The 57671-nt window shown below is 67.4% G+C and carries 48 protein-coding genes; 20 read left to right on the top strand and 28 right to left on the bottom strand.

Features of this window, described 5'->3' with window-relative positions:
• Window positions 1–110: 110 nt before the first annotated feature.
• The 7 genes from ACWF82_RS16230 (at window position 111) to ACWF82_RS16200 (ending at window position 13785) form a co-directional block, all read left to right on the top strand.
• Window positions 111–1967: an alpha/beta hydrolase-fold protein gene (locus ACWF82_RS16230; RefSeq protein ID WP_452501869.1), complete on the top strand. Its 1857-nt coding sequence runs from the start codon at window positions 111–113 to the stop codon at window positions 1965–1967.
• A 113-nt stretch (window positions 1968–2080) separates the two neighbouring features.
• Window positions 2081–2599 (top strand): DUF732 domain-containing protein, encoded by a 519-nt coding sequence (locus ACWF82_RS16225; RefSeq protein ID WP_452501867.1) that lies wholly within the window; start codon window positions 2081–2083, stop codon window positions 2597–2599.
• A gap of 41 nt (window positions 2600–2640) precedes the next feature.
• The gene (locus tag ACWF82_RS16220; RefSeq protein ID WP_452501865.1) at window positions 2641–3588 is read left to right on the top strand and encodes a cutinase family protein; all 948 of its coding nucleotides are present in this window, start codon (window positions 2641–2643) and stop codon (window positions 3586–3588) included.
• Window positions 3589–3798: 210 nt separating this feature from the next.
• On the top strand, window positions 3799–4818 hold the full coding sequence (locus ACWF82_RS16215) for an LLM class F420-dependent oxidoreductase (protein ID WP_452501863.1): 1020 nt from the start codon (window positions 3799–3801) through the stop codon (window positions 4816–4818).
• 210 nt (window positions 4819–5028) lie between these two features.
• Complete coding sequence (gene fadD32 / locus ACWF82_RS16210; protein ID WP_452501862.1) at window positions 5029–6942, top strand: long-chain-fatty-acid--AMP ligase FadD32; 1914 nt, start codon at window positions 5029–5031, stop codon at window positions 6940–6942.
• Between the two features lie 97 nt (window positions 6943–7039).
• Window positions 7040–12244, top strand: coding sequence for a polyketide synthase Pks13 (gene pks13 / locus ACWF82_RS16205; protein WP_452501860.1), 5205 nt, complete (start codon window positions 7040–7042; stop codon window positions 12242–12244).
• Window positions 12241–13785, top strand: coding sequence for an acyl-CoA carboxylase subunit beta (locus ACWF82_RS16200; protein ID WP_452501859.1), 1545 nt, complete (start codon window positions 12241–12243; stop codon window positions 13783–13785). Before pks13 ends, ACWF82_RS16200 begins: the two co-directional genes overlap by 4 nt.
• 336 nt (window positions 13786–14121) lie before the next feature.
• Here the strand turns inward: ACWF82_RS16200 and ACWF82_RS16195 are convergent, their stop codons facing one another.
• The 5 genes from ACWF82_RS16195 to ACWF82_RS16175 all read right to left on the bottom strand — a co-directional run bounded on the left by ACWF82_RS16195 (window position 14122) and on the right by ACWF82_RS16175 (window position 18491).
• Window positions 14122–14904 (bottom strand): ESX secretion-associated protein EspG, encoded by a 783-nt coding sequence (locus ACWF82_RS16195; RefSeq protein WP_452501857.1) that lies wholly within the window; start codon window positions 14902–14904, stop codon window positions 14122–14124.
• Entirely contained in the window at window positions 14901–16292 is a 1392-nt protein-coding gene (locus tag ACWF82_RS16190; protein WP_452501855.1) for a PPE domain-containing protein, read from the bottom strand. The genes ACWF82_RS16195 and ACWF82_RS16190 overlap by 4 nt, the downstream gene beginning before the upstream one ends.
• Window positions 16292–16681 (bottom strand): hypothetical protein, encoded by a 390-nt coding sequence (locus tag ACWF82_RS16185; protein ID WP_452501853.1) that lies wholly within the window; start codon window positions 16679–16681, stop codon window positions 16292–16294. Before ACWF82_RS16185 ends, ACWF82_RS16190 begins: the two co-directional genes overlap by 1 nt.
• 11 nt (window positions 16682–16692) lie before the next feature.
• Window positions 16693–17229 (bottom strand): DUF3558 domain-containing protein, encoded by a 537-nt coding sequence (locus ACWF82_RS16180; protein WP_452501851.1) that lies wholly within the window; start codon window positions 17227–17229, stop codon window positions 16693–16695.
• Window positions 17230–18167: 938 nt separating this feature from the next.
• Window positions 18168–18491, bottom strand: a complete 324-nt coding sequence (locus ACWF82_RS16175) for a hypothetical protein (RefSeq protein WP_452501850.1) — start codon at window positions 18489–18491, stop codon at window positions 18168–18170.
• A 994-nt stretch (window positions 18492–19485) separates the two neighbouring features.
• Here ACWF82_RS16175 and ACWF82_RS16170 point away from each other — a divergent pair.
• Complete coding sequence (locus tag ACWF82_RS16170; protein ID WP_452501848.1) at window positions 19486–19752, top strand: hypothetical protein; 267 nt, start codon at window positions 19486–19488, stop codon at window positions 19750–19752.
• 46 nt (window positions 19753–19798) lie between these two features.
• The gene (locus tag ACWF82_RS16165; protein ID WP_452501846.1) at window positions 19799–20347 is read left to right on the top strand and encodes a helix-turn-helix transcriptional regulator; all 549 of its coding nucleotides are present in this window, start codon (window positions 19799–19801) and stop codon (window positions 20345–20347) included.
• Window positions 20348–20524: 177 nt separating this feature from the next.
• Here ACWF82_RS16165 and ACWF82_RS16160 read toward each other — a convergent pair whose 3' ends face one another.
• The 3 genes from ACWF82_RS16160 to ACWF82_RS16150 form a co-directional block, all read right to left on the bottom strand.
• Window positions 20525–21136 (bottom strand): Uma2 family endonuclease, encoded by a 612-nt coding sequence (locus ACWF82_RS16160; RefSeq protein ID WP_452501845.1) that lies wholly within the window; start codon window positions 21134–21136, stop codon window positions 20525–20527.
• A gap of 123 nt (window positions 21137–21259) precedes the next feature.
• Window positions 21260–21757, bottom strand: coding sequence for a peptidylprolyl isomerase (locus ACWF82_RS16155; RefSeq protein ID WP_452501844.1), 498 nt, complete (start codon window positions 21755–21757; stop codon window positions 21260–21262).
• A 231-nt stretch (window positions 21758–21988) separates the two neighbouring features.
• Window positions 21989–22636, bottom strand: a complete 648-nt coding sequence (locus ACWF82_RS16150; protein WP_452501842.1) for a hypothetical protein — start codon at window positions 22634–22636, stop codon at window positions 21989–21991.
• A 463-nt stretch (window positions 22637–23099) separates the two neighbouring features.
• Between ACWF82_RS16150 and ACWF82_RS16145 the strand changes: the two genes are divergently transcribed.
• Window positions 23100–26432 (top strand): arabinosyltransferase domain-containing protein, encoded by a 3333-nt coding sequence (locus tag ACWF82_RS16145; RefSeq protein ID WP_452502009.1) that lies wholly within the window; start codon window positions 23100–23102, stop codon window positions 26430–26432.
• A gap of 69 nt (window positions 26433–26501) precedes the next feature.
• On the opposite strand, the gene ACWF82_RS16140 is transcribed toward ACWF82_RS16145, so the two are convergent.
• From ACWF82_RS16140 to ACWF82_RS16120, 5 genes are all read right to left on the bottom strand, one after another.
• Window positions 26502–26663 (bottom strand): hypothetical protein, encoded by a 162-nt coding sequence (locus ACWF82_RS16140; protein ID WP_189032574.1) that lies wholly within the window; start codon window positions 26661–26663, stop codon window positions 26502–26504.
• Window positions 26664–26857: 194 nt separating this feature from the next.
• Window positions 26858–30256, bottom strand: a complete 3399-nt coding sequence (locus ACWF82_RS16135) for an arabinosyltransferase domain-containing protein (protein WP_452501841.1) — start codon at window positions 30254–30256, stop codon at window positions 26858–26860.
• Between the two features lie 46 nt (window positions 30257–30302).
• Window positions 30303–30815, bottom strand: a complete 513-nt coding sequence (locus ACWF82_RS16130; protein ID WP_452501839.1) for a hypothetical protein — start codon at window positions 30813–30815, stop codon at window positions 30303–30305.
• A 215-nt stretch (window positions 30816–31030) separates the two neighbouring features.
• Window positions 31031–31573, bottom strand: a complete 543-nt coding sequence (locus ACWF82_RS16125) for a hypothetical protein (protein ID WP_452501838.1) — start codon at window positions 31571–31573, stop codon at window positions 31031–31033.
• 176 nt (window positions 31574–31749) lie between these two features.
• On the bottom strand, window positions 31750–32703 hold the full coding sequence (locus ACWF82_RS16120; RefSeq protein WP_452501836.1) for a helix-turn-helix transcriptional regulator: 954 nt from the start codon (window positions 32701–32703) through the stop codon (window positions 31750–31752).
• A gap of 69 nt (window positions 32704–32772) precedes the next feature.
• Here ACWF82_RS16120 and ACWF82_RS16115 point away from each other — a divergent pair, with 69 nt between their 5' ends.
• On the top strand, window positions 32773–33399 hold the full coding sequence (locus ACWF82_RS16115) for a TIGR03086 family metal-binding protein (protein ID WP_452501834.1): 627 nt from the start codon (window positions 32773–32775) through the stop codon (window positions 33397–33399).
• Window positions 33400–33406: 7 nt separating this feature from the next.
• On the opposite strand, the gene ACWF82_RS16110 is transcribed toward ACWF82_RS16115, so the two are convergent.
• The 5 genes from ACWF82_RS16110 to ACWF82_RS16090 all read right to left on the bottom strand — a co-directional run bounded on the left by ACWF82_RS16110 (window position 33407) and on the right by ACWF82_RS16090 (window position 38438).
• Window positions 33407–35377 carry a galactan 5-O-arabinofuranosyltransferase gene (locus ACWF82_RS16110; RefSeq protein WP_452501832.1) on the bottom strand — a complete coding sequence of 657 codons (1971 nt, stop codon included), beginning with the start codon at window positions 35375–35377 and terminating at the stop codon, window positions 33407–33409.
• 77 nt (window positions 35378–35454) lie between these two features.
• Window positions 35455–35883: a PIN domain-containing protein gene (locus ACWF82_RS16105; RefSeq protein WP_452501830.1), complete on the bottom strand. Its 429-nt coding sequence runs from the start codon at window positions 35881–35883 to the stop codon at window positions 35455–35457.
• Window positions 35880–36104, bottom strand: coding sequence for a type II toxin-antitoxin system VapB family antitoxin (locus ACWF82_RS16100; RefSeq protein ID WP_379408327.1), 225 nt, complete (start codon window positions 36102–36104; stop codon window positions 35880–35882). Before ACWF82_RS16100 ends, ACWF82_RS16105 begins: the two co-directional genes overlap by 4 nt.
• A 130-nt stretch (window positions 36105–36234) precedes the next feature.
• Window positions 36235–37014, bottom strand: a complete 780-nt coding sequence (locus ACWF82_RS16095; protein WP_452501827.1) for a decaprenylphospho-beta-D-erythro-pentofuranosid-2-ulose 2-reductase — start codon at window positions 37012–37014, stop codon at window positions 36235–36237.
• Window positions 37011–38438 (bottom strand): FAD-binding protein, encoded by a 1428-nt coding sequence (locus ACWF82_RS16090; protein WP_452501826.1) that lies wholly within the window; start codon window positions 38436–38438, stop codon window positions 37011–37013. Before ACWF82_RS16090 ends, ACWF82_RS16095 begins: the two co-directional genes overlap by 4 nt.
• 15 nt (window positions 38439–38453) lie before the next feature.
• On the opposite strand from ACWF82_RS16090, the gene ACWF82_RS16085 reads away from it, so the two are divergent.
• Entirely contained in the window at window positions 38454–38951 is a 498-nt protein-coding gene (locus ACWF82_RS16085; RefSeq protein WP_452501824.1) for a GtrA family protein, read from the top strand.
• Here ACWF82_RS16085 and ACWF82_RS16080 read toward each other — a convergent pair whose 3' ends face one another.
• Window positions 38952–39581 carry a pyridoxamine 5'-phosphate oxidase family protein gene (locus tag ACWF82_RS16080; RefSeq protein WP_452501823.1) on the bottom strand — a complete coding sequence of 210 codons (630 nt, stop codon included), beginning with the start codon at window positions 39579–39581 and terminating at the stop codon, window positions 38952–38954. It abuts the gene before it with no gap.
• Between the two features lie 169 nt (window positions 39582–39750).
• Window positions 39751–41922 carry a molybdopterin-dependent oxidoreductase gene (locus tag ACWF82_RS16075; RefSeq protein WP_452501821.1) on the bottom strand — a complete coding sequence of 724 codons (2172 nt, stop codon included), beginning with the start codon at window positions 41920–41922 and terminating at the stop codon, window positions 39751–39753.
• Between the two features lie 177 nt (window positions 41923–42099).
• On the opposite strand from ACWF82_RS16075, the gene ACWF82_RS16070 reads away from it, so the two are divergent.
• On the top strand, window positions 42100–42510 hold the full coding sequence (locus ACWF82_RS16070) for a hypothetical protein (protein ID WP_452501820.1): 411 nt from the start codon (window positions 42100–42102) through the stop codon (window positions 42508–42510).
• Between the two features lie 184 nt (window positions 42511–42694).
• On the opposite strand, the gene ACWF82_RS16065 is transcribed toward ACWF82_RS16070, so the two are convergent.
• Window positions 42695–43186 carry a hypothetical protein gene (locus ACWF82_RS16065; RefSeq protein WP_452501818.1) on the bottom strand — a complete coding sequence of 164 codons (492 nt, stop codon included), beginning with the start codon at window positions 43184–43186 and terminating at the stop codon, window positions 42695–42697.
• 181 nt (window positions 43187–43367) lie between these two features.
• On the opposite strand from ACWF82_RS16065, the gene ACWF82_RS16060 reads away from it, so the two are divergent.
• Window positions 43368–43970, top strand: a complete 603-nt coding sequence (locus tag ACWF82_RS16060) for a DUF4282 domain-containing protein (protein ID WP_452501816.1) — start codon at window positions 43368–43370, stop codon at window positions 43968–43970.
• A gap of 149 nt (window positions 43971–44119) precedes the next feature.
• Window positions 44120–44965, top strand: coding sequence for a helix-turn-helix domain-containing protein (locus ACWF82_RS16055; protein WP_452501814.1), 846 nt, complete (start codon window positions 44120–44122; stop codon window positions 44963–44965).
• 3 nt (window positions 44966–44968) lie between these two features.
• Here ACWF82_RS16055 and ACWF82_RS16050 read toward each other — a convergent pair whose 3' ends face one another.
• Window positions 44969–45370: a MarR family winged helix-turn-helix transcriptional regulator gene (locus ACWF82_RS16050; RefSeq protein ID WP_452501812.1), complete on the bottom strand. Its 402-nt coding sequence runs from the start codon at window positions 45368–45370 to the stop codon at window positions 44969–44971.
• 85 nt (window positions 45371–45455) lie between these two features.
• On the opposite strand from ACWF82_RS16050, the gene ACWF82_RS16045 reads away from it, so the two are divergent.
• On the top strand, window positions 45456–46937 hold the full coding sequence (locus tag ACWF82_RS16045) for an MFS transporter (RefSeq protein WP_452501810.1): 1482 nt from the start codon (window positions 45456–45458) through the stop codon (window positions 46935–46937).
• A gap of 60 nt (window positions 46938–46997) precedes the next feature.
• On the opposite strand, the gene ACWF82_RS16040 is transcribed toward ACWF82_RS16045, so the two are convergent.
• Window positions 46998–47546 carry a dTDP-4-dehydrorhamnose 3,5-epimerase family protein gene (locus ACWF82_RS16040; RefSeq protein ID WP_452501808.1) on the bottom strand — a complete coding sequence of 183 codons (549 nt, stop codon included), beginning with the start codon at window positions 47544–47546 and terminating at the stop codon, window positions 46998–47000.
• 2 nt (window positions 47547–47548) lie between these two features.
• The gene (gene rfbA / locus ACWF82_RS16035) at window positions 47549–48421 is read right to left on the bottom strand and encodes a glucose-1-phosphate thymidylyltransferase RfbA (RefSeq protein WP_378850713.1); all 873 of its coding nucleotides are present in this window, start codon (window positions 48419–48421) and stop codon (window positions 47549–47551) included.
• A gap of 241 nt (window positions 48422–48662) precedes the next feature.
• On the opposite strand from rfbA, the gene ACWF82_RS16030 reads away from it, so the two are divergent.
• Entirely contained in the window at window positions 48663–49715 is a 1053-nt protein-coding gene (locus ACWF82_RS16030; protein ID WP_452501806.1) for an alpha/beta hydrolase, read from the top strand.
• Between the two features lie 116 nt (window positions 49716–49831).
• On the opposite strand, the gene ACWF82_RS16025 is transcribed toward ACWF82_RS16030, so the two are convergent.
• Window positions 49832–50539, bottom strand: a complete 708-nt coding sequence (locus ACWF82_RS16025; RefSeq protein WP_189032153.1) for a hypothetical protein — start codon at window positions 50537–50539, stop codon at window positions 49832–49834.
• 325 nt (window positions 50540–50864) lie between these two features.
• On the opposite strand from ACWF82_RS16025, the gene rfbB reads away from it, so the two are divergent.
• Window positions 50865–51866 carry a dTDP-glucose 4,6-dehydratase gene (gene rfbB / locus ACWF82_RS16020; protein WP_452501804.1) on the top strand — a complete coding sequence of 334 codons (1002 nt, stop codon included), beginning with the start codon at window positions 50865–50867 and terminating at the stop codon, window positions 51864–51866.
• A gap of 21 nt (window positions 51867–51887) precedes the next feature.
• Here rfbB and ACWF82_RS16015 read toward each other — a convergent pair whose 3' ends face one another.
• Both ACWF82_RS16015 and ACWF82_RS16010 read right to left on the bottom strand, forming a co-directional pair.
• Window positions 51888–53432 carry a DUF2142 domain-containing protein gene (locus ACWF82_RS16015; RefSeq protein ID WP_452501802.1) on the bottom strand — a complete coding sequence of 515 codons (1545 nt, stop codon included), beginning with the start codon at window positions 53430–53432 and terminating at the stop codon, window positions 51888–51890.
• Window positions 53429–54394, bottom strand: coding sequence for a glycosyltransferase (locus tag ACWF82_RS16010; RefSeq protein ID WP_452501800.1), 966 nt, complete (start codon window positions 54392–54394; stop codon window positions 53429–53431). The genes ACWF82_RS16015 and ACWF82_RS16010 overlap by 4 nt, the downstream gene beginning before the upstream one ends.
• Before the next feature lie 127 nt (window positions 54395–54521).
• On the opposite strand from ACWF82_RS16010, the gene ACWF82_RS16005 reads away from it, so the two are divergent.
• Window positions 54522–55052 carry a GtrA family protein gene (locus tag ACWF82_RS16005; protein WP_452501798.1) on the top strand — a complete coding sequence of 177 codons (531 nt, stop codon included), beginning with the start codon at window positions 54522–54524 and terminating at the stop codon, window positions 55050–55052.
• 111 nt (window positions 55053–55163) lie between these two features.
• On the top strand, window positions 55164–57062 hold the full coding sequence (locus tag ACWF82_RS16000) for a glycosyltransferase (RefSeq protein WP_452501796.1): 1899 nt from the start codon (window positions 55164–55166) through the stop codon (window positions 57060–57062).
• A gap of 126 nt (window positions 57063–57188) precedes the next feature.
• On the opposite strand, the gene ACWF82_RS15995 is transcribed toward ACWF82_RS16000, so the two are convergent.
• On the bottom strand, window positions 57189–57671 hold a 483-nt coding region (locus ACWF82_RS15995; RefSeq protein WP_452501794.1), incomplete at its 5' end, for a hypothetical protein.

Here is a 57671-nt window from a genome sequence, read left to right as displayed (position 1 = left end):
GCTGAAGATTGCACAACTGGGCGTTCGGTCAGGTCACAGACCGAAGTGAACCGTTCCTTACATCCGCGCGCCTGCCGCCTATCTCGCCCCTGGCGAGGTACAACGACCTGATGAGAGTCGCGCAGAAGGAGAGGAACCGCGGCCCGTCCGCGCGGCGGCGCCTTGCGTGTCGACTTGGCGCCCCACTGGCCATGGCGACGGCGATCGCGCTTCCCTTGGGCCAGTCCGTATTTCCCGCTGTAGCCGCAGCTCAGCCCGGTGCGGCCACGGCGATCGAGCGCCTCGAGTGGCTGTCGGACCGGCGGGTTGCGCTCTGGGTGCACTCCGCGGCGATGAACACCTCTATCCAAGTCCAGATGCTGCTTGCCAGGGATTGGCATCTGCGGCCCGACGCGCGTTTTCCGATGCTGCTGATGCTCGACGGACTCCGGGCCACCGACGACGAAAACGGCTGGACCAAAGACGCCGACGCGGAAGGATTCTTCGCCGACAAGAATGTGAATGTCGTGCTGCCGGTCGGTGGACAGTCCAGTTTCTATACCGACTGGCTGCAACCGAGCAACGGAAAGCACTATCGGTGGGAAACATTCCTGACCAAGGAACTGCCGCCGCTGCTCGAACGCGATTGGCGGACCACCGGTGTCCGCGCTGTCGCGGGTCTGTCGATGGGCGGCACCGGCGCGATGAATCTGGCCGCCCGCAACCCGGATTTCGTCAAGTTCGCCGCGTCGTATTCCGGGCTGCTGACCACAACGACGCTCGGTATGCCGCAGGCGATCGAGTTCGCGGTCCGCAGCGTGGGCGGCTTCGACTCCACGGCGATGTGGGGGCCGCCGGGCGGGCCGGAATGGGAGGCGCACGATCCGGAGCGCATGGCCGACAAGCTGAAGGGGATCAGCGTGTACGTGTCCTCGGGCAGTGGCCTGGCAGGCACCCATGACCAGCCCGGTCCGGTGCCGATGACCAGTGACAACTGGTCGGGCACCGGGCTCGAGATCCTGTCCAGGCTCTCGACCCAGAACTTCGTCACCAAACTGGGTGAACTCGCGATTCCGGTCCAGGTCAACTACCGGCCTGCCGGGACGCACACCTGGCCGTACTGGGACTTCGAGATGCGCCAGTCCTGGCCGCATGCCGCGGCCGCCCTCGGCGCCGACCCCGACGGCGCCGCCTGCGCGACGGCCGGTGCGATCGCCCCGGTGGCGCAGAACTGGATGGGCAACTGTGTCACCGGCGAGTACCCCCTCGGTCCCGCCGTGGTGCAGGACTTCGTGAACGGCCGGGTCTTCTACTCCGCGGCGACCGGCGCGCATCCGGTCGCCGGCCGCATCGGCGGCGCCTACACGGGCGTCGGCGGGCCGCTCTCACCGCTCGGCCTGCCCACCGGCGACGAGCGGGGCCTGCCCGACGGGCGCGGCCGGATGCAGGCCTTCGAGGGCGGCTCGATCTATTGGACCCCCGATACCGGCGCGCAGGTGATGCGCGGCGCGATCCTCGAGGAATGGGGCAAGCAGGGCTACGAGCGCGGACCCGCCGGCTATCCGGTGGCCGCTGAGGCACCGACGCCGAGCCGCGACGGCGTGGTGCAGGCCTTCGAACACGGGCCCATGTTCTACAGCGCGGCCACCGGCGCGCACCGCGTGCAGGGCTTCATCCTGGACAGGTACGCCGCCCTCGGCTTCGAGAACAGCCCGCTCGGCTTCCCGGTGGCCGACGAGGCGCCGCTGAAGGATCTCGGGCGGTACAGCCAGTTCGAGGGCGGCAACATCTACTGGAGCCCGCTGTCGGGCGCCTGGTCGGTGCGCAAGGGCGCGGTCGCTGACGCCTGGGGTAAGCAGGGGTTCGAGAACGGGCGGCTGGGGTATCCGGTGTCCGACGAATTCGCCGTTCCCGGCGGAATCCAGCAGAACTTTCAGACCGGGTTCATCGTGGTGCGAAGTGGCAAAACCGAAGTCCACGGGGTGTGAGCTCGGGCTGAGAACTCTCTGAGCATCGTCGCGCGGTACCCGGCGGCGCCGATAGTGCGGCTAGCCTGGTCTGCGACCGCTTCCCTGACGAACGATCGAGGAAAGACATCTTCATGCATCGGATCCCTGGCAAGGTTGCCGGATCGGTCGCGGCCCTGGCTGCCGTCGCCCTGTTGTCCGCCTGTGGCGGCAACGACTCGACCGCTTCGCAGACGCCCACCCTCTCCACCACCGCGAGTGCTGCCGCTTCGTCGGCCACCCAGGCACCAGCGGAAGGCGGCCACGGCGACCACACGCCGTCGGCGACCGCAGCGCCGGAGACCAGCGCCGCCCCCGAGCAGCCGCAGGCCGCGCCGGAGACCACGTCGGCCGCGGCGGCGCCCGCTGCCGGTAAGGACAAGGCCTTCCTCGACGAGCTGGCCAAGAACGGGATCACCCCGGCCGACCCGGCGAGCGCGCTGACCGCGGCGAGCTACATCTGCTCGACGAAGGCCACCGGTGCGAGTGAAGCCGACATGGCGACCTTCGTCGCCGCGATGGCAGGCACCGACCCGGCCTTCGACCCGGCCAAGATGGACGTCAACAAGGCAGCTCAGATCTACATCGCCGCCGCGACCGCCACCTACTGCTAGTGAACCCCCGACCGACGCGACGCACCCGCAGGCTATGGCCTGTGGGGTGCCTGACCGTGCTGGCGCTGTTCGTCCTGGCGATCATCGTCATCGTGCTGCTCTGGTACCTGCTCGCAGGCCGGTTGCGCGAGCCGGAGCCGACGCCGCCCGGACCGCCGCCACCGACGTCGCAGTCGGCGGATTGTCCCGATGTGATGCTGCTGTCGATTCCCGGCACCTGGGAGTCGGCGAGCAAGGACGACCCGTACAACCCCACCGCCAACCCGATCTCGCTGATGCTCAGCGTCAGCGGGCCGCTGCGCGCGCAGTTCCCGGAGAACCGGCTCGAGGTGTACACGGTGCCCTACGTGGCCCAGTTCTCGAACCCGATCGCGATCCCGCCGGACGGCCAGGCCTCCTACAACAACAGCCGCACCGAGGGCACGGCGCGGGCGACCGACATCCTGGCCCAGCGGCACAAGGAATGCCCGCTGACCACCTATGTCATCTCCGGCTTCTCCCAGGGCGCCGTCATCGCCGGTGACCTGGCGGCGCAGATCGGCGCGGGCAACGGACCCATCCCGGCCGACAAGGTCCTCGGCGTGACGGTCATCGCCGACGGCCGCCGTACCGGCGAGACCGGTCCGGGCCAGCCCACCGAGATCGGCGATCCGCCGCCCGCCGGCCAGGGCGCCGAGGTCGCGCTGCGGGGAATCAACGTGCCGGGCATCAGCATGACCGGTGCCCGTCCCGGCGGTTTCGGCTCGCTGGCGCCGAAGGTGAACTCCATCTGCGCGCCCGGCGACATGATCTGTGACGCGCCACGCGAGGCGCTCAACCCGGCCAACGCGCTGACCAGTCTGGGCGCCCTGATCCGCTCCGCGGGCAACCCGGTGCACGCGCTGTACGCCACCAACACGGTCGACGGGCAGGGCACCACAGCCACCCAGTGGACGGTGAACTGGGCCGCGGGCCTGATCGAGAACGCGCCGCATCCACCGCATTCCTGAGTGGGCGCGAAGCCGGAGTTGTCACAGTCACACCGGGTGTGCAATTGCCATGGATCATGCCTCGCTGTGACATCCGCACTCCCATTCGCCCGCACGCTGTAAAGTGCGCTGGTGATCGCGCCGTCTCTCCCCGCTACCGCGGAGTAGGCGGCGAGCCCGAGTACACCGCCTAGTACGCGAAAGCGTGCAACAGCCAGGAGCGATGAGTTCATGACCGAAGCTGCCGCACCCGTCGGTGAGTTGACCGCGCTGGGTACGCCGCTGCGTCCGTTCCGCTTCGGAGCGGCGGGCGAGGGCAACAAGCAGGAGGGCGGCGCACGCAAGTTCGTCCAGACTGCGCAGCAGGCCGAGGAATACGGGTACGACACCTTCTTCGTGCCCGACCACCTCGGTGACCAGATCGGGCCGATCGCCGCGCTGGGCGCACTGACCCAGGCGACCGACAAGATCCGCCTCGGCACCTCGGTGCTGGCGAACGGCCTCCGCCATCCGGTGGTGCTCGCCAAGGACCTGGCCACCATCGACGTGCTGTCCAAGGGCAGGCTCGAGGTCGGCGTCGGCGCGGGCTGGATCAAGGAGGAGTTCGACAACGCGGGCATCCCGTTCGAACGGCCCGGCGTCCGGCTCGAGAAGCTCGACGAGTCGCTGACCATCCTGGACACGCTGCTGCGTGGTCAGGAGTGCAACTTCGAGGGCAAGCACTACCAGGTGCGCGGTATCAAGGGCACCCCGCGACCGCGGCAGGGCCCGCGTCCGCCGCTGTGCACCGGTGGCGGCGGGCCGAAGATGCTCGCGCTGGCGGCCAAGCACGCCGACATCGTCTCGATCGTCCCGCAGACCACCAAGAACGGTAAGGGCCTGCTGTCGGGCATCACGCTCGAGAAGACGATCGAGAAGGTCAACATCGTCAAGGCCGCTGCCGGTGACCGTTTCGCCGACATCGAACTCAACTGGGCGATCACCGCGATCGTCATCACCGACGACCGGGAGAAGACCGCGGAGATGGCGTTGAACGCGATCGGCCGTGGCCTGCACCCCGACCTCGAGGTCGACGTGGAGCTGTCGGTGGAAGACATCCTGAATTCGCCGTACGTCGCGATCGGCAGCTTCGAAGAGATCGCCGAACAGATCAAACGTGTGCGCGAACTCACGTCGATGTCGTATGTGGGTATCTTCCCCACCCAGATGGACGCTTTCGCGCCTGTCATTCCGCTGCTGCGGGAGGACTGAGCGGGGGTTCTCTGTAACATGACTCTGGTTTGAGAACATCTAGCCGATAGCGGTCACCGCGCAGACCGCTCGAAAATCCGCAGGTTGTCAGGATGCACGCACGGCGTCGTCCGGGGGCCGGTGGCGATAGCGAGTCGGGGCCTCACGGGTGTCAGCGCCGAAGTGCGTTGGGAAATTCACCGGTGTCTTGGCCTCGGAGGAGAAGAAGGAATGGAAGAGACTTTCGACGACTACCTGGACGAAACCGGGAACCTCATCATTCCCGAGGGTCGGACCCTGGTCGATCACGTCGAGAAGCACACCCGTAACGACGCGAACACGCTCGCGTACCGCTACATCGACTACTCGCGGGAACGCGACGGTGAGGTGCACGAGCTGACCTGGCAGGAGTTCGGAGTTCGGCTGCGCGCGGTGGCCGCTCGCCTGCAGCAGGTGACCAACCCGGGCGACCGGGTCGCGATCCTCGCGCCGCAGGGCCTGGACTACGTGATCTCCTTCTTCGCGGCGATCTACGCGGGCACCATCTCGGTCCCGCTGTTCGACCCGGACGAGCCGGGCCACACCGACCGGCTGCACGCCGTGCTCGGTGACTGTGAGCCCTCGGCGATCCTCACCGCGACCTCATCGGCCGCCGGTGTCCGCCAGTTCTTCCGCTCGCTGCCCGCCGCGCAGCGTCCGCGCATCATCGCCGTCGACGCCATCCCGGACACCCTCGGTGATTCCTGGGTGCGTCCCGACACCGCGATCGACGACATCGCCTACCTGCAGTACACCTCGGGTTCGACCCGCGTTCCGGCCGGTGTGGAGATCACCCACCGCGCGGTCGGCACCAACCTGCTGCAGATGATCAACTCGCTGAACATGAACGAGAACTCGCGCGGTGTCACCTGGCTGCCGTTGTTCCACGACATGGGCCTGCTGACGGTCATCCTGCCCGCGGTCGGCGGCAAGTTCATCACCATCATGTCGCCGAGCGCGTTCGTGCGCCGCCCCTCGCGCTGGATCAACGAGCTCGCCGCCGTCTCCGACGGGGCAGGCACGTTCGCGGCCGCGCCGAACTTCGCGTTCGAGCACGCCGCGGCGCGTGGTGTGCCGAAGGCGGGCGAGTCGCTCGACCTGTCGAACGTCATCGGCCTGATCAACGGTTCCGAGCCGGTGACGGTCTCGTCGATGAAGAAGTTCAACGAGGCCTTCGCCCCGTACGGCCTGCCCAAGACCGCGATCAAGCCCTGCTACGGCATGGCGGAGGCGACGCTGTTCGTCTCGGCGACCAAGGCCGAGGACGAGGCCAAATACATCTACGTCGACCGCGACGAGCTCAACAGGGGCCGGATGGTCCGCGTCGAGCAGTCGGCCGAGAACGCTATCGCGCAGGTCTCGTGCGGTTACGTCGGCCTGTCGCAGTGGGCCGCGATCGTCGACCCCGAGTCGGTGGAGGGCCCCGACGGCGGCCGCGAGCTGGCCGACGGCCAGGTCGGCGAGATCTGGCTGCACGGCAACAACATGGGCATCGGCTACTGGGGACGCCCCGACGAGTCGACCAAGACCTTCCGCAACCGGGTCACCGATCGTCAGCCGGGTGGGCACACCGAGGGCACCGCCGCCGACGCGGACTGGATGCGCACCGGCGACTTCGGCGTCTACTTCGAGGGCGAGCTCTACATCACCGGTCGCGTCAAGGACCTGGTGATCGTCGACGGCCGCAACCACTACCCGCAGGATCTGGAGTACTCCGCGCAGGAGGCGTCCAAGGCGCTGCGGCCCGGTTTCGTCGCCGCCTTCGCGGTGCCCGCCAACCAGCTGCCCGCCGAGGTCTTCGCCACCGACAGCCACTCCGGCCTGAAGTTCGACGCCGACGACGCATCCGAACAGCTGGTCATCGTGGCCGAACGTGGTCCCGGCGCGGGCAAGGCCGACCCGGCCCCGATCGCCGATGCGGTGCGCGCTGCGGTCTCGCTGCGCCACGGCGTGACCGCTCGTGACATCCTGCTGGTCCCCGCGGGTTCCATCCCGCGTACCTCCAGTGGAAAGATTGCCCGGCGGGCCTGCAAGGCCGCCTACCTCGAGGGAACGCTGCGCGGTGGTTACACCCAGCAGGCTTTCCCCGATGCACCGGAAGAGTAATCGGCCGACCGGTTCGGTGATGACGCTCGGCGCGGTACCCGCGTCGGGCGTCATTCCACGGCGCGCCCTGTACGCAGACAGGTAGCTTGAGGAATTGATGGCTGACAACGAGGGCACGCCCACCCAGAACCCCGAAGTTCCCGCGACGAGCACCCCTGCGGGTGATCACTCGGTTGCCGAGGTGCGCGACTGGCTGCGGAAATGGGTCGCGGACGCGACCGGGCAGTCGGTCGACGCGATCACGGTCGACCGGCCGATGGAGGAGTTCGGGCTGGCCTCGCGCGATGCCCTCGCCCTCGGTGGCGACATCGAGGACTACACCGGTGTCTCGCTCGCCCCGACGGTGATCTACCAGCATCCGACGATCGCGTCGCTGGCCGAGATCATCGTCAACGGTGAGCCGGAGCCCGCCGCCGAGAACGACGAGGACTACACCGCCGCGTTCACGCCGAGCGAGGCGCACGACATCGCGGTGGTCGGTCTGTCGACGCGTCTGCCTGGCGCGGGCAATACGCCCGAGTCGACCTGGGAGTTCATCATCGGTCGCGGTGACGCGATCCGGGAGCTGCCCGAGGGCCGCTGGTCCGAGTTCCTGAGTGACCCCACCGTGGCCGCGGCCGTCGCCGAGGGCAAGACCCGAGGCGGCTACCTCGACCAGGACGTCGTCAAGAGCTTCGACGCCGAGTTCTTCGCGACCTCGCCGGTCGAGGTCGAGCGGATGGATCCGCAGCAGCGTCTGATGATGGAGCTCACCTGGGAGGCGCTCGAACACGCGCGGATTCCGGCGAGCGACCTCAAGGGCGCGCCGGTCGGCATGTTCATCGGTTCCTCGTCCAGCGATTTCGGGATGATCGCCGCACTCGCGCTCGGTGAGACCGACCCCGATGTGCCCGCGTCGGCCGAGGGCTACGCGATCATGGGCAGCTCCAACGGCATCATCGCCAACCGGGTTTCCTACTTCTACGACTTCCGTGGCCCGTCGGTCACCGTGGACACCGCGTGCTCGTCCACCCTCGTCGCGGTGCACCAGGCGGTGCGCGCGCTGCGGGAGGGCGACGCCGATCTGGCGCTGGCCGGCGGTGTGAACATGCTGCTGATGCCGTTCCCGACGCTCGGTTTCGGGCCTGGCACCTCCGCGGATGGCCGGATCAAGGCGTTCTCCAAGGACGCCGACGGCATGGTCCGCTCCGAGGGCGCCGGCCTGGTCGTGCTCAAGCGGCTCGCCGACGCCGAGCGCGACGGCGACCACATCTACGCGGTGGTCAAGGGCTCGGCGGTCAACAACGACGGCCGCTCCAACGGCCTGCTCGCGCCGAACCCGGACGCCCAGGCCGACGTGCTGCGCCGCGCCTACCGCGACGCGGGCATCGTCCCGTCCTCGGTCGACTACATCGAGACCCACGGCACCGGCACCCCCATCGGCGACCCGATCGAGGCCGAGGCGCTGGCCCGCGTCGTCGGCCGTGGCCGTGACGCCGACAAGCCCGTCCTGATCGGTTCGGTCAAGACCAACTTCGGCCACCTCGAATCCGGTGCGGGCGCGGCCAGCCTCGCCAAGGTGCTGATGTCGTTCCAGCACAACGTGATTCCGCCGAACATCAACTACGCGGGCCCGAGCCCGTACATCCCGTTCGAGCAGGCCAACCTCGCGGTCGTCGACTCCCCGACCGAGTACCCGCGCTACAGCGGCGTCGCGACCGTCGGCATCTCCGGTTTCGGTTTCGGTGGCACCAACGCGCACGTGGTGCTGCAGGAATACGTGCCGACCCCGGTCGTTCCGGATGTCGAGGTGACGCCCGAGCAGGTCGCCGCCCACGAGCTCGCCGACGAGGAGGCCACCGATGTGGTCGCCGAGGCCGCCGCGATCGTCGCCGCCGCCGAGGACGCGGAAGCCGCGCTCGAGTGGGACGGCGAGCGCGCCGAGCCGCTGCCGGTGATCCTGGCCGTCTCCGCCTATCTGCCCTCGCGCCGCAAGCGCGCCGCCGCCGAGCTGGCCGACTGGCTGGAGGGTCCGGGCAAGGACGTGCCGCTGACCGATGTCGCCCGGTCGCTGGCCAAGCGCAGCCATCACCGTTCGCGCGGTGTGGTGCTCGCCAAGACGCACGAAGAGGCCGTCGCCGGTCTGCGCGCCATCGCCGAGGGCAAGCCCGGCGCCGGTGTGTTCACCGCCGATTCCCCGGCGGCCGCCGCGCCGGTCTGGGTGATGTGTGGCTTCGGCGCGCAGCACCGCAAGATGTCCAAGCAGCTCTACAACGAGAACTCGATCTTCCGCAAGACCGTCGACGAGGTCGACGAGCTGGTGCAGGACGAGGCGGGCTACTCGATTCGCGAGATGTTCCTCGACGACGAGCAGGACTACGACGTCGGCACCTGCCAGGTCGGCATCTTCACCACCCAGCTCGGTCTGGCCGCGGTGCTGCGCGCGCACGGCGCGGAACCCGCTGCCGTTGTCGGTCATTCGATGGGTGAGGTCGCCGGCGCGTACATCGCGGGCGGCCTGAGCCTCGAGGACGCGGTGCGCGTGATCTGCGCCCGTTCGCGCCTGATGGGCGAGGGCGAGCAGATGATCACCGAGGACGACGTGCGCAATATGGCACTCGTCGAGCTCAGCGCCCACGATGTGGCCGAGCTGCTGCCGCGCTTCCCCGACGTGGAGTGCGCGGTGTACGCGGCGCCGACCAACACCGTCATCGGCGGCCCGCGCGAGCAGGTCGAGCAGATCGTCGCCGAGGTGGAGGGCATGGGCAAATTCGCCCGCATCCTGCCCACCCGCGGCGCCGGCCACACCTCGCAGATGGACCCGCTGCTGGGCGAGCTCGCCGCCGAACTGGCGGGCATCGAGCCCACCTCGCTGAAGACCGGCCTGTACTCGACCGTGCACGAGGGCCTGTACTTCAAGCCCGGTTCCGACCCGATCCACGACGAGCCCTACTGGGTGAAGAACATGCGCCACTCGGTGTACTTCACCAACGCGATCAAGGCCGCCGTCGACTCAGGGCACACCACGTTCCTGGAGCTGGCGCCCAATTCCGTCGCGCTGATGCAGGTCCTGGGCACCACCTTCGCCGCGGGTGTGCACGACGCGCAGCTGATCCCGACGCTCAAGCGCAAGGAAGACGAGTCCGCCGGTGTCATCGGCGCGCTCGCTCAGCTCTACGTGCACGGCCACGCCGTGAACCTGAGTTCGCTGCTGCCGCAGGGTGATTACGCCGATGTGCCGCGAACCGCGTTCGTGCGCAAGCAGTACTGGCCCAAGGCCACCTTCGCCGCGAGCGGTGGCAACAGCCGCGTGCCCGGCGCGCATGTCGCCATGCCGGACGGGCGCCACGCCTGGGAGGTGCAGGCCGGGTCGGTCACCGATCTGACCGCGCTGGTGCGAGCCGCTGCCGCGCAGGTGCTTTCGGATGTGGCCGTGACGGTTTCGCACCCGCACGCCGCGCTGCCGACCGCCGGCACGCTGACCACCACGCTCACCCCGCACCTCGGTGGTGCGTCGGTGCAGGTGCACGCGAAGACCCCGGCCGGGTTCACCCTGCTGTTCGACGCGGTCGTCACCTCCGGTGCCGCCCTGCCCGAACCCGTTGCCGCCGTTGCCGTTCCGGCCGTCGCCGCCGAACCCACCGCCGCCGAGGTGGCCGTGGCGACCAGCGACCGCTGGGACCCCAACGGCAGCGAGACCATCGAGCAGCGGCTGTGCGTCATCGTCGCCGAGTCGATGGGCTACGCCGTCGAGGACCTCCCGATGGAGATCCCGCTGATGGAGCTCGGTCTGGACTCGCTGATGGCGATGCGGATCAAGAACCGCGTCGAGTACGAGTTCGACATTCCGCAGCTGCAGATCTCCGCGGTGCGCGACGCCAGCCTCACCGAGGTGTCGAAGGTGCTGCGGTACGCGATCGAGCATCGCGACGAGGTCGCGGCGATGGCGGAGAAGCAGGCTGCTGCCAAGGCGGCCGGTGAGGACGTCGAGATCGGCGTCGACGCCAACTTCGTCGAGGCTGCGCGTGCCGCGATTGCCGCGGGCGATGATCCGCTGGCTGCCGCGAAGGCCGCCGGTGCTGAGTTGCCGTCGGAAGCTGCTGCCGCCGAATCGGTTTCGGATGCGGCGCCGGTGTCGGTTGCTGCCGAAGCCGCTGCTCCCGCAGTCGCCGAGGTTGCGCCCGCCGCCGAGCAGGTCGTGCCGGACGTCGACTACTCGGCCCCGGCCGGTGACGAGGACAACGTCCCGCCACGTGACGCGGCCGAGCGCCTCGCCTACGCCACCTGGGCCGTGGTCACCGGTACCTCGCCGGGCGGCATCTTCAACACCCTCCCGATCCTGGAAGAGGAGGTCGCCGAGAAGATGGCGGCCCGCCTCACCGAGCGGGTGGGTGCGGAGGTCACCGTCGACGACGTACTCGACTGCGAGACCATCGAGCAGCTCTCCGAGGTCGTGCGCAACCTGCAGGACAGCGGCGCCGACGTGGACGGCTTCATCCGTCCGCTGCGGGCCCGCGTCGAGGGTTCCACCGCCACCCCGGTGTTCGTGTTCCACCCGGCCGGTGGCAACACCCTCGTCTACGAGCCGCTGCTGAAGCGACTGCCCGCCGACACCCCGATGTACGGCATCGAGCGGGTCGACGGTTCCATCGAGGAACGTGCCCGTCAGTACCTGCCCGAGCTGCGCAAGATCCAGGGTGAAGGCCCGTACGTGCTGTACGGCTGGTCGCTGGGCGCGGTGCTGGCGCTGCAGGTGGGTCAGCTGCTGCGCGAGGAAGGCGCCGACGTGCGCTACGTCGGTCTGATTGACCTCGCGATGACCGTCGAGGACGAGGACAACAGCCCCGAGGAGCGCGTGCGCCGCCTCGAGCGCTACCAGGCCTTCGCCAAGAAGACCTACAACGTCCCTGCCGAGCTCGACCGTGATCAGATCGAGGAACTGGCCGCGGCCTCCGACGCCGAGCAGTTCTCGATGATCAGCGACCTGATCAAGCTGTCGGGCGCGAAGATCCCCGGCGGTGTGCTCGAACACCAGCGCACCTCCTGGATCGAGAACCGCGCGCTGCAGCAGGTGCGCCCGCGCAAGTACGACGGTGACGTGGTGCTCTACCTGGCCGACCGCTACCACGACGGTGCGATCGAGCTCGAGCCCCGCTTCGCCGATCGCAAGCCCAACGGCGGCTGGGACGAATACGTCCCGAACCTGGAGATCGTCCACATCCCGGGCGATCACCTGCAGATCGTCGATGAACCGCGGATCGGTCAGATCGGAGCCGACCTCGCAGCTAAGCTGGCTGCGATTTCCGCCAAGGGAGAGAAGTGAGCACCACCGCCGAAAAGCTTGCCGATCTACATCAGCGCCTCGAGCTCGCCAAAGAGCCCGCAGGCGCGAAGGGGATCGAGAAGCGGGCGCGGAAGGGCATTCCGAGTGCCCGCGACCGGATCAACATGCTGATGGACCCGGGCACCTTCGTCGAGATCGGTGCCCTGGTCCGCAAGCCCGGCGATCCGACCGCGCTCTACGGTGACGGTGTCGTCGTCGGCCACGGCATGGTCGACGGTCGTCCGGTGGCGGTGTTCTCGCACGATCAGACCGTCTACGGCGGTTCGGTCGGTGAGGCGTTCGGCCGCAAGCTGTGCGGCATCATGCAGTACGCGTCCAAGGTCGGCATCCCGCTGGTCGGCATCAACGATTCCGGCGGCGCGCGCGTGCAGGAAGCGATCAGCTCGCTGGCCTGGTACGCCTGGATGGCGACCAATCTCGAGCCGCTGTCCGGCATGGTGCCGCTGGTCTCGCTGATCCTCGGCAACTGCGCAGGCGGCGCTGTGTACGAGCCGATCTGCACCGATGTGGTGGTGGCGACCGAGTCCGCGCACATGTTCGTCACCGGCCCGAAGATCATCAAAGAGGTCACCGGCGAGGACGTCAGCCTCGAGGAGCTCGGCGGTGCGCGCACGCAGGCCGAGTACGGCAACATCCACCACGTCGCCAAGGACGAGGAGGCGGCGTTCACCTGGGTGCGCGAGTACCTGAGCTACATGCCGAGCAGCTGCCAGGAACTGCCGCCGGTGGTGAATCCCGGCCTGGAACCGGAGATCACCGACTCCGACCGCGAGCTGAACACGCTCATGCCCGACTCCGACAACGCCGGCTACGACATGCACGAGATCCTGCTGCGCATCTTCGACGACGGCGAGTTCAAGGAGATCAGCGCCGAGACCGGCCCGAACATCATCACCGGTTTCTCCCGCGTCGACGGCAACACCGTCGGTGTCGTCGCCAACCAGCCGCTGGCCTCGGCCGGCGCGCTCGACGCGCGCGCCTCCGACAAGGCCTCGCACTTCGTGCGCCTGTGCGACGCGTTCGAGATCCCGCTGGTCTTCGTCGTCGACACCCCCGGCTTCCTGCCCGGCGTTGAACAGGAGAAGGTCGGCGTGATCAAGCGCGGTGGCCGCTTCCTGTTCTCCTACGTCGAGGCCTCGGTCCCCAAGATCACCCTCGTCGTACGCAAGTCCTACGGCGGCGGCTACGCGGTGATGGGCTCCAAGCAACTCGGCGCCGACATCAACCTCGCCTGGCCGACCGCCCGCCTTGCCGTCATGGGTGCCGAAGGCGCCGTCAGCCTCCTCGGCGCCGCCCAGATCGCCGCCGCCCCCGAAGACCAGCGCGCCGCCATCCGCCAGAACCTCATCGACTTCTACAACACCAACATCGCCACCCCCTGGGTAGCCGCCGAACGCGGCTTCATCGACGCGGTCATCGAACCGGCCACCACCCGCCTCGAAATCCGCCGAGCGTTGAAGCTCCTCCAGGACAAGAAGATCCAGCGCAATCCCCGAAAGCATCACGTCCTGCCGCTGTAATCACCACCCGTAGCGGGCCGCCCCGGAGATTCTCCGAGGCGGCCCGCTCGCGTATCCGAGACCGCGGCAGGTGGTACACGCACCCTGCGGCAATTGGTACACGGCACCAGCACCTTGGGGAAGTTGATGCCTGTGCAACGGAAAGCCGAGCTCCGACTATTGGAAAGCGCGATCGTGGCTATTGGAAAGCGACATGCGGCGTACCGGCACTGCGTGGGCGGTGGGCCTGCGGTCGGTGCCAGATGCTGATCCAGCCGTTCGGCGCTGGAATTCCCCTGCCAGACCCGGTCGCGTCACCCTCGATTCTGAGCCACTGAAGGCCTGGGTGACCGCGGGTTAACGGAGGTGGCCGCTGGCACGGGCCGCGCGGTCGGAGACGCTGGTGATGCGAGCGCGCAGGCGACGCACGATTTCCTCGGGTGAGCCCGGGATGACCGTAAAGTTCTCGCTGTCGTGGTTCTGCATCAGGTAGCGGCCGTCGCCCGGGTAGTCCAGCCAGAGGAAACCGCTGCCGTCATCGGTGGGGCGGGCGTCGATCTCGAAGCCGGGGTAGACGGTGATTTCGCCGGTTCCGGTGCGGGGGCGTTTCAGGAAACGTTGCAGGCGTTCGGTGTCGGAGAGTTTGGTGGGGTGTCGGGAGTACACCGGCGCGTCGAGGTCGCTGCGCCTGCCTTCGAAGCGGGGCTCAGTACCGCCTGCGCAGTGGGGTAGGTGGGTGACGATCGCCTGCGCCACCTCGTGAGCGGGATGGCAGCTGAGGAAGATGTCACCGCCGCCACGGCGATCGCGTGCCGAGAACTGAACGGCGACAACGGCTTCGGACGCCACGATCCCGGCGTGAATACCGATGACCTGATCCTGCTGCGGTCCGTGCAGCCCCTGAATCTCCACCCGGGTTCGCGGTTCCAGCAGAACTTCCAGTGCGCGGTGGAAGGACTCGTCGTAGATCTGTTGCAGGCGTCGCGCGCTGCGTGCCCGTCTCGATGCGAATTCCTCTGTGGTTTCACGAAATTCGGGCTTGTAGCGCAATGGGTAGGGAAGCCGGTCGCGGCCGACTGCCTCGAGTGCGATGGTGAAGGCGAGACCGTCCAGCTGCCAGCGCATGCCGGGTGCGGTCATGCGCCGATCACCCCGCCCGGCGGCAGTGTCGGTGGAAGCTGGCCGATGAGTTCGTGTTCGCGATCCTGGATCAGGTAGTCCGGGGTCTTGTGCTCGTTCTCGTCGTCGCTGCCGCCGCCACGTCCGGCGCCGCCGCCCATCATGCCCGGCATGCCGGACATGCCGCGCGCACCAGCGGCGGCTGCCCTGCCCGCAGCGGCTGCGGCGGGGCTGCCCGCCGACGGTGAGCCGGGTACGGCGCGACCAGCGCCGGGGGATTGCGCCGTCGCGCCGAGGCCGGGTGATCCGGTGCCGGGTGATCCGCCCGAACCGGGTGTGCCGGTACCGGGGGCGCCGGTATTCGGATTTGCTATTGGGTTCTGTTGTGTCGCAGCGGGATTGGTTGGATCGGTGCTAGGCGTCGCCGCTGCGGGGGAGGTGTCGTCGCCGGAGCTGTCGTCGTCAGCGTTGTTGTCGGTGTCGTCGGTGTCGTCGTCCGGGGTGTCGGTCGTCGGGTTGGTGGATTGTGGAGTCGCCGTCTGCGGAGTGGTCTGCGGTGTGCCTTGGTCCCCGTTGCCGGTGGAACCGTTGCCGGCACCATCGTTCGAGCCGCCACCGTTGCCGGTGTCTACGGGTAGGCCGCCGTCACCGATCGGATTCTTCGGCACGGCCAGGACCGGAGTCTTCTCGTCGGCGGTGACAGCTTGCGGCTTGTACACGCGTTCCAGAATTTCCTGCGCGGCGCGCTCGGCCTCGTCAATGCGGTATTGCTCGTCTTTGAGCACTCCGCCGTCCGGAATCCAGGCAGTCAGCTTTCCGTCGAGGGACAGCTCTTTGGGCTTGTCGATCGCCATCTTCGCCTGTAGGAGTGCACCTTCCATCAGGTCGATGCCATTGGCGACCATCTGGAACGTCGTCGGCAGCTTCTCGGCCTCGGTCGCGTAGCCGCGTACACCGTCGATCGCGGCATTCGCGGTGGTACCGGACCAGCCCTCATTGATCGCGGTGTCGATGCGGGTGCGGAAGGTGGTCACCGCGTCCGACATCCCGGTCACCAACCGCCGCCAGCCATCGGCACCAGCGTTGATCTCACCAGCGGAAACGCCCGGCTGATCGCCGCTGCCGTTCAACGCGTCCCAGATCTGCTGATGGCTGAGCGTGGAAAAGTCGTCCAGTTTGCCGGTCAGCACCGGCGTCGAGTACGTCCCGTCGAACCCGGATTCAAGCCGTGCCCGCTCGGACTGGATGATCGTGCGATCACCACTGACCTCGTTGTTCGCCGCCTCACCGAGCTTTCCCCGCGCCTCGGCTTCGTCATAGGAGGTGCTGTAGTCGTCGTAGATGGCCTTACCCTCGGCAGCGACAGCACCGACCGCGACGACCGCGAGCGCGATCAATGGAAGCGGCATCAGATCCCCTGTCCGGTCGCGGCGATACCGGCGGCGTTCTGCCCGTCGACGGCTTGGAGTTTGCCGATCGCGGCGGCGAAGGTGTCGCGCATGAGCTGGGCGATCTCGATGTGGGAAGCCAGGCGCTTGTCGGCGGAGTCGTTGGGGTCGTCCTTGCTGCCCGCAACGGCCTTCGCCTCGAATTTGGCTTTCAGGATGATGGCCGTTTCGAGGCCGCCCCAGCCGGAGAGATGCTCCAACCCTTTGGTATCGCGCTGCAGGTTGATCAGGTCGGAAACATACAGCTCACAGGCGGCGCGCAGGGACTCGCCGAGGCCCTCTTCCATCCGAAAATTGCCGGAAACGGCTTGTTGCTTGAGATTCCGCCAATATGTCGCTTGATCCGTCACGAGACCCACCCCTACTTCGGAAGATGCGGCTCGAGAGCCGCCGCGTGCTTCGCTGCCATATCGCATAGGTCGCCGCCACGAGGACCTTCGTTGCCCAGCCATCCAACGGACACCTCGAACATGCCCTGGTCTGCTTCGAAGGCCACATAGCAGCTCTCCGGGTCGTTCTTTTCACGGAACGTCAGCCCAGCCCGATTGCCAACTGTCGTTTCTTGGACCCCAGTCAAACTGTCCTTGGCTCGAGTCTCAGCGAGCGTGTGGCTCGTGGAGAACACGTCGACCCGTCGGAGCCCTGCGCCGTAGCGGTCATCAATCGGTTTCCAGTTGCAGACTCGCCATGTTGACGGGCCCGAGGGTGGATCGGTCAGCACACGCTTCGTCGTCGGATCGAGCCCTGCATCCCGCAGCACGTCATCACCCAACTGACTACACACGTTGAACACAACGATCTTGTCCAGATCCCGCGTCGTCGGCTGCGCAGACCCAGTCTCCCCACCGTGCCCACAACCACTGGCTGCAGCCGAGACCACGACAGCGCCAACAGCCACCCGCATCATCCCAGTGCTACGCACAACTCTCCCAGTTCCTCGGCGAACCACGTGCTCTCAAAGACTTGGACGCACCGGACGGCCGATTGGTTCCCCCACGGCCGCATTCTCTGTTAATGGGCAGCGACTCTACCGGAGCTCGCGTGTGAGAGCTGCCTACGGCGTCGCTGCCCGGCAGTTCGTGACCGGCGCACCCAACCCCGATCGGTTCCCTCCGACCCCAAACGAGTATCGATCGGCACCGAGCTACCGGCTACGTTCGCTCGACAAGTCCACGACTGAACAGCCACTGAGTGTGGCGACGGTTGGTACGTATGACCGACACCAGGGGCAGGTTCAGCCTTCTCACGAATCGACCACGTGTGGCCTGTTCGGCGAAGGAAATTCGGAGCGCTACGGCTGCAGGTAATGAGTCAATCTGATAGAAAGCTCGGCAACCGCCTGCAATTGTTCATCGGTAAGCGTAAGGCGGCCGCCTGAAGTCTGTGCGTGGTCTTCATGGATCTGGACCGTCCCTTCCCGTTCTTTCGTTCTAGTAACGACTGTTACAAGCCCGCCGGGCCGATTATCGAGCACCCAGGCTGGCTCCGACGTCCCGCTCATTTGTCGCATGGTCGGACCTGGAGGTCGAATTTCCTTCGGGTCGCGTACCAGCCCGATTGAAGCAGATCCGACCACTTCGGAATTCGAATCTATGAAGCAGATGCCTGTTCTATAAATCGGCGATTCGAGATCATCGAGTGCCCGTATTTGCGTATTCTGGACGCCGAGGTCATCGGCAAAGAAACTTGATAAAGTGTTGCATAGTTCCCGCACAGTCGAAATTTTTGAATCTATTGAGGTAGGCGGGGTGTCGGTAGGTACTGCTATCGGTTGGGTACATGCTGAAGAGAGCGCCACTATCAACATGCCGATGGCCGGTGTTGCTAGTCTATTCATTAGGTACTCGGCTTATGCTTCCAGTCCGAACCATCGCCATCAAGCACGCTGGCATCGGCATAGTCGAGATCATACGGGCGGGGCTTTCCTTCGCTGTCTACTCCTACGGCTTGGACGTGAATAGACGGCCAGCTGTTGAACGGTAGGCCCGACTGGGTCGAAACTTCTGCCGCAATATTATTTCCGGCGATCATGTTGGCTTGTGCCATAGTTGCACACTCGCTGAATATATTGAAAATCTTGGTCTGCATCGTGCCCACTGTTTTCACCAAATCATCGAGAACGAAAACTGCTGCCGGACCCTTCAGGAATATTTTGGACATAGTATTGGCGATCTCGTTCTTAAGTTCCAGCAGGGCGATGACCAGTTTCTTGTATCGGCAGGCTCACGACCTGTCGCGCCAGAAACCGCACCCCCTGTGTGGGGTTGAAACGCCGCTTCTCACCCCAGACCACTTCGCTGTCGGGCAGCGCCTCGGTTGGTAGTTGCACGCGAACGAGTTCGATCGCACCAGCGCTTCGCACACCACTCCAAGTCCCTATGGGCAACTTTGTGCTCTCCACATGCGGAGCCGGTAGGCCCCCGAATTTCACCCAACTCTATGGGAGGGCCGCTGCAGCGTGGTGTCGTAAGCGGGCACATATGCGGTGTCGGCTGGTCTTCGCGGCCGAGCAGTCGAACACCTCATCGAACGCGCAGGCATGGGTGCGCTGCTCACGACTGTCAGCGGGGAAGTCGCGAGGCGAGCTGTGTTCGCGGAATCCCCTGGCCAGAGCGGGAACTCGCTAGTTGCTCAGATGGTCTGCGGTGTGTAGCGTCACACGAACAAGAACGGCCGCCCGGTGAGCTGGAACTCACCGAACGGCCTAGGTACGAAACAGTTACAGGCTGTTCGCACCGTAGGGCGAAATCCTACATGCAACAGCTCGGCGCACCGTGCGTCGGGCTTTCGTCGTTTCATGGGTGAAGTCTGCCCTTGGCGACGGCCTCACTGTGTCGTGTCCTGGGCTCAGGCCGCTCCTGTCGGTCGTTATCGGAGAGCCCGACCGAGGGACAGACAACCCTGACACCAGCCTCCTGCGAGCACCTTCGTCGTACGCCTCGCACGTACGCACCTGGTCGGTTCGGGAGTGCACACCTTCGACTGGGTCCAGCCTTCCTCACGCCAACAGGCGTGGGGCCAATTGTGTTGGCCGAGGACGCAAATCGGGGTTCGGTGCGGGGAAGCGGGCAGGGATGGTTACGACACCGGCACCCCTGGGTGCTCCATTCGGGGTTCTACACCGAGCCTCTCAAATGAATCGGAGCGGATGGTTGTGACGAACGACGACTGGGATCAGATCCCGCCACATCAGATCCGCAAAGAGGTTCATAAGGCGATCTATGTAGTAATCGCGGCACTCGTCGAGGTGCGCGGGTTCCGAATCCGGCGGCAAGGGCACAAGATTGCGCTGTACTGCCCATGCGGTCCAGACGGCACCTTCATCACCATCGGCGGAACGGTCCGAGATCCCGACGCGGCGGCAGCCCGCATCAAGCGCGCGGCGCAGCGGTGTCCTGACCAGCATGAGCTCATGCGATGATCTGTTTACATTTGACAACAGTGCTGGTGGGGGCGACCATAGAGCCATGACGCAAGCTGTCGAGGACTTCGAGTTCATGTTTGTGGTCGAAGGGATCGTGGATGCGTTCGACCCTAAAATCGGGCTGGTCGAAGCCCGCCTCGATTGCATCGTCGAGCGCCATAGCGGCTTGACGTTGATGACGGTCACCGCCGCGGCCGCGTCGGCCTTTGCTGCGGGTGTCCACGCCGTGCAGGTACTCGAGTCCGTCGGCATCACCGTTCTCCGTACTTACGCAGACCTGGTGACCAGGCAAGACATCGCGGATCGGGCCGAAGTCACTCGTCAAGCAGTCGGGAACTGGGTGCGGGGCGAGCGGTGCGGAACGCAGCCGTTCCCGCTGCCGACGAATCTGGCAGCAGGTGGCCTCTGGTTGTGGCGTGACGTGAACGAGTGGCTCGCATCGCGAGGGCTCCGGCACGATTCGACAAACAAGCCGACGTTGGGGACTCTCGGCCAGCTGGACACCTGGCTTTCCGTGGCAGGCTTCAACCGAGTGGCAGACGGACTGGAGGATCAAGCCATCGTCGCGTCGATGATGAAGCGCGGTGCTTGATGCCCCCTGTCGATGAGATGTGGTTCCGATCCTGAGGCTCGGCCGGATTAAGCGATCCGCCCCGAGTTGGCGCCCGAAGACTATGCGACAGAAGAGGATTCGATGAAGACCTCGGCGACGGGTGGTTACGCGCGGCGACCAAGCCGCCGAAACGGCCTATACCACGTGGAAGTAGCGTTACCGGCGCGGTAGCTGACTCTGGAGATCCTCGAACATCACCGCGATCTTGACCGGCTCGGTAAGGACCAACGCATCGGTGTGCTGACCATGGCCGACGTAGCGGCGCCCGGACCAGTCGAGGCGCAACTCCTCGATTATGGTGATCAGCTGCCAGTCCTTGTCGAAATGCACGATCAGATACACCGGAATTCCTGCGCGGGCATACAGCTCGCGTTTGATCCCGATATCAGCATCGATGGTGCCCGCCGAGGTCACCTCGACCACCAGCAGCGTCTGGCTTGCCACGTGTTGGGCATCGTAGGGACCGTCGGAACAATCCCGCAGAATCAGATCCGGATACCGGGCACGCAGTCGACGCTCGGGGTCAGGGTTGTCGCTGTCGGCCAGCCGCATCGGCGTGTCACTGTGTACCTCCCGACACGGGCCCTTCGGGTCGACGGCGTACTCCAGCGCGGAACGAAGTCGGTGGACGACGCGGTCATGCACCGGACCCTGTGCTATGCACTCGACCGTCACCCCGTCGTGAACCTCGCCGAACAACTCCGGCGGCCCGGCAAGAAATTCCTCGACTGTGACGAGCCGAGGAGGCTCTTGACGGGGAGTTGACATGCGCCCAGCCTACCGGGCACAAGTCGTTGCCGTGCTTGGTCGCCGCAGTCGGCTTGACCAGCGAGAATCTGTCCTGAAAGGGTCGCCACCCGACGGGTAGCGACCTTTCAGAGCATCGAACGATTAAGAGACGGTGGCGGATTCGATGATGACGTCGGCGACGGGGACGTCCTGGTGGGGGCCCGCGTTGCCGGTCTCGACGGCGGCGATCTTGTCGACGACGTCGGTGCCGTCGGAGACCTTGCCGAAGACGGCGTAGCCCCAGCCCTGGCCCTGGGGGGCGGTGTGGTTGAGGAAGGCGTTGTCGGAGACGTTGATGAAGAACTGGGCGGTGGCCGAGTGCGGGTCGTTGGTGCGGGCCATCGCGACGGTGTACTTGTCGTTCTTGAGGCCGTTGGTCGCCTCGTTCTGGATCGGCGCCTGAGTGGGCTTCTGCTTCAGGCCGGGCTCGAACCCGCCGCCCTGAACCATGAAACCGGGGATGACGCGGTGGAACACGGTGCCGTTGTAATGGCCCGCGTTCACGTAGTTCACGAAGTTGGCGACCGTGTTCGGCGCGGCCTTGTCGTCCAACTCGAGCACGATCGTTCCGTGGTTGGTTTCGAGATTCACCTTGGTCATGGAGTCGAGTCTAGGGAGGGGAGAGCCCCGGAAGGGAGTGGGGTCCGGATCGGTGGTGCCGAACGAACTGACGGATGCGCAACGCACGGCAAAATCCACCCACCGGCATGCGGTGTGCGTTCGGATGATCGGATATAGTTTTCAAGGAACCCGCGTGCCTGAGGCGCACGCGGGTTCTTTATTGCGAAACCATTCGGCGCACCGAATTCGAGACGACTTCGGTGCGACGAATCACGGACCGACGGTAATCGGCACCGACGGGGTTGTGGTGTTGTTCACGGCGTATTTACCCGTCACCTGACCGGTCGTGGCACTGGTCGGGCAGCCGAAGCTGCCGGTCACCTTGATCGGGGCGGGGGCATTGGTCGCCTGCACCGTCGACGGGTTGCCGTTGGTCCAGGTGCCGGCGAGGCTCGCCGCCGCGGTGGGGGCGACGACGATCTTGCAGGAGGCCAGCCCGCTGGTCTGGATGACCATGCCGCCCTGCGGGATATTGATGGTCCCGGCGATCGGCGTGCCGTTCTGGCCCGTGATCGACCAGCTGCCACTGGTTGTCACGGTCGCGCTCACGCCCCACATGCTGGTCGTACAGCCGGTGAAGGTGGGCGCGCTGATCGGGACGGTGATCGGGCCGCTGGGGTTGGTGTTGTTCGGCGCCGCGGGCACCGCGCCGGTGGCGGCGGAGGTGGTGCAGGTGATGCTGACACCACCGGCGACCGCCTTCACCGTGCCCACATTGGTCGCCGAGACCGCCGCGCCCGCCGGTGCAACGGTGGTCGAGCCCGCGGCCGTCGCCGGGCCCATGCCGAAGGTCGTCGCGGCGACCAGGCAGCCGGCGGTGACCAGTGTCGCCCGCGCGAAGAATTGATTGTCGAACATTGCGTACTCCTTGCTGAAATCGACAGCTACGCGATGTGAAGCTGTCGTGTTCAAGAATACGAAAGGCAATTTTTGGTAGTGCATTGTTCGCGCCTACCATTTTGTGCGGAAACCTTCGCGAATCAAGCCACGCCGGCCCGGATCGCCTTTATTATGCGGGTCTGTTACCGCGCGTAACGGTTACTGCATTTTTTATCTATATGCACCGTGCACACTGGTAACATCGAAAAACTCCTGTGTCGCGCTCGGCTGTCCGCGGAGCGCTGGGTTCGGACCTGGATCGATAGCGAATTCGCATAGCGCTGAAACGCCTGGTCGCCTCGCGCCGGCCTGCCGCTCGGCCGGGTAGGCCCACGTCGCACCCTTAATGAAACGCTTGAGCTTCACACCATGGCGCCCCGCATGTTCACAGGCATGGCGTGCGACCCCTCACAAGTAAGAGGGTGCGGATACGATGCCCACCGTGCCAGACGCCGCAACTGCTGTTCTCACCAAGCCGCCCGCCGCGCCGGTGGCCTCCGCGAAGGACTTCCGGATCGCGCGATGGATCGCGCTGGTCGCCGGGCTCCTCGGCGCCCTGTTCGCGGTGGCGACGCCGTTCCTGCCGGTCACCCAGACCACCGCGCAGCTGAACTGGCCGCAGAACGGCAAGCTCGGCAATATCCAGGCACCGCTGATGTCGCAGGTGCCGATCGACCTGAACGCCACCATCCCGTGTTCGGCGGTCGCGACGCTGCCGGAGCAGGGCGGCATGCTGCTGGCCACCGCGCCGCCGCAGGGCGACCGGGCCGCGCTCGAGGCGCTGTTCGTGCGCGTCTCCGACACATCGGTGGACGTGGTCGATCGCAACGCGGTGGTCGCCTCGGCGGACCGCGCGGCGATGGACCAGTGCTCAGCGATCGTCATCAGCTCCGACCAAAACCGCACGACCGCGGAATTCCGGGGCATGACCAAGGAGACCGAGCGGCCGATCGCCGGTCAGCCGGGCGCGGTCGAGACCGTGCAGGCGCCGGTGCAGGGCCAGCTCGCCGGTGACCTGCGCCCGCAGATCGTCGGCGTGTTCTCCGATCTCAAGGGCGCCGTTCCGGACGGCCTGTCGCTGACCTCGACGATCGACTCGCGGTTCTCCTCCAGCCCGTCGCTGGTGAAGCTGATCGCGATCATCGCGGCGGTGCTGTGCACCCTGCTCGCGCTGGGCGCGCTGGCCGTGCTCGACGGCAGTGACGGGCGCGGGCACCGCCGGTTCCTGCCGAAGAACTGGCTGAAGCCGACCTGGGCCGACGGCGCGGTCATCGGCACCCTGCTGGTCTGGCATTTCGTCGGCGCCAACACCTCCGACGACGGCTACATCCTGTCGATGGTGCGAGTCGCGCCCGACGCGGGCTACACGGCCAACTACTTCCGCTGGTACGGCGTGCCCGAGGCGCCGTTCGGCTGGTACTACTACGTCATCCAGGTCTTCGCCGAAATCTCCACGGCCAGCCCGTGGGTGCGCCTGCCCGCGCTGCTGTGCGGAATCCTGTGCTGGATGGTCATCAGCCGCGAGGTGGTGCCCCGCCTCGGCAACGCGGTCAAGCGCTCGCAGGTGGCGCTGTGGACCGGCGGCCTGGTGTTCCTCGCCTTCTGGCTGCCGTTCGACAACGGCCTGCGCTCGGAGCCGATCGTCGCCCTCGGCGCGCTGCTGACCTGGGTCTCGATCGAACGCGCCATCGCCACCGGCAGGCTGCTGCCCGCCGGCATCGCGGTGCTGATCGCGGCGTTCACCCTCGCCGCCGCCCCGACCGGTCTGATGTGTGTGGCCGCGCTGCTGGCGGGCATCCGCCCGCTGGTGCGGATCATCGTGCGCAGGCACCGCCAGTTCGGCACGCTGCCGCTGCTCGCCCCGATCGGCTCGGCGGGTCTGCTGGTGCTCGTCGTTGTCTACGGCGACCAGACCTTCGCCGGCATCCAGGAAGCCAACCGGGTGCGCCAGGCCACCGGCCCGAACCTGGCCTGGTACGAGGACTACCTGCGCTACTACTACATGTTCGTCGAGACCGTCGACGGCTCGCTGGCCCGGCGCTTCGCCTTCCTGGTGATGCTGCTGTGCCTGTTCACCACGCTGCTGGTGCTGCTGCGCCGCCGTCAGGTGCCCGGCATCGCGTCGGGCCCGACCTGGCGGCTGATGGGGATCGTCTTCGGGACCATCTTCTTCATGATGTTCAACCCGACGAAGTGGACCCACCACTTCGGCGCGTACGCGGGCATCGCGGGTTCGCTCGCCGCGGTGACGGCGGTGGCCGTGTCGCAGAGCGCGCTGCGTTCGCGGAAGAACCGGGCCATCTTCCTTGCCGGATTGCTGTTCGTACTCGCGCTGTCGTTCTCGGGCATCAACGGCTACTGGTACGTGTCCAGCTACGGCGTGCCATGGTTCGACAAGACCATCTCGCTGGGTGGCGTCCGTTCCAACACGGTGATGCTGATCCTGTTCGGCGTGGCATTGGCCCTGGTCGGCTGGTACGCGCTGCGTGAGGACTACGTGAAACCGGTGCCGTCGGCGAAGACCGAGCGTGGCAGGCGAATCCGCAAGTTCGCCGCGATCCCGCTGACCATCGTGGTCGGGCTGATGGTGCTGTTCGAGGTGCTCTCGCTGGTCAAGGGCGCCACCCAGCAGTACCCGGGCTACTCGCTGGCCCGCTCCAACTTCGACGCCGTCGGCGGCAATGCCTGCGGTCTCGCCAACGACGTGCTGGTCGAATCCGATCCGAACAGCGGCAGGCTCGACCCGATCGTCGATCCGGCCCGCCCGTTCACCGACGCGAACGATCCGCTCGCTGGCACCGAAGCGGTCGGTTTCACGCCCAACGGCGTGCCGGGCGACCTGTCGGCCGATGCGGTCGAGGTGAAGCCGGGCACCGGTAACACCAGCAACCAGTCGGTCGGCGCGGCCTTCGCCGAGGGCGAGAGCGCGGGTACCGGCGGTGGTGAGGGCGCGCTCGGCGTCAACGGGTCGACCGTCGCGCTGCCGTTCGGGCTCGACCCGGCGCAGACCCCGATCCTCGGCTCCTACCAGGAAGGCGTGCAGCAGCCCGCGCACCTGGAGTCGGCCTGGTACGGGCTGCCCGCCCGCTCGGACAACTCGCCGCTGGTCGTGATCTCGGCAGCGGGCCGCATCGCCTCCAGGGACGACTCCGGCGCCGACAAGTACGGCCAGTCGCTGCTCGTCGAGTACGGCGCCCGCAACCCCGACGGCAGCGTCACCACGCTCGGCACCTACCTGCCGCGCGATATCGGCCCGTTCCCGTCATGGCGCAACCTGCGCGTGCCGGTGTCCGACCTGCCCGCCGAGGCGAACGCGGTCCGCATCGTCGCCAACGACCCGATCCTGATCGGTGACCAGTGGCTGGCGTTCACCCCGCCGCGCGTCCCGAAGCTGCAGACGCTGGACACCTTCATCGGCCGCACCCAGCCGGTGCTGCTGGACTGGGCCGTCGGGCTGCAGTTCCCGTGCCAGCGGCCGTTCGCGCACCACAACGGCGTCGCCGAGGTGCCGAACTACCGCATCCTGCCGGACCGTCCGCTGGCGATCTCGTCCACCGACACCTGGCAGGCCCAGGAGTTCGGCGGCCCGCTCGGCTTCTCGCAGATGCTGGCGAGCCGGGTCACCATCCCGACCTACCTGAAGGACGACTGGGCCCGCGACTGGGGTTCGCTGGAACGCTACAACCAGTACCTCAAGGCCGAGCCCGCCCAGCTCGCGACGGACACCGCCCCGCGCAGCGGCCTGTGGACCCCCGGTCCACTGCGGGTGTTCTGACCGGAACAAAGTAGAAGGCGCGGGCCACTCAGGTGGTCCGCGCCTTTCGGTCGTGGAGGGGTGCAGGAGTCAAACGTTGAGCATGCGACGGTTGAGGTCGCGACGTAACACCTCTTGTGAAGGCAATCTATCCAATACCCGCATCACCGCCGGTCGTAGTTCTTTTTTCTCGTCGTCGCTGAGCAGCTCGACGAGATCTCCCAGATCCATGTCATCGAAGGCTCCTGTCATACCCATCAGGGTACGTGCTGAAACGCGCGGGGGAAGGCCATTCGGCTCACATTTACAGGCGTTTCACGTACACGAAATGCTAACGGCCGCTAGGATTTTCGCGCCGTCCATGCACAACTGCCCGGTCGCTGCCCTTACGCTGGCAGAGTCACACGCGCTGGTGCGCGGGCGCGGCCTGGAGGCCCCGCCACTCACTACTGCGCCCGGATCGCCGGCTCCTTCGCCCGTCCCGACTGCTCGACGACCCGCACCGAGATCTCGGCGGGTGGCGCGGGCTGATACGGCGTGAACCGCTCCAGCGAGCCCCAGTCCCGGCCCAGATCATGATCGAGATAGGTGGGGACAGTCTCGGCCTTCAGCAGCAGACCTGTCCACCCGAGCGGGCCGCCGCCGATGTCGTCCTGCCAGGCGTTGGAGGCGTCCGAGCCGACCCGGTCGGGCAGGATCCGCCACTGCGGCGCCTCGGCGACGCCGTCGTGGTGGTCGAACGGGCGCTGGCAGGGGAAGGCGAGGCCGACGTGCCAGTCCAGCAGCACCGGGTCGGTCTGCCCGACGACGGAGTCGAGGGTGGCCAGCTTCGGCAGCCTGGGCGGGGTCACCGCGAGCCACTGCTTGCCGGTGATGTCGTTGTCGGTGGCGACCAGGCGGACGGCGTTCACCCCGTCGGGCAGCCGGTCCAGGGGCACACGCAGGTTGCGCCAGGACGGCGCGGGGCCGATGTCGAGCGGCTCGACCGAACCGGTCACCGTCACCGCGCCGTCGGCGGCGCGGGTGCCGTACTCCAGGCGCAGGTCCTGGCCGTAGTGCACGACGCCGTCGGTGTCGACGTAGCGGATGCGGCCCGCGGCGGTGACGACGAGTGCCTGGTAGGCGGGGTCGTCACGCAAGCTGCTGGTGAGGTCGAGGCGGTACCACTGCGAGGTCAGCTTCGCCTGCTGCTGCACGCCGTCCTGATAGGAGCCGAGGACGGGCGTGCGGGCCGGGTCGAGACCGAAGGGCAGGGCGACGGTGCTGCCGTTGAGGCCGGACTCGGCGCTGGTGCCGCCGCCGGTGCCGGCGCCGGTGGTGTTGGTGGTCTTGTTGGCCGAGTCGGTGTCGACCGAGTTCGCGCCGCCGACCACGGTCTCGTCGGCATCGGCGGTGAGGTCGGCGGCGACGCCGTTCGGGGTGAAGCCGGTGGATTCGGCGTTCAGTCCGTCGGCCGGGGCGCCGGTGTACGGGGTGAGCAGCGAATCGGCCGTATTCGTCTCCACCAGCACGTCGTCGGCCAGGCCGCACGTGTTGCCGCGCAGCGACTCGATATTCGACTTCGCGATCGAGTAGGCGGGGTACTGGGTGACGGCGCCCTTGGCCATCGACGCCACCTCGAACAGCACGAGCAGCGCGGCCGCGATGGTCAGCGGCATGGTCGCGAAACGGTCGAAACGCGACGGCGCTGACGGCGTGCGGTAGGGGTCGCGCAGATGGAAATACAGCGCGACCAGCAGTGCGAGCACTGCCAGCCCGAGGAAGATGGTCGAGATGCCCTTGCCGGCCACCAGCGGCGCCTTGTCCCAGAACGGCACGCCGAAACTGGACACGTACCACCAGCCGTTGGAGCCGGTGAAGGTGATCGCCAGCACGAACAGCACCGCCGCGGTGAACAGCGCGCGATTGCGCGGTGCGCGAATGCCGTTGGCGCCGACCGCCACCGCCGCCAGCGCGGCCAGTGAACCGGCGAGCCCGGCGTACACGCCGAAGTGGTGGGTCCACTTGGTCGGCGTCCACATCATCAGCAGCAGCGCGCCGAACACGATGCCGAGGATGCGCACGGACGGGCCGCGCGAGGTGCCGGGGATGCGGCCCTTGCGCAGGACCTGCAGGATGCACACGAGCAGGCACAGCAGCATCACCAGGACGCCGAAGCGCCGGGCCAGCGAGCCGTCGGGGGAGAGCATGAACAGCGAGTCCCAGCGGGTGCGTTCGTCGAACCAGGCGACATTGGGGCCGACGAGGGTGCGGACCCGGGTCGCCTCCATGACGGTGGCCATGGTCTGGTCGGCGAAGACGATGATCAGCACGATCGTGCCTGCTGCCAGGCCGGGGGCCAGCAGCGCGGCGTAGCGGAAGATCTTGGCGCCCAAGGTGAGTCGACGGCCCGCACCCGCCGCACTGTCAGCAGTCGCCGCGGTGCGAGCCTCCGCCTCGCTCCCTGTGGTGGTCGCACCAGCAGCTTCGGCACGGCGGCTGCCCGGGGAATCGCTGCCCGCGCCGCCGTATTCGTCGGCGGCGATCCGGCGCGGCCGCACACCCTGTGCCCGCTTGATGATGATCATCAGCACCGGTCGCGTACCCGCGATGAGCGCGGCGATGCAGATCAGCCCGGTCGGGCCGGCGGCGAGGGAGAACGCGGCCACCAGGATCGCCAGCGCCGCTGGCAGCAGCCGGGCGGTGGCGATGGCGCGTTCGATCAGGCACCAGGTGAGCAGCGCGCCCGCCGCGATCAGCGGCTCGGGGCGCAGGCCGTTGTCGTAGGGCAGCCAGAACGCCAGGAACACCAGTCCGGCCGTCCACAGCGCCACCTTGTCGCGGCGCACGCGAGCGCCGAGGCGGGGCAGCACCTCCCGGCTGATCACCGCCCAGCACACCAGGCCGGCGGCGAGGGCGGGCAGGCGCATCCAGGGGCTGGCGTCGGAGACCTTGGTCATCCAGGCCAGCAGTTCGTAGGACCAGCCGAACGGCGCCTCGGGGACGCCGAACCAGCGGTAGTAGTTGGCCATGTAGCCCGACGGGCCGGAGGCGCGGGCCATATTGAGGATGTAGCCGTCGTCGGAGGTGTTGGCGCCGATGACATGCCAGCCGAGCAGCGTCACGACGACGACCACGTCGGTCGGGGTGATCCGCCACCAGTGCCGGGGCAGGAAACGGCGAGCGCGACGGCCGTCGGAGGTGTCGAGCAGGTGCAGGGCGATCAGCGCGATGACGGTGGCGACCGCGGCGGCGATCATCGTCACCAGCTTCAGCGTCGTCGGCGTCGAGGTGAACCGGGAGTCTATGTCGGCGTGCACGCGGGCACCGGCGAGCGCCGCCTCGTCGAGGTCGGTGAAGACGCCGACGATCTGCGGGCGCTTGTCGACGGTGACGGTATTGCGGAACGGGCTGCCGTCCTCGCGCGTCACCCCGGCGAACTCGACGGTGGTCGCCGCGATGGTGGATTCGATCGTGACGCGCTCGCAGTTCGCGATCTCGGCGATCGGTGCCGAGAGCATCGGCACATCGCGCGCCTGCACTCCGAGCACACCGTCGCGCACGGCGACGGTCAGTCCCTTCTGGGTCTGGCCCGACGCGACCGGGATGGTGCTGACCAGCGTCGTCGCCCCGGTCTCCGGCAGGTCGCGCAGCATCGTGCACGGCAGTTGCGCGTCGAGCCGCTGGGGCACATACGACACGAGCGGTGCTTCGACACTGGTCGCGCCCGCCTGCGGCCACTCCAGGCTCGCGCGGTCCTGCCGCACCGGCAGCAGCGGCGTGAGCAGGGCAAGCACGAACCCGAGCAGCCCGCAGACGAGGGCGATCAGGCGGTATCGGGTGAACGCTCGTTCAGATCGCAGCACGGGGGTTGATGCTAGCCATCGAACCTGTGCGCGACACGGCGCCGGGTCATCCCGTCTTGCGGTCGCTCCAATCGAGCTGGGCTTTGGCCCAGTCGGGGATCTCGCCGTCGGGGCGGGGGAAGGCGGCGAATTCGGCGCGCAGATCCTCGACCGAGAACTCCGGCATCCAGTCCGGGACGGTACTGGTGGAGAAGGTCGCCTTGTAGCGGGTTGGGCCCGCGATGAAGATCTCGGCGCTGAGCCAGGCGCCGACGGCCGGGTCGTAGGACAGGCGCTTGTGATCGGTGAAGTACTCGAGCACCTCGACCGGCGGCACCAGATTGGTGACCGTGCCGTCGCGCTCCTTGATCTGCACGCCCGCCACGGCGTGCTCGCCGACCTGCAGCGACCACAGCAGCGCGAACTTCTGGCCCGGCGCGAGCATGGCGATCGCGGCGTCGACGACGGTCTGCTCGATCTGGCCGACCGTGTGCAGCTCTTCCCTGGGGGAGGGTTCGCGTTCCTGGCGGTGCGGGCGAGTCAGCAAGAGATCGATTCGCTCCGGTCTGCTGAGCGTCATAGCTATACCTCTGCATCCGTACCGATCAGCACTACCAAAACTGATTTCGGTCGGCCGAACTTGTCAACATTTCGCAGCGTACTCGCCCCGCGACGCGAACCGCGCGGTTTGTTCACACTGACTCGACGTATTGTGGTCTATCGCGCTCCCGCACACCAGCAGCTATCGGGTGTCGATCAACACAACACCCGGTTGCGGGCGCCTGACCAGGCCATTCAGGCGGCAGCAGCGCGTAGCGCGAACCAGCCGTCGATCGGGTCGGCGAAACCGTGATAGACCAACGGAATGCGCTGGTCGATCTCGAAATACCGGTAGACAGCCAGCATCGCCTGGCGCACCGAATGAGACTGGAAGTCATCGATGCGGCGCGGGCCGATGCGGTGTTCGGGCAGCAGTTCCAGGCGCATCAGTTCCGCCGGGTCGTCGACGTCGAGACCCCACGGCGCCGGTTCCTCGATGAGATGGTCGTGCAGCACGGTGCGCGCGGTGGGCGGATCATGGCGACTGCCCGCGAACGCGACGCGTTCGACGCGGGCGAGGCCGCGGGTACTCAGCGGCGTACGGACCGCCTCGATCAGGTCGATCATGTCGAGATCGGGTTCAGGTTCCGGTGCTCGTCCGGCGACCGGCGCTTGTTCGAGCATATGCAGCACCTGCCCACCGCGAACCAGCGGTTCGGGTACAACGAAGAAGCTGATGCTCGGGCAGTCGCAGTGCATGCCGGTCAGGCACACCCGCGTGTGCAACGGATCGGACATAAGTCCTCCTCCGGTAGCGGGTCGCCGGGACCCGTGACGTGCAGGATCGTGATTCCAACGCCATCCGCCGTGGTACTCGCCCGCCGGCGGCGACCATGCCGCACCAGTCAGTGTAGTGCCGTCGAGCGGCCAGGACAGGGGGATCCGGCACGGAACGGAAACGATCCGCGAGCCGGTCACGGTGCGATGGACTCGGTGTACCGGCGGGCCAGGGTGCGCAGATGGGCGACCAGCTCGGGCGGGCCGTCGACACGGAAGTCCATCATCAGCATGCTCAGGTAGATCGCGATCGTCTCCATCGCGTCGGCGCCGGTGTGCAGCACACAGCTGTGGTCGTCGACCGGTTCGACGACACCGACGGCGGGGTTGATCCGGGCGATGACGGTCTCGGCAGGGGCGAGCACGGTGACGCGGGCGTGCACCAGCCAGCCGGTGGTCGCGATGTGGCGCATGACGAAGGCGACCAGATCGTCGTCGGGGAGCCGGCGCGGCGCGAACACCCGCTTGCCCGCGGTGGCGCTGGTGAGGCGGGCGACCGGGATCGCTTCCCAGGCATGGGTTTTCATGCTGTAGGCGACGAGGTACCAGCGGCGCTGCCAGTTGATCAGCCGGTAGGGCTCCAGTTCGATGTCGTCGTCGACGGTGACCGCGGTGGTGCGGCGGACGGCGTCGGCCAGGGTGGTGAGGATGCCGGTGGCGACCGGGGCGTCCGGTTCGCGCGAGCCGGTGGTGGCCGGGCCGATCTCGGTGGCATCGTGGAGGGCGGAGACTTTGCGCTGCAAGCGTTTCGGCAGGATCTGCTCGATCTTGCGCAGGGCTCTGGTGAGCTGGTCGCCGAGATCGGAGACGGCGAGCGAGCCGTCGGCGGCCACGGCGATGGACAGGGCGACGGCCACCGCTTCGTCGTCGTCGAGCAGCAGTGGCGGCATCGTCGCGCCGCGCCCGAGCCGGTAGCCGCCGACGGCGCCGCGTTCGGCGTGCACGGGATAGCCGAGTTCGCGCAGTCGCGAAATGTCGTTGCGGACAGTGCGTTCGGTGACCTCCAGGCGATCGGCGAGTTCGCGGCCGGTGTAGGAGCGGTCCTGGAGCAGGGCGAGCAGGCGCAGGACGCGCGGTGTCGTCGCGGCCATTGTCACCTCGTCGGAATCGGTGGGGAAATTAGGAAAGAAACGAGCCTAATGGGTTTCTAGGCTGGAGTCATGAACAGCACCGCAGCTCTCGACACCGTGTGGCGCGACGTCGTCGCCACCTCCTACGCCGCCCTCGCCGACGTCGTCGCGGGCATCCGCGACGACCAGTGGAACCTGCCGACCCCGTGCTCGGAATGGACGGTCACCCAGGTGATCCAGCACGCGGCGGGCGACCAGCTCGCCTACGCCGCTGCCCTCGGCATCGGCGCGGGCCCGAGCGACAACCCCTTCGCTCCGTCCGGCTCCATCGACGGTTCCGCCGCCGACCTGGTCCGCGCGGCCGTCGACCAGACCGCCGCCGCCTGGGCCACCGTCGGCGATTCCACCGCCACCGTCCCCACCCCGCTCCCGCACGGCGACCTCCCCACCTCGGTAGCCGCTACGCTGGCCGCCCTCGACGCGGCCGTCCACGCCTGGGATATCGCCGTCGCCACCGGCCAGCCCTCCCCGCTGACCGACGAGCTGGCGACCCACCTGCTGACCGCGGCCCGCACCGTCCACGCGGCGCCCGGCAGCGGCGTCGACGCCGAGATCGTCGAACCGCTGCGTCAGTGGGGCGCCTACGCCTCCGTCGTCGAGGCCACCTCCACCGGCCCGGTCGACGACCTCCTGCACTACCTCGGCCGCACCGCCTGAGGAAGCGTCAGCGGCGCACCGTGATCAGGGTGAAGGGGCCGATGTCGGTGGTGGTGAAGGCGGGGTCGGCGAAGAGGGTTTTGGGGAAGGCGACGGTGTAGCGCTTGACGTTCGGGTCGTTGGGGTAGACGTCTTCGGCGAGGCGGAGGGTGTAGGTGTCGCCGTCGCGGCGGAACAGGAAGGCGTCGGGGGCTCGCCAGGGAGCTGCCGACATGGCGTCGAGGAGGGCGGGGGCTGAGTCGAGTTTGCTCCAGGCGGCGATGGTGGCGGCGCGGTCCTTGAAGTCGGACAGCGGGTTCGCGTAGTGCGAGGTGAGGGCCTGGAAGCCGAAGTAGGGGTAGAAGGCCAGGAAGCTGGTGTCGGCGGTGAGGACGACGGTTTCGTCTCGGGGGCGCCCGGTTTGAGCCAGCAGGGCCTCGTCGATCGGGTGGTAGTAGGCGACCGCTGACGGCTTTCGCTTGTCGGCGCGTTCGCCGAAAGTGCCCTCGGCGTTGGGCACATCGGTGGGCACGGTATCGGTGTAGGCGGTGTCGATCTCGTGGGTGAGCACGGTCGGGATGTGCTGGGCGAAAGCGAGTGCGCCGAGCACCGCCACCACGCCGGCGGCGGTGCGCACCGGGGCCGAGTCGTTCATCGCCCGGTAGACAAGGGCCGCGGTTTCGACGAAGCCGAAAACGCCCGAGGCGGCGAGCAGGGCGAGCAGTACCGGCTCCAACCGGAACGACAGCAGCGTGGTTCCCGCGGCGGTCGCGGCCATCGACAGCAGCGTCCACAGGTAGATCGCCACCACCCCGAGCCCCAGCGACTGGGCCCGGCGCGAGGTTCCGGCGCGCAGCACCAGCCACAGCACCCCGAGCAGGCACAGCGCACCGCGCAGCGAGAACTCCAGCATCGGGAACGCCAGCTCGGCGCCCGACTGCGGCAGATAGTGGAAGGCGTTGCCGGAGGGCAGTTTCGCCCCCGACAGCATCTTCAGCAGATACGGCGCCCACACCACCAGCGCGAGCACGGCGGCGATGGCCCCGATGACGACCAGCTTCGTCAGCGGTGCGATCGCCGACCGCCACGGGGCCGGACCGCCGACGGCACGCGGTCCGCCGACCCGCGGTCGCAGGTCTTCCTTGCGCGTGTACACGGCCACCCCCGCCGCGACCACGGCCATCAGCACCACGGTGAACGCCACGATCGCCAGATACAGCGTGTAGAAGCAGGCGGCAATGCCGAGGAACAGTCCGGTGCCGAGCACCGCGCCCCACCCGCCCGTCGACCGGTGCAGCGCACCCCAGGCGAGCACGAGCACCGGCGGAATGAACACGACCAGCACCGCCCCGTAGGCCTCGGGGGAGGCGTAGGCCAGCGTCATGGCGGTGACCGCCGCCGCGGCGCCGACCGCGAGATCGGCCCGAACCAGCTGCGTCCACAGCACCAGCGCCACCGCAGCGGCGACGGCGAGCAGCCCGATCGAGTACGGCTTGAACACTTCCCAGCCGTCCATGCCGAGCACGTTTCCGACCCGCCCGCCGATCCAGAACCAGCCCGCCGGATAGAACGGCGGCAGATCGACATAGGTCATATCCCGCAGCACCGCACTGTCGGTGAGCCGCGTCAGATACTCGGTGCGAAACTCCTGATCCACCGAGACACCGAACAGATACAGCTTGGTCGCCGCCAGCGGCATACCGAGCGTCACGGTAACGAAGCTCGAAATCCCAACCCAGGAAGCCAGTTTCGCCACCACCGGCCACTTCCGCAGCCGGATCAGCAGCACCGACACCACCAGCAGCGCGATGGCGACGACCTGGCCGACGGTAGTCAGCGCCCGAGTCACATTGGAGGAGTTGAACGCGGGCCACTGCACCGCCGAGAACGCGAACAGCCCGACCGCGGCGACAACGAGCGCAACCAGCGCGGCCGCCGCGCCCTCCCAGACCCCGGCCCCGATCCTGCGCCCCGCCCGCACCTCATCGTTGGTCGTCATCGGCGCGCAATCCTCCGGCTCCACTCAGCTCCACGGTCCGGGCCAGCCTAGTGGAGTCGACTCGAGCCGTCGGATTCTCAGATGCCCGGTTCCAGCGGCCCGTCGTGGACATTGACTTCGCGCAGCTCGGTCGCGAACCTGGTCGCGGTGACGAAATCCTTGTCGTCGTGGACGATGGTCAGGTTGTGGTTCACGGCGGTGGCACAGATCATCAGGTCAACGGCCGATAGCGAGTTCACGCAGCCGCCCTGTGCTGCTCGGCGTTGGATAGTGCGGATCCACGAACCAGCCGATTTCGGGACCGCCGCATCGCGCGTCGTCTGATCGAACAGCGTCGTGAATTCGTCGTATTCTTCGAGATTTCGAGCTGACCGAAAGAACTCCGTTCGCTGCGGATAGCACGATCGCAGCGCGCCATCTGCGATGACGTCGCGCCATTTGTCGCTGACGGGGCCGCCGCGCAGCATGCGCCACATCGCCGACGAGTCGATCAGATATCCGGTCACCGTCGGTAGGCCTCTTTGGCGGCGCGGTGGGCGGCTTCCATACCCTCGATGTCCCAGCCTTTTGCGAGCTCGATGGCTCGGTCATACGCTGCGACCCGGTCGCGTCGCTCGTTGTATTCGTCAAGGGCGGCGGCGACCGCGGCAGTCTTCGTACGATGACCGCCAAGACGTTTGGCCTTCTCCAGCGACTCATCGTCGATGTCGATATGCGTTAGCGACATGTCAGTACTCCTGTACATGATCTGGCCTTCGCCATCGCCTAAATTGTACATATCTTCCCCACCCTCTCCACTAAACGAAACAGCCGCACCGTTAGTAACGGTGCGGCTGTGATTCGGAGCGGGTCCCCGACTAGATGGGGAGCTTGCGGAAGATCGGGCGCGGTACGTGGCGCAGCGCCGACATCAGCAAGCGAGCCTCGCCGGGGGCCCAGACGATCTCGGTGCCCTTCTCCGAGGCGGAGACGGCCATCCGGGCGACGTCCTCGGGGTCGACCGTGAGCGGGGCTTCCTTGGAGCCGGTGGCTTCCCAGTGGGCCTTCGTCGCCGAGGTGCGCACCTGCATCGGGCGAACGACGGTGACGCGCGGGCCGTGCGGGCGCAGCGCCTCGCCGAGGCCGAGGTAGAAGCCGTCGAGGCCGGCCTTGGTCGAGCCGTAGACGAAGTTGGAGCGGCGAACGCGCTCACCGGCCACCGAGGACATGACGATGATCCGGCCGTGGCCCTGCGCCTTGAACTTCTCGCCGACCAGCACGCCGACCGAAACACCGGCGGTGTAGTTGATGCCGACGGTCATGACCGCCTTGCGCTGGTTCTGCCACAGCTCCTCGGCGTCGCCGAGCACACCGAACGCCACGATCGCGACGTCGACGTCACCCGCGGCGAACGCGGAGTCGATGACCTTCGGGTGCGATTCGGTGTCGAGCGCGTCGAAGTCGATGACGTCGACCTGGGTCGCACCGGCCGCCTTCAGCTGCGCGACCGCGCCATCGAGCAGCGGGTCGCCGGGCAGGTTGGCCAGGACGATCCGGGCCGGGCTCTTGCGCAGGTACTCGGCGCAGATCGCGAGACCGATCTCGGAGGTGCCGCCGAACAGCAGAATGGTCTGTGGGTTGCCCACTGCGTTGATCACTGGAGCTCCAGCCTCCTGGCCATATCGGACATGAAAACGCCGGTCGGGTCGACGCTGCGGCGGATCTTGATCCACTCGTCGATCCGCGGGTACATCTTGTGGAACGCTTCCGCGCTGGTCCGCGAGTCCTTCGCGGTGTACAGGCGGCCGCCGAACTCCATCACGCGCCGGTCCAGATCGGTGACCAGCTCGTTGAGGCCACGACGGATCGGGAAGTCGACGCAGATGTTCCAGCCGGGCATCGGGAAGCTCAGCGGCGCCGCGTTGCCCTCACCGAACAGCTTGAAGACGTTGAGCGCGGAGATGTGCCCGGACGCCTGGATGTCGATGATGATCCGCTTGAACTCTTCGACGGCCTCGGTCGGCACCACGAACTGGTACTGCAGGAAGCCGGCGTTGCCGTAGACCCGGTTCCACTCCGCGATCATGTCGAGCGGGTGATAGAACTGCGTCAGGTTCTGGATCTTGCCGGTGTAGGTGCCGCCCATGGCGTAGTACGCCTCGCCGACCGCGCCGAGCGAGAGGCGGTTGGCCGACCAGCTCGGGAAGATGTTCGGCACCGTCAGCAGCTGCGGCGCGTCGAACTTCAGCGGGTTCTTGCGCAGCTTCTTGGGCAGCTCGTCGACCTTGGCCAGCCGACCGCGGGTCAGGCAGGCGCGACCCAGCTTGGGCAGCGGGTTCATCACGTCGAACCACGCGCTCGAGTAGGTGTAGTTCGCCTCGCTGCCGTCGCTGTGCACCGCGACGGTCTCGTCGAGCGTGGAGGTCTTCACGCCGTCGTTGAGGAAGTAGGCCGTCTCCGTCGGCGCCATCTCGACGGTGGCGCGCAGGATGATGCCGGTCAGGCCGTTGCCGCCGACGGTGGCCCAGAACAGCTCGGCGTCGGCGGTCGGCGAGATCGTGCGCACAGAGCCGTCGGCGGTCAGCAGGTCGATCGACCGGACGTGGTTGCCGAAGCTGCCTTCGCTGTGGTGGTTCTTGCCGTGGATATCGGAGGCGATGGCGCCACCGATGGTCACCTGGCGGGTGCCGGGTAGCACGGGGACCCACAGGCCGAACGGCAGCGCGGCCTTCATCAGCTGGTCCAGGCTCACGCCGCCGTCCACGTCGACCATGCGGGAATCGCGGTCGATGCGGTGGATGCGGTTGAGCGCCGGCATGTCGATGACGAGGCCGCCCGCGTTCTGCGCGTGGTCGCCGTAGGAGCGGCCGAGGCCACGGGCGATCACGCCGCGTCGCAGGTGCGCCGGCTTGGAGTCGTTGTCCTCGGCGACCATGCTCACGGCCTTGACGATCAACTCGGGATCGCTGGTCGAGAGCACTTCGGCGGAGGTGGGTGCGGTGCGACCCCATCCGGTGAGCGTGCGCGTGCGCGTAGGCAGCGCAAACGCACCGTCGGTGGTGGTCGGAATGTTCTCGGACATCGGCTAAGAGGCTACATGCATGGCGGGAAACGCGACCGGTCTCGTAGTCTTCCTCACGTGCAAGCCCAACCGCATCTGCCGCTTCCCGCCGAGATTCCCCTGGTCGACGAGCCCGGTGGGACCGATGTAGACCTGAAGACGCAGATCGTGCGGTTCACATTGACCGGCGGCCTCTCGGCGATCGTCGACTACGGCATCTACTCCCTGCTGCTGAACCTGGTCGGCCTGCCGGTGAGCCTGGCCAAGGCCATCAGCTTCGTCGCTGGAACGACCACCGCGTACCTGATCAACCGCCGCTGGACGTTCAGGGCCGAACCGAGCAGGGCGCGTTTCTTCGCCGTCGTCGCGCTCTACGCGGTGACCTTCGCCGTGCAGGTCGGCATCAACGCGGTGCTGTACTTCGCGTTGCCAGACGAGTGGTGGCGGCAGCCGCTGGCGTTCGTCGTCGCGCAGGGCACCGCAACCGTCATCAACTTCGTCGTGCAGCGACTGGTGATCTTCAAGATCAAGTAGTCAGCTGGCCTTGGCCGCCGCGGGTGCCGGCTGCTTTCCTGCCTTGACGCCGAAGTAGTCGCCGCCCTTCGCCCTGACATTGTCGGTGCCCCACTCGCGGCGATCCCGGGCGACCGGAACCATCTGCGGAATGTGCTTGCGGCAGTGGATATAGGCTTCTTCCACGTCGACGACGACCCAAACCTGCGATGCCTTGCCGCGTTCGGGGGCAGGCAGATCGCTGACGGTCTCGCGTAGCTCACTGTCGGCAACCATGCGGGCCTTCCCGTTGACGTGCAGCCCGATCAGATCGCGAACGAAGTCGATCATCAAGATCCCCACGTGCGGGTTCTCGAGGATGTTGCCGAGGCTGGCCATTACTCCGTTACCTCGATATTCGGGGTACGCAATCGTGCGTTCGTCGATGACGTGCAGGAATCCCGGCGTACCTGCGCGGAAGCTGGCGTCACATTCGCCGTGCGAGTCGGCGGTGGAGATGAACGCCATGTCCATCCGCGCCATGAATTCGACCATGGAAGGGTTCAGGTAGTCGATCACCTGGTCGTCGTAGAAGCGTTCGGCCCTGTCCGCGGTGCCCAACGTGTCCTGAAGCTCGTGCTCTCCGTCGCTGCCGACATGTTTTCCGGGCATCGGGGCCCCCTCTGCTAGCCGAACCGGGTGATGCGGGTTTCGCGCTGAAACCCCCGCTTGTGACTGCAATCTCACCCAGTCTAGGGGAGCATCACGAGTTATGCAGGGTGTCCATTGTTGCGAATGCTATGAAAGCCGGGTTTGCGCAACGGTTCCCGGAGTGGACTGATCAGGCCGGTCCTACCGTCACCGGGACGCCGTTGAACACGGCGGTGCCCGACACCGCGTCGACCACCGAATCATCGGTCAGCACATTGGCATTCACGCCCGCGTGCGCGACGGCGACCGATTGGGTGGTACTCGCGCCGTGTCCCCATCCGTGCGGCAAACTCACCACGCCTGGCATGATCGTCGGCGTCTGCTCGACTTGAACCGTCAATGAGCCAGCCGCCGAACTGATCTCGGCCAGTTCGCCGAGACCGAGCCTGCTCGCGTCGTCGGGATGGATCTGCAGCGTGCACCGGTTCGATCCGCCGACAAGCCCCGCGATGTTGTGCATCCAGCTGTTGTTGGAGCGCAGTTGCCTGCGCCCGATCAGCACCATCTCCGGTGCGTTCGTCGCGAGTCCGGCGCGCAGTCTGGTTACGTCGGCGAGCAGCTCCGGCGGCGCGAGTTCCACCTTGCGGGACGCGGTGCGCAGCACGCCGGGCAGGCGCGGTCGCAGCGGGCCGAGGTCGATGCCGTGCGGGTTGGCGAGCAGGGCGCGCAGGCTCAGCTCGCCGCCGTTCCACGCGCCGTACGGGCCGAGCTTGAGCATCAGGTCGATGCGCTGTTCGGTGGTGTCGGTGCCTTCGAGCTCGTCGCGGCGCTCGCCCATTCCCGCCTTGTGCAGCATGCCCGAGATAACCAGCTCGTCGATCATCGCGATCGGGCTCTCGGCGCCGGTGCCGGTGTGCGGCTGCCCGCTGATGGCGGCGGCGAGTCGCGCGATCACCGCCGATTCGGACGGGCGGCCGTCGAGCGGAACCAGTGGCGGCGAGTACCGCGTGTAATTGCGTACCGCGAACTGAAGCAGCGCGAAGTCGTAGTGCGGCGACTGTACCGAGCGCGGCGGCGGCAGGATCACCGACGCGTGCCTGGTCGTCTCGTTGACGTACCGGTCGACGCTGACCATGAACTCCAGCCCGGCCAGTCCGCGGTCGAGCCTGGCGCCGCTCGGCGCGGAAAGCACCGGGTTTCCCGCCACCGTGACCAAGGCTTTGATCTGTCCCTGACCGGGGGTTTCGATCTCGTCGGCGAGGGTGGCGACGGGCAGTTCACCCATCATCTCCGGCAGTCCGCGCACCCTGCTGGTCCAGCGGCCCGGCCGGAACGGCCTGGTGCGCGGGATGCCGCCCGCCGCCGCGGTGGCGAACATGGCGCCGCCGGGGGCGTCGAGATTGCCGGTCAGCGCGTTGATCGCGTCGACAAGCCACTGGGTGAGCGTGCCGAACTCGGCGGTGCAGGTGCCGATCCTGGCGTAGACGGCGGCGGTGGGCGCCGCCGCGAGGTCGCGGGCCAGGCCGCGGATTGTGTCGGCGGGGATGCCGGTGCGCTCGACGACCGATTCCGGGCTGAACTCCGCGGCGGCGGCGCGCAGGTCGTCGATGCCGTCGGCCTCGATCCGCACGTCGGTCAGTTCCTCGGCGAAGAGGGTGTGGACGACGGCGAACAGCAGGTAGGCGTCGGCGCCCGGCCGGATGAACAGGTGCTCGTCGGCCAGTGCCGCGGTCCTGGTCGCCCTCGGATCGACGACGACCAGCCTGCCGCCGCGGGCCCGCAGCGCCTTCAGCCTGCCGGGGAAGTCCGGCGCGGTACACAGCGACCCGTTGGATTCGAGCGGGTTGGCGCCGAGCATCAGCAGGAAGTCGGTGCGGTCGAGGTCGGGGACCGGCACGGTCAGCGGGTCGCCGAACATGAGCCCGGCCGCGACCTGTTTGGGCATCTGGTCGGCGGTGCTCGCGGTGTAGATGTGCCGGGTGCTCAGCGCGCGGATCAGGGCGGGCAGATAGAGCGCACCCGCGACGGTGTGGGCGTTGGGATTGCCGAGGTAGACCGCGGTCGAGCCACTGCCGTGCGCCGTGACGACCTCGGTGAACCTGGTCGCGATCAGGTCGAACGCCTCGTCCCAGCTCGCCGGGCGGAAGGCGTCGCCCTCGCGGATCAGCGGGGTGGTGACCAGATCGGGGTCCTCGTCGAGCTTGCCGAAGCTCGCGCCCTTCGGGCACAGGAAGCCCTTGCTGAACGGGTCGTCGCGATCGCCGCGCACCGAGACCACCCGGTCGGCGTCGTCGAGCGTGATCGCGAGACCACAGACGGCCTCACACAGCGGACAGGTGCGCAGCAGCGTTCGCGGAGCCATGCCCCATCCTTACGCCGACCGGCGTACCCGGGTTGGAAAACGCGCAAAGCCGTGCGGATGACCGTTTTGCCCAAGTTTGTGTTTCTCGAAACATGTTTTCCGCCAACACTATTGGGGGCATGCGAAATGATCGGATGGTCCTATGATCACCACCGAGGGGGGTACGGGAAGGGAATAATGCGTACTTTCAAGCTTGCCACCGGGGCCACCGCCCTCGTCGCCGCCGCGATCACCCTGTTCGCGGGCACCGCGTCCGCCGCGCGGACCGCCGACGCGGTGGGTGGCGCCGACAACATCACCGTCTCCATCAACAACACCGACGACGCCTGCTGGTCCGGCACGGTGATGGTGGACGAGATGTTGCAGAGCGCCATCCTCTCCAAGGACAAGCCGTCCGCGGTGCTCGGGAACATCGAGGCGGGCAACCACCGGGTGCGGGTCCACCTCTACGTCGGTGAGGGCGAGTCCTGCAGTGTCAACAGCCCGGCCGTCGAGTTGCTGGACAAGACCGTCGCCGTTGGCGACTCGGCGGGCAACCCGATCCAGGATCTTCTCGATTCGGGCAGTGCGGCTCTCGGCCTGAAGTAGGCACTGAAAAGAGCTCGGGCCGGGCCGGACGGGATCCCTGAGGGGATCGACCGCCGCCCGGCCCGAGCTTTTGTCGTCCCTACGCGGACGCGTACAGCGACGACCCGGTCCGGTAACGCCGAAAACCCGCTGATCGCGACGTCGGGGAGGCGTCGCGATCAGCGGGTTCGGTGAGTTCTTGTCCTCAGCAGGCCACGGTCAGCGTGGCGCGCTTGCGGGTCGCGGCGGCGCGCACGGCGGCACCGAGGGCGACGACCGGCGGGACCCAGCGGGCCTCACCCGGAGCGACGCCCCAGGAGGCGGAGCCCGCGGCGAGCTGGGTCGGGGGCAGCGGGATGCTGGCACCGTCGGTGTGCACGACGACGCCGGCCTCGCGCATGGCCTCGATCGCCATGGCGGCCTTGCGGACGCCGGTGACCAGGTGGATCTCGCGACGCTCCTGGCCCGGGATCTCGATCACGGGGCCGGACAGGTTGTTGGCGCGCAGGAAGCGACGGACCTCGCCCGCCATCTCACCGGTGATCTCGATGGCCGAGACCTCGTCGTCGGTGATCAGGCACAGGCCATTGGCCGTTTCGGCAACCGTCCAACCCCGCGCGGCGTACTCCTGCGCGGCGGCACCTTTCTCGGCGGCCGTGGTTGTGGTCGGAAACGTCGTGCGCACTGTGTTCTCCATTCCCCGAAGAGCTCTGTTCCTGCGTTCATGGGTCGTATCGGACCGGGGTGGCCGTGTTGTTACGCCGTTCCCGAAAAATATTCGGGACTGTCTGGTTCGTCTCACTTCGCAGACCTTCGCTATCGGAGGATGCGGCCCGGCAGGGTTGGCGTAGGGGCCGAAACCGGGCAGGATTCGGCATATGACCGAAGCGCCGGGCACCACCCCGCCTCCCGAGGGGGATCCCGAGGAGTTCGAAGCCGAATCACGCTGGCTCTCTTGGAAAGAGACCGACGTGAAGCGCGCGGCGCGGCGGGCGGCGCAGGCCGGCGACGACGAGAACACGGACGATTCGGACATACCGCGCGACGCGGGTTTCGACGACCCGTTCCGCAGCACCGGATCGGCCAAGCAGTGGGGCGCCGAAGTGCTGCGCTCGCTGCTCGATGTCCAGTTCCGCAGGCCGGCGACAAGAACGTTGCTGCCGCTGGCCTACATCCTCGGTGTCGTCTCCTTCGGTATCGGCATTCCGGTCGTGCTCACGGTGCTGGCGTGGCGGGCATCGGCGCTGCTCGGCATCCTCGCCGCGCTGGTCGCGATCCCGCTCGGGCTGACGATCGCGGCCGCGGTGCGGCTGATGCTGGAGTTCGCGAGCAACGCCGCCCGGTTGGCGGGGCGGGTGGAGCACATCAGCGACCTGGCCGACGGGTTGTTCCAGGCGCTCTCCGATGTCGCCGAGCCGGTGAACCAGCTCTCCGAAGACGTTCGCGCCGTGCAGTTCTGGCGCTTCAGGAAGAAAAAGTAGCTCCGTGCTTGCCCCCCGAAACAGGTGTTGCGCGATGTCCGATTCATTGTGAAACAATCCGTACGCAGATCCGATGCGTATGTCGGCTGCGATAGGGCGGGTCTCCGAAAGAGATGGGGGAGGCCGGATTTGGATAACAGGGGGGAAGTATGGCTTCACCACAGGGCATCACCGGTTCGACGATGCCGCGCAGGCAGCTGGGCAGGCACTTACGTGACCTGCGCAATCAGGCGCGGATGACGACGAGGACCGCGGCGGCGCAACTCGAGTGGTCGGAAGCGAAGATCTGGCGGATCGAGACCGGCCAGACCTCGTTGCGCAGCCTCGACGTCGAGGCGATGTGCAAGGTGTACGGCGCGCCCGCGGAGCTCGTCGAGCCGCTGGCGGCCTTGGCTCGCGAAACCAAGGCGCGGGGATGGTGGACGAGCTACGGCGACGTGATCCCGGAGGGCTTCGAGGTCTACATCGGGCTGGAGGAGGCGGCCACCGGGCTGTCGATCTACGAGGACGGCCTGGTCCCGGCGCTGCTACAGACCGAGGATTACACCAGGGCGCTGCTCGAGCAGACCGTGCCGGGGCTGACCGAGGCCGAGCTGGAGCGCAGGCTGCGGGTGCGCGAGGCCAGGCAGGCGCTGCTCGCCCGCGCGGATTCACCGCTGCGGCTGCAGGTGGTGCTGGCCGAGGCGGTGCTGACCCGGCGCATCGGTGACGATCGGGTGCTGGCCGCCCAGCGCGCGCGCTTGCGCGAGCTGGCCGAGCTCGACACGGTCCGGATCCAGGTGGTGCCCGGTGACACCGGCTATCACGCCGGGCTGGAATCGGGCCGGTTCGTGATCCTGGACTTCGGCGTCGACGGCTCGCTCGACCGGCCGGAACCGCCGGTGGTCTACGCGGAGACCTTCGCCGGCTCGACCTATCTGGACAAGCCGGCCGACCACGAGCGCTACCGCGGCGCGTTCACCGACATCAGCGCGGCGGCATCCGGCGCGCTGTAGCTCCTACCAGGAGTTGGCGAGCACCGCACGGTGCGTGGGCAGGGCTCGGTCATAGACCGCCCTGCCCTTTTCCGTCAGGTGGACGAAGATGGCGCGGCGGTCCTCGACGCACATGGTGCGCTCGACCAGGCCGTCTTTCTCCAGCCTGGCCACGGCGCGCGAGAGCGCGCTCTGACTCAGGTAGATGTCGCCGGCCAGTTCGGTCATCCGGTACTTCTGACAGGCCGCGTCGACCAGGCGATCGAGGGTCTCGAATTCGCTGAGTCCGATGCGGTGTTCGTGCTGAAGCGCCTTCTCCAGTGCGCAGCTCACGGCGGCGTGCCGATCGAGCAGTTCGCGCCACTGGCCGACCAGCTCGGTGGGCGCTTCGTTGCGCCGAGCTGATGCTGTGGCCGGGTTCGACATGGCCCCATCTTAGTGACCCGCGCATGTCCATGCAACCGCAATTTATGTGTTGGCAATTAATGCGTGTGCATGTAATGTCCTCCGCATGACTTCGCCAGCAACGCTCTCGGCCGCAGATCAGGCGACCGATCCGACCAGGTGGCCGCTTCGCCTCTGGGGCATGCTGATCACCCTGTGCATCGTTCTGTTCCTCGACGGTCTCGACGTCTCGATGATCGGCGTCGCGCTGCCGTCCATCGGCGCCGAACTCGATCTGTCCACCTCCACCCTGCAGTGGCTCGTCAGCGGCTACGTCCTCGGCTACGGCGGCCTGCTGCTGCTCGGCGGGCGCACCGCCGACCTGCTCGGACGCCGCAAGGTCTTCCTCATCGCGCTGGCGGTCTTCGCCGTCGCCTCGCTGATCGGCGGGCTGGTCAGCGACCCGACCCTGCTGATCGTCACCCGCTTCATCAAGGGCCTCGCCGCCGCGTTCACCGCGCCGACCGGCCTGTCGATCATCACCACGACCTTCGCCGAGGGAAAGGCGCGCAACAAGGCGCTGTCCATCTACACCGTCTTCGGTGCCGGTGGCTACTCGATGGGCCTGCTGTTCGGTGGCCTGATGACCGGCGTCGGCTGGCGCTGGACCTTCCTGCTGCCGGTCCCGATCGCCCTGGCCGCCCTGGTCGCCGCCTACGTGCTGGTGCCCAAGGACGGTAAGGCCGAGGAAGGCGGGCACGATCTGCTCGGCGCGCTGCTGTCCACCGCGGGCATGCTGCTGCTGGTCTACACCGTGGTCACCGCGCCGGAGGTCGGCTGGGCCTCGGTCCGCACGATCGGTTCGTTCCTCGCCGTCATCGCCCTGTTCGCCGCGTTCGTGATCACCGAGCAGCGGGTGAAGCACCCGCTGGTGCGCCTCGGCATCCTGCGCAAGGTGTCGCTGGTGCGGGCCAGCCTGGCCATCATCGCGGTCGCCGGTTCCTACTTCAGCTGGCAGTTCATCGTCACCCTGTACATGCAGGACACGCTGGACTGGTCGGCGCTGAAGCTGGCGATGGCGCTGCTGCCGGTCGGCATCCTGGTCGTCGGGTCGGCGTTCTTCTCCGAGAAGCTGATCGACCGCTTCGGCACCGGACCGGTCATCGCCGTCACCATGTCCGTGATGGCCGTTGGCTACCTGCTGTTCCTGCGGGTCGACACCGCGCCGGACTACCTGACCGTGCTGCTGCCCGCCATCTTGCTGATCGGCATCGGCTGGGTCGGCTTCCCGGCGATCAACGTGCAGGCCACCAGCGGTATCGATGACGACGAGCAGGGTCTGGCGGCCGGCGTGCTGCAGACCTCCATGCAGGTCGGCGCGGCCATCGTGCTCGCGGTGACCACCGCGATCGTCACCTCCGGCGGGCACGGCGCCGGCGCGACGCCGCAGCAGATGCTCGACACCTACCGGCCGGGCCTCGAGTTCGCCGCAGGGGTCACCATCGTCGGCGCGCTGGTCGCCCTGACGGTCTTCCTGCCGCGGTTGACCCGGTCGCGGGTCGCCGAGGTGCCGGTGGCAGAGGAGAAGGTCCTCGAGCCGGTCGCCTGATCGGATAACGCCGAACGGCACCACCTTGCACAGGTGGTGCCGTTCGTCGTTTCACGTGGATCAAGAAAAAGGCGGGGCCACTTCGTCTTTGGCGGAGCGGATGTAGGTGAGCCTGCTGCCGTCGCGGCCTTCGGCCGGCCACTCGATGCCGAGGCGGGGATCGAAGGCGTCCATGTCGCGGTCGAATTCGGGGGTGTATTCCAGCGAGCACAGGTAGGTGACCGTCGAGCCGTCCTCGAGCGAGAGGATGGCGTGGCCGAGGCCCTCGGACAGGAACACCGAGCGGCGGTGCACGTCGTCGAGCAGCACGCTGTCCCAGCGCCCGTAGGTGGGCGAGCCGGGCCGCAGATCCACGACGACGTCGAGGAACGCGCCGCGCACGCAGGTCACGTACTTGGCCTGGCCGGGCGGGTCCTCGGTGTAGTGGATGCCGCGCAGCACGCCCGCCGCCGAGACCGAGGTGTTCACCTGGTGCAGCTCGAACGGCCGCCCGGTGGCCTTCTCGAACTCCGAGGCCTTGAACGATTCGCAGAACATGCCGCGGTCGTCGCCGAGCAGCCGCGGGGTCACCTCCCACGCGCCGGGGATGGCCAGTTCACGGATCTGCATGCTTACCAGTCTTTCCCGCGGTCGATCAGATCCAGCAGATAGCGGCCGTAGCCGGAGCGCACCATCGGTTCGGCCAGCTCGCACAGCTGGTCGTCGGTGATCAGCCCGCGCCGCCACGCCACCTCCTCGGGCACGCCGATCTTGAGGCCCTGGCGTTCCTCGATGGTGCGCACGTAGTTGGCGGCGTCGAGCAGGGAGTCGAAGGTGCCGGTGTCGAGCCAGGCGGTGCCGCGGGCGAGCACGTCGACGCTGAGCTTGCCCTGCTCGAGGTAGGCGCGGTTGATGTCGGTGATCTCGTACTCCCCGCGCGCCGACGGGCGCAGCTCGCGGGCGATGTCGACCACGTCGTTGTCGTAGAAGTAGAGGCCGGGGATGGCGTAGTTCGAGCGCGGCACCTTCGGCTTCTCCTCGATGGAGACCGCGCGGCCCTGCTCGAACTCCACCACGCCGTAGGCGGTCGGGTCGCTGACCCAGTAGGCGAACACGGCGCCACCGTCGATGTCGTGGAAGCGGGCCAGGCTGGAGCCGAGGCCGGGGCCGTGGAAGATGTTGTCGCCGAGGACAAGGGCGGCGGGCTCGGCGCCGATATGGCTCGCACCCAGCACGAACGCGCGCGCGAGACCGTCGGGTTCGGGCTGCACCACGTAGCTGATCGAGACGCCGAACTGGCTGCCGTCACCGAGCAGCCGGGCGAACGCGTCGGCGTCCTCCGGCGTGGTGATCACCAGAATGTCGTCGATCCCTGCCAGCATGAGCGTGGACAACGGGTAGTAGACCATGGGCTTGTCGTAGACCGGGACGAGCTGCTTGCTCACCCCGCGCGTGATGGGGTGCAGCCGCGAACCGGTGCCGCCCGCCAGGATGATTCCGCGCATGGGGGGAAGTCTGCCAGCTACCGCTCCCGCGGAGACGGGGAGGTTCCGACATGTCGACGAAATGGTCACGAACGTTTCGTGACCTGGTGTGTCGGGCGATTAACGAGACAGACATCGCGTTCATCTGATTATGTGAGCATCGATGTGTGAAACATCACCGTGTTAGATGTCAGCGTCGACATCCGCACCGGGGGGTTCGCCCTGGTCGCGGTCGACGCGCCAGCTGTGAGGTAGGTGCGCGATGGGAACGACCAAGATCGCCAAAATCGGTGTGTTCGGCGGGGTCGCGCCCGTCTCTACGGCTGAGAAGACTGGCAAGCCCGACCAGGGCATCATCGTGAACTCCGGCCGGACGAGCACCTCGTCGCGGGTTTTGATGGGCGCGTGCGTCGGCGTCATCGGACCGCTGCTGCGGACCGTCCCGATCAACCGGGCGACCATCCCGATCGGCGCCGCCGCCGTCGACCTGCTCTCCCGGCTGCGGCCCGAACCGCACGGCATCGAGCGCGAGCAGATCCAGATGGACGGCTTCAAGATGGAGATGGTGCGGCCGGCGGGGGGCTCGCGCGCGCTGCGGCACGGCGCGGTGCTGTACATGCACGGCGGCGGATTCGCGGTCGGCGGCCTGCAGTCGCACCGGGCGATCGTCGCTGGTGTGGCCCGGCGGACCGGACTTCCGGTGCTGAATGTGGAGTACCGGCAGCTGCCAGGCCGCTCGATCAGCTCGGCGATCGACGACTGTGTGCTCGCCTACCGCTGGCTGCTGCGCCACGGCGCCGATCCGGCCAGGATCGTCTTCGCGGGTGACTCCGCCGGCGGCTACCTCACCTTCGCCACCGCGCTGCGCTCGCGTGAGATCGGGCTGCCGCTGCCCGCGGCGCTGGTCGGCCTCAGCCCGTTGCTCGACCTGGATTACCGGGCCAAGCAGGGATACGTCAATGTCAGCCGGGACGCGTACATCCCGCTGGCCGGCCTCGAGGCTGTCGTCCGGCTCGGCGCCGAGACCGAGGGCCCGCTCGACCCGGCGCTGTCGCCGGTCAACGCCGACCTCGCCGGAATGCCTCCGGTCCTGCTCATCGCCGCGGAGGACGAACTGCTGCGCTACGACTGCGAGCTGATGGCCCACCGGCTCAGCGCGGCGGGTGTCCCCAACACCCTCGAGCTGTGGCGCGGCCAGGTGCACGCGTTCATGAGCATCCTGCCGAGCATGCCGGAGAGCCGCTCGGTGCTCGGGCGGGTCGCCAAGTTCGTCCGGGTCGCCCTGGAACCCGCCGAGCGGGCCAGGACCGCGTAGCAGCTATCGAACTGGCTCGGACGTCCTGATCACGATCGGCCGGACGAGCCTCCTACCTGAAGAAGCCCCGCCCGGCAGTGCGCCGGACGGGGCTTCATGGCTCGCGTATTCCGGGACTACTTGGCCGGCGCGGTGAACGGCTGGTTGATGGTGGTGAAGTACTGGATGGCAGCACCGATGGCGACGGGGGCGGTGATGAAGATGTTGCCCGCGATGGCACCGACCGGGCCGACCAGCAGCGCGCCCGCGATGCAGCCGACGGCGGCGGCAGGCAGGAAGGGGCCGAGCAGGCCGACGATGGTGCCGAGGGCGACCGTGCCGGCGAGGACGCCACCGAGGACGCAACCGACGGCGGCGCCGCCGAGGCCACCGACCAGCGACGCGATGGAGGCGCCCATGGAGATGGTGTCCTTCATGCGGTTGAAGGCGGCGACCTCACGGTCGTACTCCGACTTCCAGGGGGCCTTGTCCTCGAAAGGCAGGGCGACCGGCTTGTACACGGCCTTGGCCGGGTCCAGCTGCGGGGTCAGGACGGCCTTGTTGCCCGAGATCTCGGCCGCGATGGGCAGCTCGAAGTCGTCGAGGCGGAAGGTCAGCGGGGTGGCGGCGATGGTGGTGCCGTCGGCGGCCTTGATCTTGAAGGCGCCTTCTTCTTCGACCAGCGAGCCCGCGTCGGTGGTGATGACGGACGTGCCGTTGATCTCCTGGGCGGTGAAGTTGACCGGGGCCGGGGCCTCGTTCGGCGCAGCGTTGACGGCGCCGGCGGTGACGCCCATGGCGGCGATCAGCAGCGCCGAGGTGGCGGCGAATTTCCTCATCAGCATTTTCGTAGAACCTCGATGTCGGAGCGTTCGGAGGGGACTCGATGATCAAAATCCCCCGCAGCTAACGAGCGGTGAACCCGCCGTGACTGTCTATTCAAATTCCGTTCACCGGTGATACCCCAGGACCAGTGCGTGGTTCGAAACCTGAGCGTTGACCGGGCATTTTCTCAGAAAACCAGACCCTGAGTCGTAACCTACCCACCCGTAGTGTGACCGACATCACGGTGTAAATACCTGGAGCTTCTCGGCAGTGCGGCAGTACGGCAACGGATTTCGGCCGGACTCGCCGCACGGCAGGCACGCGTGAGCACGTATCGTTGGCGTGGTGCGAGTGCTCGTAACCGGCGGGGCCGGCTTCATCGGTGCGAATTTCGTCCAGCAGACGGTGGCCACGCGCCCGGATGTCCACGTGACCGTCCTCGACGCGCTCACCTACGCGGGAAACCGCGCGTCGCTGGATTCGGTCGCCGATCGGATCGAATTCGTGCACGGCGACATCGCCGATCTCGACCTGGTCGACAATCTGGTCAGCGGCGTCGACGCGGTGGTGCATTTCGCCGCCGAATCACACAACGACAACTCCCTGGCCGAGCCGTGGCCGTTCGTGCAGACCAATATCGTCGGCACCTACTCGCTGCTGCAGGCGGTGCGCCGCCACGACGTGCGTTACCACCACGTCTCCACCGACGAGGTGTACGGCGACCTCACCGCCGACGACCCGGCCTTCACCGAAACCACCGCCTACAACCCGTCGAGCCCGTATTCGGCGACGAAAGCGGGCAGCGATCTGCTGGTGCGCGCCTGGACCCGGTCGTTCGGTGTCCGCGCGACGCTGTCGAACTGCTCCAACAATTACGGCCCGTATCAGCATGTGGAGAAATTCATCCCACGCCAGATCACCAATTTGATCGACGGTGTGCGCCCGCGTCTCTACGGCGCCGGTCATCAGGTGCGCGACTGGATCCACGTCGACGATCACAATCGCGCGGTGTGGGACATTCTCGACCGCGGCCGGATCGGCCGGACCTACCTCATCGGCGCCGAGGGCGAGCTCGACAATCTCAGCGTCGTCCAGCTCATTCTGCAGGCCTTCGACCGCGACCCCGCCGACTTCGACCACGTGACCGACCGGCCGGGCCACGACCAGCGCTACGCCATCGACGCGAGCCTGCTGCGTGACGAACTCGGCTGGTCACCGCGGTACGCGGACTTCCGGGCAGGCCTGGCCGACACCATCACCTGGTACCGCGAGAACGAAAACTGGTGGCGGCCCAAGAAGGCCGCCACCGAACGCGCCTACGCGGCAGCGGGCGAAAAGAAGCTCTGACCCCCACCGTCGTCCGGGGACTTATCCCCAGACGACGGTGTAATACGTCGCGGCCGCGGCGATCAGCGCGAAAACCGACGCGCAGGTGACGGTGATCGCCGTTCCGCGAGTGGGAATCACGCCGTCGGAATCGCTGAGCCGCAAGGGAACCCAGCGCGCGACGACAGCCAGACCCATGATCGCCAGGGGCACGAAATAGCGGCCCTGCACGCCGTCGATGATGAAGAAATCGACCGGCGTGAACGACATGTACAGCGTCACGTAGATCATCGCCACGCTCGCCAGCACCGTCAGCGCCACGATCAGGGTGCGCCGGAAAGTGGCCGTCACGGTGCTCATCCGGTCGGCGATACCGAAACTCACCGCGAAGGCGATCAGGCACGCCAGCATCGAAATCGCGGGCACGTCGACATAGGCGAAGCCGAGTTCACCGAAGAACTGGTTGAACCAGCGGTGATCACGCAGCGCGATGCTCTCGCCGAAGGTGTGCACGAATTGCACCGGGTCGCTGATGATTCCCTTCAGCTGGTCGGTGGGACGCACCTCGTGCCACTGGTGCGGCGGCCGCATCAGGCCCATGCCCTCACCGGTCGCTGCCGCGATCTTGGTCCACGCCAGGAAAAGCGCGGCGCCGGTCGCGGCGAACGCCCACGGAATCAGCTTGAGTTTTCCGGCGAGTCCGAGCCGGTCGGCGGGTACAACGACAACGAGCATCGCCAGCAGCACATACGTCGGTTTGCTCAGCGGCAGCGCGATCGTCGCGGCCAGCAGCGCACCGGTTTCCACCGGTCGCAGCCGATCACCGACGAACAGCGCCTTGAGCAGCAGCGCCGACACCATGATCGCGAGCGCGTTGGTGAGCGTGTCCGCGGTGACGGTGCCCGCCTGGAACAGCGCGATCGGCAGCACCGCGACGGTGAATACCAGCCACTGGCTGCGCCGCTCTTTCAGCGCGTACAGCGCGAAGCTGACGACCGCGAGGTAGGTCACCAGCCCGGCCAGCCGGGTCAGCAGAGACAACCCGCCGACATCCAGGCCGATCGCCTCACCGAGCCGGATACCGATGGCGGCGGGCACATACGGCACCGGAGAGTAGGCGGCGGTGTTGGTGAACCACACGGCCTTGGTGGCCGCGGAGATCTCGGCATCGCCCAGCCGGTCGTAGGCGGCGCGGTCGGCCACCATGGCATTGGGCTCGTCGGACTCGTCGGGGTTGTCGTTGTAGTCCTGGAAGGCGTAGCTCATCAGCGCGTCGACGCTGACCGGGACCTGGCCGCCGTAGGCCACGCCGCGATCGTCGGCGATGCGCTGCGGGAACACCCCGCCGTGCGCGACCTGGTAGGCGCGGCCGAACTGGGTGATCTCGTCATGGCCCCAGAACGACGGCGTGAGCACGGCGAACAGGGCGCCGAACACGGTCGCGATCACGGCGAACGCGACCGTGGCCGCGCCCAGCTTGTCGGTCAGCGTGCGTACCGGCGCGAGGACACGGTCCTTGGTGCTCGGTGCGGGAGTAGCGGGTTTGCTGAGCTCGACGGTGGTGTCCGGCTCGGTCGAAGTCGTCACCGACGGTCTCCGGCAGCGACGTCGTCGTTCACCCCGGCCGCGGAATAGCGCAGGTAGACCAGTCGCGCGGCCTCGTGGCGGGATCGGCGGATGCCGTCGAGGATCATGCCGGCGGTCCAGGCCAGGCTGCCGAGCAGCATCAGCGTGAACGCGAAGAACAGCGTCGGGAACCGCGCCACCTCATGGGTGTTGTAGAACTCGATCACGATCGGGACGGTCAGGATCAGCGACACCAGCCAGGCCAGCGTGCCGAACAGGCCGTAGAACGCCACCGGGCGCTCGTGCCTGGCCAGGCCGAGGATCAGCGCGAGGATCTTGGTGCCGTCGCGGTAGGTGCGCAGCTTGGACTCGCTGCCCGCCGGGCGGTCGCGGAAACCGACCTGCACCGCGGTCTGCGGCACCCGCAGGTGCAGCGAGTGCACGGTCAGTTCCGTCTCGATCTCGAACTCGCGCGAGACGGCGGGGAAGCTCTTGACGAACCGGCGCGAGAACACCCGGAAGCCGCTCAGCATGTCTTCGACGTTCTCGCCGAACACCTTGCCGACGACGCCGTTGAGCACCTTGTTGCCGGTCTCGTGACCCGACCGGTAGGCGTTGGTGTCCTCGTCCTGCTTGCGCACGCCGAGCACGTGATCGTAGGGGCCATCGAGCAGCGTCTTGATCATCAGCGGTGCCGCGGACGCCTCGTAGGTGTCGTCGCCGTCGATCATCACGTAGACGTCGGCCTCGATGTCGGCGAAGGCGCGGCGCACGACGTTGCCCTTGCCCTTGGTGTTCTCGTAGCGCACGATCGCCCCGGCCTCACGGGCGCATTCGGCGGTGCGGTCGGTGCTCAGGTTGTCGTAGACGTAGACGACGATCCCCGGCACGGCGGCCTTCAGGTCGGCGACGACCTTGGCGACCGCGGCCTCTTCGTTGTGGCAGGGGACCACGGCGGCAATGCGAAGCTCGGTGGAGTCCACCCGGGTCAATCCTCGAATGTAGGCAGCAGTGGGACACCGGGAGGGTACACAGCGCGAGTCCGATCCGCTCACCCGGTTCAGCGAGCTTAACGCGGGAGCCGACCGGCCATCGGTGTACGGTCGGCCCGTGTCCCACCCCGAGTTGTCCGAGCCGGTCCCCGTGTCCTTGATGTCGAAGGTGGTGACGGCCCTGCGGCAGGGGGCGGCGTTTCTCGTCGTCGGCGCGATCGGATTCCTGGTCGACGCGGGCACCTACAACCTGCTGGTCTTCTGGGGTGGGGGATTCTCTTTCTCCGAAGGTGTGCTGTATCACTCTCCGTTGCCCGCCAAGATCATCGCGATCGCGGTCGCGACGGTGGTCACCTACTTCGGCAACAAGTGGTGGACGTTCTCCCACAAGAAGACCGACAACCCCGGTCGTGAATACCTTCTGTACGCGGTATTCAACGTGGTCGCGATCGGTCTGCAACTCGGCTGCCTCGGCTTTTCCCGCTATGTGCTCGACCTGTCCTCGCCGCTGTCGGACAACATTTCCGGCACGTTGATCGGCCAGATCGTCGCGGTCGTATTCCGCTATTGGGCCTACGACAAATTCGTCTTCACCGGCTCTTCGGCAACCGAAGAGCAACACGCGCGGGGTGCGGCGACCCCTCACTGACGGCGCGACGACGCCGGGCGATTGATATCCTCACCCCCGCCTGCCGCGCCGCCCTTTCTTTACGTGACTGCTTGCGTCGGCGCAGTCGATACCGAGAATTTCGAGGACTTCATGGAACAGTCGGCTACGGGAGCCGTGACCGAATCGAACGATCGGCGCGCGGCCGCGCCGGAATCGCTGCGCGGTGAACACGCGGCGCCGGAGCGGCTGGTGCTGGCCAGGGGCATATTCACCGGCCCGTCGGCCCGGGTGAGTGACGAGCTCTACGCCGTCGTCAAGGGCGGCGCCGCGGTCCGCGAGCGCCTGGCGCTGCACCTGCCCAAGGGCGCCACTGCGCACACCAACACCTACTTCGGCCGCTTCGCCGCCAGCTACTGGCAGCGCTGGACCACCGTCACCGAGGTGACGGTGAGCGCGACCCTCGAGGTCGGTGACAAGGCCAACGTGCGCCTGGTCGCCTCCGACATCGCGGGCCACCGCCGCATCATCGCCTCGCTCGTCGCGACCAGCAGCGGGCGCGTCAGCCTGAGCGCCCCGCTGGACCAGTACGTCGACGGCGGCGCGCTGTGGCTCGAGTTCGACGCCATCGGCGGCCCGCTCGGCATCACCGAGCTCGCCTGGACCGCGCAGGCGCCGGAGAAGGTCCGCCCGGTCGCGATCGCGATCTGCACCTTCAACCGGGCCGAGGACTGCGCGCACACCGTGGCCGCGCTGGCCTCGGACGCGACCGTGCTCGCCGCGATCGACGCGGTCTACGTCGTCGACCAGGGCACCGATCTGGTCGAGAACCGTCCGCTGTTCCAGCAGGTGCGTCCCGACTTCGGCGACAAGCTGCGCTACATCCGTCAGCCCAACCTCGGCGGCGCCGGCGGCTTCACCCGTGGCCTGTACGAGGTGTCGGCGGCCAACGAGCACGCCGACGTCATCCTGATGGACGACGACATCCTGTGCGAGCCCGAGACCGTGCTGCGGTTGCAGGCCTTCGCCAACCTGACCGTCGAACCGACGCTGGTCGGCGCGCAGATGCTGTTCCTGCTCAACCCCGACTACCTCAATGTCGGCGCGGAGGAGGTGCACTTGCACGAGCTCAAGCACGGGCAGAAGGTGCCCAAGGCGCTGCGCAACACCTCCATGCTCAAGAAGAACCAGGAGCGCCGCGTCGACGCCGGCTACAACGCCTGGTGGACCTGCCTGATCCCGGCCGAGGTGGTCGCCAAGATCGGCCTGCCGGTGCCGATCTTCTTCCAGTGGGACGACGTCGAGTACGGCATCCGCGCGCGGGAACACGGTTTCGTCACCGTCACCCTGCCCAACGCCGCCGTCTGGCACGCCGACTTCTACTGGAAGGACTACGACGACTGGGCGCGCTACTTCTCCACGCGCAACTCGCTCGTCGTCGGTGCCCTGCACACCGATCTCGACGGCAAGGCGATCACGCGCGAGTTCTTCCGCAACATCGCCGAGCACCTCGTCGGCATGCAGTACGGCCTCGTGCACACCACCCTGCAGGGCATCGAGGACTTCATGAAGGGCCCGAAGGTGCTGCGCGACGGCGGCATCGACGCCCTGGCCGCCGCCCGCGGCACCCGCGGCGACTACCCCGAGACGATCAAGCACCCCGCCGCGACCCCGCCGGTGAACTCCGCCGACATCCAAATCCGCCGGGCAGGCGGTGAGCCGAGCCGGGTCACCCTGGTGCTGATCAAGCGCGCGATCGCGCAGTGGACCGGGCGTACACAGCACGGCCTGATCGGCATCACCCGCGAGGACGCGCACTGGTGGCACGTCGCCCTGTTCGACCACGTGGTCGTCACCGACGCCTCCCAGTCCGGCGTCCGCGTCCGCCGCCGCGACAAGGCCCGCGCCCGCGCCCTGCTCATTCGCGCCTACCGCACCCTGCGCAAGCTCCGCAAGGAACTGCCCGCGCTGCAGGCCGAGTACCGCGCCGCGATGCCCGAGCTCACCAGCCGCGAGAACTGGGCCAGGCTCTACGGGATCGATCCCAGCTGAGCTGGTCTGTACTGCTGAACGCCGCGCCGGAATTCGTTCCGGCGCGGCGTTTCTCGTTCGGCTCGCCGGTCCGTCGACGTGAACAGCCCCGGCGCGGTGCCGGGGCTGTCGAGGTCGTCGGCGGGGTCAGCCCACCAGGATCAGCACGAACATCAACAGGAACAGCACCGCGGCCAGCGCACCTGGCAGCAACGTCAGGATCAGGCCGGGCGTCTTCTGCGGTTCCGGCCCGATCGCGCCCTTGAAGAAGAACACGGCAGGCGGCTTGTAGTACACCGTGCTACCCGGCCCAGGCCCGACCGGCGCCACCATTTCCGCCGGCCCCATGTCGAACAGCCACGGCGTCACCACGCGCACGTGATACTGGCCCGGCCCGACCGGCACATGGTTCTGTCCCCACCGCGTATCCGGTACCGGTTGCCCGTTGACGAAGATCTTCGGCTTGACCAGTGCCAGCATGAACGCGGTCCAGACGAAGGTCGCATCCACTATCAGGCCAGGAGTATTCGGCCCCTGTGCCTGCCCCGATGTGCCCTGGCCAGTCGCGCCCTGCGGACCGCCGAACTGCCCTGGGGCGCCTTGGGGACCGCCGAACTGCCCTGGGGCGCC

The organism is Nocardia sp. NPDC055053, assembly GCF_053608285.1.
Note: the sequence above shows the minus strand (reverse complement) of the source record. Positions and strands in the feature narration are given on the sequence as shown.

Bases quoted from the DNA above. Each gene is read 5' to 3' on its own strand.
- ACWF82_RS16230 (WP_452501869.1), top strand. From the start codon at position 111: ATGAGAGTCGCGCAGAAGGAGAGGAACCGCGGCCCGTCCGCGCGGCGG.
- ACWF82_RS16225 (WP_452501867.1), top strand. From the start codon at position 2,081: ATGCATCGGATCCCTGGCAAGGTTGCCGGATCGGTCGCGGCCCTGGCT.
- ACWF82_RS16215 (WP_452501863.1), top strand. From the start codon at position 3,799: ATGACCGAAGCTGCCGCACCCGTCGGTGAGTTGACCGCGCTGGGTACG.
- fadD32 (WP_452501862.1), top strand. From the start codon at position 5,029: ATGGAAGAGACTTTCGACGACTACCTGGACGAAACCGGGAACCTCATC.
- pks13 (WP_452501860.1), top strand. From the start codon at position 7,040: ATGGCTGACAACGAGGGCACGCCCACCCAGAACCCCGAAGTTCCCGCG.
- ACWF82_RS16195 (WP_452501857.1), bottom strand. From the start codon at position 14,904: ATGACCGCACCCGGCATGCGCTGGCAGCTGGACGGTCTCGCCTTCACC.
- ACWF82_RS16190 (WP_452501855.1), bottom strand. From the start codon at position 16,292: ATGCCGCTTCCATTGATCGCGCTCGCGGTCGTCGCGGTCGGTGCTGTC.
- ACWF82_RS16175 (WP_452501850.1), bottom strand. From the start codon at position 18,491: ATGTCCAAAATATTCCTGAAGGGTCCGGCAGCAGTTTTCGTTCTCGAT.
- ACWF82_RS16165 (WP_452501846.1), top strand. From the start codon at position 19,799: ATGACGCAAGCTGTCGAGGACTTCGAGTTCATGTTTGTGGTCGAAGGG.
- ACWF82_RS16160 (WP_452501845.1), bottom strand. From the start codon at position 21,136: ATGTCAACTCCCCGTCAAGAGCCTCCTCGGCTCGTCACAGTCGAGGAA.
- ACWF82_RS16155 (WP_452501844.1), bottom strand. From the start codon at position 21,757: ATGACCAAGGTGAATCTCGAAACCAACCACGGAACGATCGTGCTCGAG.
- ACWF82_RS16150 (WP_452501842.1), bottom strand. From the start codon at position 22,636: ATGTTCGACAATCAATTCTTCGCGCGGGCGACACTGGTCACCGCCGGC.
- ACWF82_RS16140 (WP_189032574.1), bottom strand. From the start codon at position 26,663: ATGACAGGAGCCTTCGATGACATGGATCTGGGAGATCTCGTCGAGCTG.
- ACWF82_RS16130 (WP_452501839.1), bottom strand. From the start codon at position 30,815: ATGACGCTCAGCAGACCGGAGCGAATCGATCTCTTGCTGACTCGCCCG.
- ACWF82_RS16125 (WP_452501838.1), bottom strand. From the start codon at position 31,573: ATGTCCGATCCGTTGCACACGCGGGTGTGCCTGACCGGCATGCACTGC.
- ACWF82_RS16120 (WP_452501836.1), bottom strand. From the start codon at position 32,703: ATGGCCGCGACGACACCGCGCGTCCTGCGCCTGCTCGCCCTGCTCCAG.
- ACWF82_RS16115 (WP_452501834.1), top strand. From the start codon at position 32,773: ATGAACAGCACCGCAGCTCTCGACACCGTGTGGCGCGACGTCGTCGCC.
- ACWF82_RS16110 (WP_452501832.1), bottom strand. From the start codon at position 35,377: ATGACGACCAACGATGAGGTGCGGGCGGGGCGCAGGATCGGGGCCGGG.
- ACWF82_RS16100 (WP_379408327.1), bottom strand. From the start codon at position 36,104: ATGTCGCTAACGCATATCGACATCGACGATGAGTCGCTGGAGAAGGCC.
- ACWF82_RS16090 (WP_452501826.1), bottom strand. From the start codon at position 38,438: ATGTCCGAGAACATTCCGACCACCACCGACGGTGCGTTTGCGCTGCCT.
- ACWF82_RS16085 (WP_452501824.1), top strand. From the start codon at position 38,454: ATGCATGGCGGGAAACGCGACCGGTCTCGTAGTCTTCCTCACGTGCAA.
- ACWF82_RS16080 (WP_452501823.1), bottom strand. From the start codon at position 39,581: ATGCCCGGAAAACATGTCGGCAGCGACGGAGAGCACGAGCTTCAGGAC.
- ACWF82_RS16075 (WP_452501821.1), bottom strand. From the start codon at position 41,922: ATGGCTCCGCGAACGCTGCTGCGCACCTGTCCGCTGTGTGAGGCCGTC.
- ACWF82_RS16070 (WP_452501820.1), top strand. From the start codon at position 42,100: ATGCGTACTTTCAAGCTTGCCACCGGGGCCACCGCCCTCGTCGCCGCC.
- ACWF82_RS16065 (WP_452501818.1), bottom strand. From the start codon at position 43,186: ATGGAGAACACAGTGCGCACGACGTTTCCGACCACAACCACGGCCGCC.
- ACWF82_RS16060 (WP_452501816.1), top strand. From the start codon at position 43,368: ATGACCGAAGCGCCGGGCACCACCCCGCCTCCCGAGGGGGATCCCGAG.
- ACWF82_RS16055 (WP_452501814.1), top strand. From the start codon at position 44,120: ATGGCTTCACCACAGGGCATCACCGGTTCGACGATGCCGCGCAGGCAG.
- ACWF82_RS16050 (WP_452501812.1), bottom strand. From the start codon at position 45,370: ATGTCGAACCCGGCCACAGCATCAGCTCGGCGCAACGAAGCGCCCACC.
- ACWF82_RS16045 (WP_452501810.1), top strand. From the start codon at position 45,456: ATGACTTCGCCAGCAACGCTCTCGGCCGCAGATCAGGCGACCGATCCG.
- ACWF82_RS16040 (WP_452501808.1), bottom strand. From the start codon at position 47,546: ATGCAGATCCGTGAACTGGCCATCCCCGGCGCGTGGGAGGTGACCCCG.
- rfbA (WP_378850713.1), bottom strand. From the start codon at position 48,421: ATGCGCGGAATCATCCTGGCGGGCGGCACCGGTTCGCGGCTGCACCCC.
- ACWF82_RS16030 (WP_452501806.1), top strand. From the start codon at position 48,663: ATGGGAACGACCAAGATCGCCAAAATCGGTGTGTTCGGCGGGGTCGCG.
- ACWF82_RS16025 (WP_189032153.1), bottom strand. From the start codon at position 50,539: ATGCTGATGAGGAAATTCGCCGCCACCTCGGCGCTGCTGATCGCCGCC.
- ACWF82_RS16000 (WP_452501796.1), top strand. From the start codon at position 55,164: ATGGAACAGTCGGCTACGGGAGCCGTGACCGAATCGAACGATCGGCGC.